Source organism: Streptomyces sp. NPDC006365, assembly GCF_042870755.1.
Lineage (GTDB): Bacteria > Actinomycetota > Actinomycetes > Streptomycetales > Streptomycetaceae > Streptomyces > Streptomyces xiangluensis.
The window spans coordinates 1-56858 of the sequence record NZ_JBIAHS010000005.1 but is presented as its reverse complement, the minus strand read 5'-3'; the positions used below and the strand labels follow the sequence as shown (position 1 = coordinate 56858).

The 56858-nt window shown below is 70.4% G+C and carries 51 protein-coding genes, 2 rRNA genes and 1 pseudogene; 15 read left to right on the top strand and 39 right to left on the bottom strand.

Annotated features, from left to right (window positions below; genetic code table 11):
• The first annotated feature begins 236 nt into the window (after nt 1-236).
• Together ACFYO0_RS16270 and ACFYO0_RS16265 are read left to right on the top strand one after the other, a co-directional pair.
• Nucleotides 237-1451, top strand: coding sequence for a glycosyltransferase family 39 protein (locus ACFYO0_RS16270; RefSeq protein ID WP_388675622.1), 1215 nt, complete (start codon nt 237-239; stop codon nt 1449-1451).
• Between the two features lie 260 nt (nt 1452-1711).
• Nucleotides 1712-2803, top strand: coding sequence for a phosphatase PAP2 family protein (locus ACFYO0_RS16265; RefSeq protein ID WP_388675619.1), 1092 nt, complete (start codon nt 1712-1714; stop codon nt 2801-2803).
• A 101-nt stretch (nt 2804-2904) separates the two neighbouring features.
• Here ACFYO0_RS16265 and ACFYO0_RS16260 read toward each other — a convergent pair whose 3' ends face one another.
• Nucleotides 2905-3120, bottom strand: a complete 216-nt coding sequence (locus ACFYO0_RS16260; protein WP_388675616.1) for an I78 family peptidase inhibitor — start codon at nt 3118-3120, stop codon at nt 2905-2907.
• A 415-nt stretch (nt 3121-3535) separates the two neighbouring features.
• Between ACFYO0_RS16260 and ctaD the strand changes: the two genes are divergently transcribed.
• A complete protein-coding gene (ctaD, locus tag ACFYO0_RS16255) occupies nt 3536-5227 on the top strand; it encodes a cytochrome c oxidase subunit I (protein ID WP_388675613.1) in 1692 nt (563 codons plus the stop codon).
• Here the strand turns inward: ctaD and ACFYO0_RS16250 are convergent.
• From ACFYO0_RS16250 to ACFYO0_RS16235, 4 genes are all read right to left on the bottom strand, one after another.
• The gene (locus ACFYO0_RS16250) at nt 5211-6038 is read right to left on the bottom strand and encodes a hypothetical protein (protein ID WP_388675611.1); all 828 of its coding nucleotides are present in this window, start codon (nt 6036-6038) and stop codon (nt 5211-5213) included. The genes ctaD and ACFYO0_RS16250 overlap by 17 nt on opposite strands.
• On the bottom strand, nt 6035-7306 hold the full coding sequence (locus ACFYO0_RS16245) for a glycosyltransferase family 4 protein (RefSeq protein WP_388675608.1): 1272 nt from the start codon (nt 7304-7306) through the stop codon (nt 6035-6037). The genes ACFYO0_RS16250 and ACFYO0_RS16245 overlap by 4 nt, the downstream gene beginning before the upstream one ends.
• A gap of 182 nt (nt 7307-7488) precedes the next feature.
• A complete protein-coding gene (locus tag ACFYO0_RS16240) occupies nt 7489-8790 on the bottom strand; it encodes an ABC transporter substrate-binding protein (RefSeq protein WP_388675605.1) in 1302 nt (433 codons plus the stop codon).
• Entirely contained in the window at nt 8765-9292 is a 528-nt protein-coding gene (locus tag ACFYO0_RS16235) for a hypothetical protein (RefSeq protein ID WP_388675602.1), read from the bottom strand. Before ACFYO0_RS16235 ends, ACFYO0_RS16240 begins: the two co-directional genes overlap by 26 nt.
• A gap of 173 nt (nt 9293-9465) precedes the next feature.
• Between ACFYO0_RS16235 and ACFYO0_RS16230 the strand changes: the two genes are divergently transcribed.
• The 3 genes from ACFYO0_RS16230 to ACFYO0_RS16220 are packed head-to-tail and all read left to right on the top strand — an operon-like array spanning nt 9466 to nt 13533.
• Nucleotides 9466-9954, top strand: a complete 489-nt coding sequence (locus tag ACFYO0_RS16230) for a hypothetical protein (RefSeq protein ID WP_388675600.1) — start codon at nt 9466-9468, stop codon at nt 9952-9954.
• Nucleotides 9955-9967: 13 nt separating this feature from the next.
• The gene (locus ACFYO0_RS16225; protein ID WP_388675597.1) at nt 9968-12859 is read left to right on the top strand and encodes an ATP-binding cassette domain-containing protein; all 2892 of its coding nucleotides are present in this window, start codon (nt 9968-9970) and stop codon (nt 12857-12859) included.
• Nucleotides 12856-13533 (top strand): ATP-binding cassette domain-containing protein, encoded by a 678-nt coding sequence (locus ACFYO0_RS16220; RefSeq protein ID WP_388675595.1) that lies wholly within the window; start codon nt 12856-12858, stop codon nt 13531-13533. Before ACFYO0_RS16225 ends, ACFYO0_RS16220 begins: the two co-directional genes overlap by 4 nt.
• Here ACFYO0_RS16220 and ACFYO0_RS16215 read toward each other — a convergent pair.
• On the bottom strand, nt 13475-14110 hold the full coding sequence (locus tag ACFYO0_RS16215; protein WP_388675592.1) for a transglycosylase family protein: 636 nt from the start codon (nt 14108-14110) through the stop codon (nt 13475-13477). The two genes, ACFYO0_RS16220 and ACFYO0_RS16215, sit on opposite strands and share 59 nt — an antisense overlap.
• 135 nt (nt 14111-14245) lie before the next feature.
• The gene (locus ACFYO0_RS16210; RefSeq protein ID WP_388675590.1) at nt 14246-14866 is read right to left on the bottom strand and encodes a transglycosylase family protein; all 621 of its coding nucleotides are present in this window, start codon (nt 14864-14866) and stop codon (nt 14246-14248) included.
• Between the two features lie 538 nt (nt 14867-15404).
• Between ACFYO0_RS16210 and ACFYO0_RS16205 the strand changes: the two genes are divergently transcribed.
• Together ACFYO0_RS16205 and ACFYO0_RS16200 are read left to right on the top strand one after the other, a co-directional pair.
• Nucleotides 15405-16199, top strand: coding sequence for a hypothetical protein (locus ACFYO0_RS16205; RefSeq protein ID WP_388675587.1), 795 nt, complete (start codon nt 15405-15407; stop codon nt 16197-16199).
• Nucleotides 16200-16447: 248 nt separating this feature from the next.
• Nucleotides 16448-16771 carry a hypothetical protein gene (locus ACFYO0_RS16200; protein ID WP_388675583.1) on the top strand — a complete coding sequence of 108 codons (324 nt, stop codon included), beginning with the start codon at nt 16448-16450 and terminating at the stop codon, nt 16769-16771.
• A gap of 100 nt (nt 16772-16871) precedes the next feature.
• Here ACFYO0_RS16200 and der read toward each other — a convergent pair whose 3' ends face one another.
• The 5 genes from der to aroH all read right to left on the bottom strand — a co-directional run bounded on the left by der (nt 16872) and on the right by aroH (nt 21363).
• Nucleotides 16872-18341: a ribosome biogenesis GTPase Der gene (der, locus tag ACFYO0_RS16195; protein WP_388675581.1), complete on the bottom strand. Its 1470-nt coding sequence runs from the start codon at nt 18339-18341 to the stop codon at nt 16872-16874.
• 61 nt (nt 18342-18402) lie between these two features.
• Nucleotides 18403-19035 carry a lysophospholipid acyltransferase family protein gene (locus tag ACFYO0_RS16190; RefSeq protein WP_388676559.1) on the bottom strand — a complete coding sequence of 211 codons (633 nt, stop codon included), beginning with the start codon at nt 19033-19035 and terminating at the stop codon, nt 18403-18405.
• Between the two features lie 53 nt (nt 19036-19088).
• Nucleotides 19089-19784: a (d)CMP kinase gene (cmk, locus tag ACFYO0_RS16185; RefSeq protein WP_388675578.1), complete on the bottom strand. Its 696-nt coding sequence runs from the start codon at nt 19782-19784 to the stop codon at nt 19089-19091.
• Nucleotides 19785-19918: 134 nt separating this feature from the next.
• Complete coding sequence (locus tag ACFYO0_RS16180; RefSeq protein ID WP_388675575.1) at nt 19919-21004, bottom strand: prephenate dehydrogenase; 1086 nt, start codon at nt 21002-21004, stop codon at nt 19919-19921.
• Nucleotides 21001-21363: a chorismate mutase gene (gene aroH / locus ACFYO0_RS16175; RefSeq protein WP_388675572.1), complete on the bottom strand. Its 363-nt coding sequence runs from the start codon at nt 21361-21363 to the stop codon at nt 21001-21003. The genes ACFYO0_RS16180 and aroH overlap by 4 nt, the downstream gene beginning before the upstream one ends.
• 358 nt (nt 21364-21721) lie before the next feature.
• Between aroH and ACFYO0_RS16170 the strand changes: the two genes are divergently transcribed.
• From ACFYO0_RS16170 to ACFYO0_RS16155, 4 genes are read left to right on the top strand one after another with little or no spacing between them, the layout of a single operon-like run.
• On the top strand, nt 21722-22393 hold the full coding sequence (locus ACFYO0_RS16170; RefSeq protein ID WP_388675570.1) for a hypothetical protein: 672 nt from the start codon (nt 21722-21724) through the stop codon (nt 22391-22393).
• 46 nt (nt 22394-22439) lie between these two features.
• Nucleotides 22440-23027: a DUF6529 family protein gene (locus tag ACFYO0_RS16165; protein WP_388675567.1), complete on the top strand. Its 588-nt coding sequence runs from the start codon at nt 22440-22442 to the stop codon at nt 23025-23027.
• On the top strand, nt 23024-23479 hold the full coding sequence (locus tag ACFYO0_RS16160; RefSeq protein ID WP_388675564.1) for a Rieske (2Fe-2S) protein: 456 nt from the start codon (nt 23024-23026) through the stop codon (nt 23477-23479). The genes ACFYO0_RS16165 and ACFYO0_RS16160 overlap by 4 nt, the downstream gene beginning before the upstream one ends.
• 22 nt (nt 23480-23501) lie before the next feature.
• Nucleotides 23502-24221: a DNA polymerase beta superfamily protein gene (locus tag ACFYO0_RS16155; protein ID WP_388675561.1), complete on the top strand. Its 720-nt coding sequence runs from the start codon at nt 23502-23504 to the stop codon at nt 24219-24221.
• 91 nt (nt 24222-24312) lie between these two features.
• Here ACFYO0_RS16155 and ACFYO0_RS16150 read toward each other — a convergent pair whose 3' ends face one another.
• The 14 genes from ACFYO0_RS16150 to ACFYO0_RS16085 form a co-directional block, all read right to left on the bottom strand.
• Nucleotides 24313-25332 carry an ADP-ribosylglycohydrolase family protein gene (locus ACFYO0_RS16150; protein WP_388675559.1) on the bottom strand — a complete coding sequence of 340 codons (1020 nt, stop codon included), beginning with the start codon at nt 25330-25332 and terminating at the stop codon, nt 24313-24315.
• Nucleotides 25329-26111, bottom strand: coding sequence for an NUDIX domain-containing protein (locus tag ACFYO0_RS16145; protein WP_388675556.1), 783 nt, complete (start codon nt 26109-26111; stop codon nt 25329-25331). Before ACFYO0_RS16145 ends, ACFYO0_RS16150 begins: the two co-directional genes overlap by 4 nt.
• An 81-nt stretch (nt 26112-26192) precedes the next feature.
• Nucleotides 26193-27623, bottom strand: a complete 1431-nt coding sequence (locus tag ACFYO0_RS16140; RefSeq protein ID WP_388675553.1) for a DHA2 family efflux MFS transporter permease subunit — start codon at nt 27621-27623, stop codon at nt 26193-26195.
• A gap of 24 nt (nt 27624-27647) precedes the next feature.
• The gene (locus ACFYO0_RS16135) at nt 27648-28232 is read right to left on the bottom strand and encodes a TIGR03086 family metal-binding protein (protein ID WP_388675550.1); all 585 of its coding nucleotides are present in this window, start codon (nt 28230-28232) and stop codon (nt 27648-27650) included.
• Complete coding sequence (locus tag ACFYO0_RS16130; RefSeq protein ID WP_388675547.1) at nt 28229-29188, bottom strand: sigma-70 family RNA polymerase sigma factor; 960 nt, start codon at nt 29186-29188, stop codon at nt 28229-28231. Before ACFYO0_RS16130 ends, ACFYO0_RS16135 begins: the two co-directional genes overlap by 4 nt.
• A 107-nt stretch (nt 29189-29295) precedes the next feature.
• Nucleotides 29296-30363 (bottom strand): pseudouridine synthase, encoded by a 1068-nt coding sequence (locus ACFYO0_RS16125; protein ID WP_388675545.1) that lies wholly within the window; start codon nt 30361-30363, stop codon nt 29296-29298.
• On the bottom strand, nt 30363-31013 hold the full coding sequence (scpB, locus tag ACFYO0_RS16120) for an SMC-Scp complex subunit ScpB (protein WP_388675542.1): 651 nt from the start codon (nt 31011-31013) through the stop codon (nt 30363-30365). Before scpB ends, ACFYO0_RS16125 begins: the two co-directional genes overlap by 1 nt.
• Nucleotides 31010-32254, bottom strand: a complete 1245-nt coding sequence (locus ACFYO0_RS16115) for a segregation and condensation protein A (protein ID WP_388675539.1) — start codon at nt 32252-32254, stop codon at nt 31010-31012. The genes scpB and ACFYO0_RS16115 overlap by 4 nt, the downstream gene beginning before the upstream one ends.
• Nucleotides 32255-32273: 19 nt before the next feature.
• Entirely contained in the window at nt 32274-32876 is a 603-nt protein-coding gene (locus ACFYO0_RS16110) for a hypothetical protein (RefSeq protein WP_388675536.1), read from the bottom strand.
• Nucleotides 32861-33988, bottom strand: coding sequence for a ParA family protein (locus ACFYO0_RS16105; protein ID WP_344387709.1), 1128 nt, complete (start codon nt 33986-33988; stop codon nt 32861-32863). The genes ACFYO0_RS16110 and ACFYO0_RS16105 overlap by 16 nt, the downstream gene beginning before the upstream one ends.
• 399 nt (nt 33989-34387) lie before the next feature.
• Nucleotides 34388-35512, bottom strand: coding sequence for an alanine dehydrogenase (ald, locus tag ACFYO0_RS16100; RefSeq protein ID WP_388675533.1), 1125 nt, complete (start codon nt 35510-35512; stop codon nt 34388-34390).
• Nucleotides 35513-35660: 148 nt separating this feature from the next.
• Nucleotides 35661-37778, bottom strand: a complete 2118-nt coding sequence (locus ACFYO0_RS16095) for a tetratricopeptide repeat protein (protein WP_388675530.1) — start codon at nt 37776-37778, stop codon at nt 35661-35663.
• A 184-nt stretch (nt 37779-37962) separates the two neighbouring features.
• Nucleotides 37963-38589 (bottom strand): NUDIX domain-containing protein, encoded by a 627-nt coding sequence (locus ACFYO0_RS16090; protein ID WP_388675527.1) that lies wholly within the window; start codon nt 38587-38589, stop codon nt 37963-37965.
• Between the two features lie 83 nt (nt 38590-38672).
• Nucleotides 38673-40322 (bottom strand): CTP synthase, encoded by a 1650-nt coding sequence (locus ACFYO0_RS16085; protein WP_388675524.1) that lies wholly within the window; start codon nt 40320-40322, stop codon nt 38673-38675.
• Nucleotides 40323-40812: 490 nt separating this feature from the next.
• Between ACFYO0_RS16085 and ACFYO0_RS16080 the strand changes: the two genes are divergently transcribed.
• Nucleotides 40813-42621, top strand: a complete 1809-nt coding sequence (locus ACFYO0_RS16080) for a glycoside hydrolase family 15 protein (RefSeq protein ID WP_388676555.1) — start codon at nt 40813-40815, stop codon at nt 42619-42621.
• A gap of 29 nt (nt 42622-42650) precedes the next feature.
• Here ACFYO0_RS16080 and ACFYO0_RS16075 read toward each other — a convergent pair whose 3' ends face one another.
• The 5 genes from ACFYO0_RS16075 to ACFYO0_RS16055 all read right to left on the bottom strand — a co-directional run bounded on the left by ACFYO0_RS16075 (nt 42651) and on the right by ACFYO0_RS16055 (nt 47974).
• A complete protein-coding gene (locus ACFYO0_RS16075; RefSeq protein WP_388675522.1) occupies nt 42651-43793 on the bottom strand; it encodes a glycosyltransferase family 4 protein in 1143 nt (380 codons plus the stop codon).
• 204 nt (nt 43794-43997) lie between these two features.
• Nucleotides 43998-45716 (bottom strand): DNA repair protein RecN, encoded by a 1719-nt coding sequence (gene recN, locus ACFYO0_RS16070; RefSeq protein WP_388676552.1) that lies wholly within the window; start codon nt 45714-45716, stop codon nt 43998-44000.
• Nucleotides 45717-45958: 242 nt separating this feature from the next.
• Nucleotides 45959-46864, bottom strand: coding sequence for an NAD kinase (locus tag ACFYO0_RS16065; protein ID WP_033323998.1), 906 nt, complete (start codon nt 46862-46864; stop codon nt 45959-45961).
• On the bottom strand, nt 46861-47676 hold the full coding sequence (locus ACFYO0_RS16060; protein ID WP_386344095.1) for a TlyA family RNA methyltransferase: 816 nt from the start codon (nt 47674-47676) through the stop codon (nt 46861-46863). Before ACFYO0_RS16060 ends, ACFYO0_RS16065 begins: the two co-directional genes overlap by 4 nt.
• Before the next feature lie 7 nt (nt 47677-47683).
• Complete coding sequence (locus ACFYO0_RS16055; protein ID WP_388676549.1) at nt 47684-47974, bottom strand: hypothetical protein; 291 nt, start codon at nt 47972-47974, stop codon at nt 47684-47686.
• A 240-nt stretch (nt 47975-48214) separates the two neighbouring features.
• Between ACFYO0_RS16055 and ACFYO0_RS16050 the strand changes: the two genes are divergently transcribed.
• Nucleotides 48215-48562: an SCP2 sterol-binding domain-containing protein gene (locus ACFYO0_RS16050; RefSeq protein WP_388675518.1), complete on the top strand. Its 348-nt coding sequence runs from the start codon at nt 48215-48217 to the stop codon at nt 48560-48562.
• 14 nt (nt 48563-48576) lie between these two features.
• Here the strand turns inward: ACFYO0_RS16050 and ACFYO0_RS16045 are convergent, their stop codons facing one another.
• From ACFYO0_RS16045 to ACFYO0_RS16030, 4 genes are all read right to left on the bottom strand, one after another.
• Nucleotides 48577-49503 carry an ABC transporter ATP-binding protein gene (locus tag ACFYO0_RS16045; protein ID WP_388675516.1) on the bottom strand — a complete coding sequence of 309 codons (927 nt, stop codon included), beginning with the start codon at nt 49501-49503 and terminating at the stop codon, nt 48577-48579.
• On the bottom strand, nt 49500-50573 hold the full coding sequence (locus ACFYO0_RS16040; RefSeq protein ID WP_388675513.1) for a FecCD family ABC transporter permease: 1074 nt from the start codon (nt 50571-50573) through the stop codon (nt 49500-49502). The genes ACFYO0_RS16045 and ACFYO0_RS16040 overlap by 4 nt, the downstream gene beginning before the upstream one ends.
• The gene (locus ACFYO0_RS16035) at nt 50570-51613 is read right to left on the bottom strand and encodes a FecCD family ABC transporter permease (protein ID WP_388675511.1); all 1044 of its coding nucleotides are present in this window, start codon (nt 51611-51613) and stop codon (nt 50570-50572) included. The genes ACFYO0_RS16040 and ACFYO0_RS16035 overlap by 4 nt, the downstream gene beginning before the upstream one ends.
• Nucleotides 51614-51784: 171 nt before the next feature.
• Nucleotides 51785-52813 (bottom strand): HAD hydrolase-like protein, encoded by a 1029-nt coding sequence (locus tag ACFYO0_RS16030; protein ID WP_388675508.1) that lies wholly within the window; start codon nt 52811-52813, stop codon nt 51785-51787.
• A gap of 72 nt (nt 52814-52885) precedes the next feature.
• Between ACFYO0_RS16030 and ACFYO0_RS16025 the strand changes: the two genes are divergently transcribed.
• On the top strand, nt 52886-54175 hold the full coding sequence (locus ACFYO0_RS16025; protein WP_388675506.1) for a DUF1015 domain-containing protein: 1290 nt from the start codon (nt 52886-52888) through the stop codon (nt 54173-54175).
• A gap of 72 nt (nt 54176-54247) precedes the next feature.
• Here the strand turns inward: ACFYO0_RS16025 and ACFYO0_RS16020 are convergent, their stop codons facing one another.
• The 4 genes and pseudogenes from ACFYO0_RS16020 to ACFYO0_RS16005 all read right to left on the bottom strand — a co-directional run.
• On the bottom strand, nt 54248-55090 hold the full coding sequence (locus ACFYO0_RS16020) for a tetratricopeptide repeat protein (RefSeq protein ID WP_388676546.1): 843 nt from the start codon (nt 55088-55090) through the stop codon (nt 54248-54250).
• 306 nt (nt 55091-55396) lie between these two features.
• Nucleotides 55397-56422, bottom strand: a pseudogene (locus ACFYO0_RS16015) (hypothetical protein); the annotation flags it as partial.
• 123 nt (nt 56423-56545) lie between these two features.
• Nucleotides 56546-56662: ribosomal RNA gene (gene rrf, locus ACFYO0_RS16010) — 5S ribosomal RNA — on the bottom strand.
• Nucleotides 56663-56767: 105 nt separating this feature from the next.
• Nucleotides 56768-56858: ribosomal RNA gene (locus tag ACFYO0_RS16005) — 23S ribosomal RNA — on the bottom strand; the annotation flags it as partial.

The following is a 56858-nucleotide window of genomic DNA, read 5'->3' as shown; positions in this document are numbered from 1 at the left end:
GCGTTCGGCGGATCCGCGGGGTGGGGACTCCCTGCGGTTGCGGCCGGGAGGAGCGGTGTCCCGGTCTCACGCAACAAAGGCGAGTGAGTACGCCAGAGTACGCGAGATCCCGCCAGTGGCCAGTGGCGGGTCTCTCACCTTCCTCACAGACAACGTGTGGCATGCGCCACGCTCCCCCGTGTCCGACCACGCCCCGCGGGGCCACACGGTTCCGGGCGCGGCCCATAATCGAGCCCGTGACCGATCTTGAAACGCCTGTCGCGCCGGCCCGTGAGGGACCGTGGCCGCGCCGCGTCGCCCCCGCCCTGCTGGGGTACGCGGCGGTCCGCGCGCTGGGCCTGGTGGCGCTCGCCCTGTGGAGCGCCACCCGCGACAAGAGCCCGCACCAGCTGCTCACGGCACGCTGGGACTCGCTCTGGTACACGCGGGTCGCGGAACTCGGTTACGGCTACGAGGTGCGCCTCCCGAACGGCGATGTGCACTCCAACCTGGCGTTCTTCCCGCTGCTGCCGTGGCTGGAGCGGGCCGTTTCAGCGGTGACCCCGCTGTCGTACGCGGACGCGGGCCTGCTGATCAGCACGCTGGCGTCACTCGCCGCGGCCTGGGGCATCTTCGCGGTCGCGGACCATGTCTACGGCCGCCGGGCCGGCGTCTGTGCCGTACTGCTGTGGGCTGTGCTGCCCGTCGGGATCGTGCAGTCGATGGCTTACAGCGAGTCAATGTTCACGGCGCTCGCGGCCTGGTCGCTGTACGCGGTCCTGACCGGCCGCTGGCTGACGGCGGGCCTGCTCGCCTCCTTCGCCGGCCTGACCCGCCCGGTGGGCGCCGCGGTGGTCGCGGCGGTGTGGGTGGCAGCGATCGCCTCGTACGGACGGGACTCGTCGGCACAGGATCCGCCCGCACAGGATTCGTCCGTACGGGAACGGAGTGGTCCAGCACCGGACAGCGCGCCCCTGTGGCGGCGCGCCCTGGGCATGCTCCTCGCGCCGCTGGGCGCCGCCGGTTACGTCCTGTGGGTCGGGCAGCACACGGGCAAGGGCCCGCTGGGCTATCTCGACGTCCAGGCGGGCTGGGGCAACGGCTTCGACGGCGGCTACGCCTTCGCCCGGTTCGTCGCCGACAAGTTCACGTCACTTCCGTCCGCCCTCGCCGGGCTCGGGCTGATCATCGGGGTCGCCCTGGTGATCTGGCTGTATGTGATCTGCGTACGACAGGCTCAGCCGCTGCCGTTGCTGGTGTACGCGGGGATCGTCACCGCGCTCGCCCTGTGCGCGTCGAGCTACTTCGGCTCGAAACCGCGCCTGCTGCTGCCCGCTTTCCCCCTGCTGCTGCCCCTGGCACTGGCCCTGGCCCGGCTGCGAACGTCCAGGTCGGCGTGGGTGCTGGGGAGCGTGGCGGTGGTGTCGGCGGCGTACGGCGCGTTCTGGCTGAACGGCTCCGGTCCGCCCTGACCGCCTCCCCACCTCCCTTGCCCCTCGCCTGACCCGGAGTGAGCACTCGGGAAATTGCGTGCAAGCTTTTGGTGAACAAATTCAGACGCACCAAAAACAACTCCCTGGACGGAGCAATGGAATTGCAGGGAGGGTGCACTCGGTGAAATCCATAATCACCGGCGATAAACCCCCTCCTGAGAGGAATCCCACATCACATCGTCATCACAAAGAGCGCGCTCCGGCGTTGCGCAGAGCTCACTCCCTGTAACGTCGAATACGTGCGTACCGAACGAAAGCTGACTCGTCTGGACCGGGTCTTCGCCCGGCTGGACCGTGAGCCGGAACGACCGGCCCATATCGACGTGCCCAGGATGAGCCGGCACAGGGTGGTTCTCCTCGCGGCCACGCTCGCCTTCTACGCGGCCATCGTGTGGGCCGTGATCATCAACTCCTGGCTGGTCACCCTCGACTGGCAGGTCATGTTCTTCCGGCCCTACCAGCAGTGGCCGGAGATCCACGCGTTCCTCGACTACTACGTGGTGCTCGGCCAGCGCGGCCCCACCGCCGTGATGGTCACGGCCTGGCTGGGCTGGCGTTCCTGGCGGATGCACACGCTGCGCCCGTTGCTCGCGCTCGGCGTCTCGCTGCTGCTGCTGAACGTCACGGTCGGCGCCGCCAAGATCGGCATGGGCCGTCTCGGCCCGCACTACGCGACCACGATCGGCTCGAACGAGATGTGGCTCGGCGGCGATATATTCCCTTCGGGCCACACCGCCAACGCCGTCGTGACCTGGGGCATCCTGGCCTATCTGGCCTCGACGCCACGCGCCCGCCGCTGGCTGTCGGCCGTCTCCGCCGTGATCTCCCTGGGCGTCGGGCTGACCACCGTCTACATCGGCACACACTGGCTGAGCGATGTGGTCCTGGGCTGGGCCGCGGGTCTGCTGATCCTGCTGGCGCTGCCCTGGTTCGAGCCGCTGATCGCCCGCGCCGAGGCCCGTATCTTCGCGATGCGGGATGACTGGCGCAGCCGCCGCGCCGGCAGTGCGGCGCCGGTGCCGGCCACCGCCCCGGTGGGCAACCCCGCGATGGTCTCGCCGCACGGAGCGCCCGCCGACAGGGCGGTCCCCGCCTCCGCCGCATCTCCCGCCGCCGAGGAGGAGCCCGCGCCCGCGCCCCGCGAGCCGGTCAGCGCGCCGCGTACATCCCGGACGCCCTCCGCGCCCGTCTACCTGGCGCCCGGCCCGCACACGAGCCGTGGGGAGCGCACTCCGGTGACGCCCGCCGGAAGCCGCAGACCTCCACACTCGGAGCGAGTGACACGTGGCAATCCCCACACCACCCAGGCCCGCCCCCTGACGGGCGGCTGAGCAGCAGACAACGGGGACGCGGTACGCACACACGGCTCCCCGCACGCGAAGGCCCTCGGCTCCAGGAGCCGAGGGCCTTCTCAGTGGGCGGCTGAGGACGCTCAGCCCTTCCAGCAGCGTTTCACGACGCCGTCGCCGACCTCGAAGTTCAGGCGGCCGCTCATGTATTCCATGGTGATCATCGCGCCCGGGGGCAGCGACCTCACGGTGGACCAGCCGCGCTCACGCGCGCGCTGCTCCGCGCCACTCGCCTCCAGACCGACGTAGGTGTCCGGGTTGTCCTGAGGCTCTGCGGGTGGGGTTGGAATCCGTGCCATGCCGCCCACGTTAGGCGCCGGAATGCGGACGGGGAAGCCCGGTACCCGCCACGATCCGTCACCGGTACCTCTCCGGTCACGCTTCTGTCACAGGACCACGACACTCGATTCGGCCGAACCGAGTCACACGAACGGGCGGTTCCCGACGCGTTTCGCGCACTGCCGAACGTAATTCCTGACTAGCTTGACGGCGATCCGAATAAACGGGAGGGAACCCGGGGGAATGCGCGACGCACACCAGGCGCGCATGCCTTTTCGTTCCGAATCCGCGGTGCGTCCCGAAAGGTGACACACCACAGGAAATACATGGTTCAAGCACAGAACCGACGTACGCCCCCTGTCGAGGCGCCGCGCGACGCGAGCATCATGGCGTGAGCTTCAGGAGGCCCGTGGCGCGACGAGCGAGGGGGCAGAAATGGGCACTGAGACCGCGCAGGCACCGGTCGAGGCCGTACCAGTGAAGCCCGGGCGGTTGATCGTCGACTGGCTCACCACCACCGATCACAAGAAGATCGGCCATCTCTACCTGATCACGTCGTTCGCCTTCTTCCTGGTCGGCGGTCTCATGGCGCTGCTGATGCGGGCCGAACTCGCCCGTCCGGGCACGCAGCTGATCGACAACAACCAGTTCAACCAGATGTTCACCATGCACGGCACGATCATGCTGCTGCTCTTCGCGACGCCCACCTTCGCCGGTTTCGCCAACGAGATCATGCCTCTGCAGATCGGCGCGCCCGACGTGGCCTTCCCGCGCCTGAACATGCTGTCGTACTGGCTGTTCCTCTTCGGCGGGCTGATCGTGCTGGGCTCGCTGCTGGTGCCGGAGGGGCCCGCCAACTTCGGCTGGTTCGCCTATGCCCCGCTCAACAGCCTGGAACGGTCGCCCGGCATCGGTGCCGACATGTGGATCATGGGGCTCGCGCTGGCCGGGTTCGGCACGATCCTCGGCGCGGTGAACTTCCTGACGACCATCGTCGGGATGCGCGCTCCCGGCATGACGATGTTCCGGATGCCGATCTTCACCTGGAACACACTGTTCACCTCGATCCTCATCCTGATGGCGTTCCCGGTGCTCGCCGCGGCCCTCCTGGTCCTGGAGTCGGACCGCCGGTTCGGCTCGCAGGTCTTCGCCTCGGCCAACGGCGGGGCGCTGCTGTGGCAGCACCTCTTCTGGTTCTTCGGGCACCCGGAGGTCTACATCATCGCGCTGCCGTTCTTCGGCATCGTCACCGAGATCCTGCCGGTGTTCAGCCGGAAGCCGATCTTCGGTTATCTGACGCTGGTCGGCGCGACGATGGCCATCACCGGTCTGTCGGTGGTCGTGTGGGCGCACCACATGTTCGCGACCGGAGCGGTGCTGCTGCCGTTCTTCTCGTTCATGTCGTTCCTGATCGCGGTGCCGACGGGAGTGAAGTTCTTCAACTGGACCGGCACGATGCTCAGGGGGTCCCTGTCCTTCGAGACACCCATGCTGTGGTCCACGGGCTTTCTGGTGACCTTCCTGTTCGGTGGGCTGAGCGGGGTCATCCTGGCGTCACCGCCGCTGGACTTCCACGTCACGGACACGTACTTCGTGGTGGCGCACTTCCACTACGTGGTGTTCGGCACCGTCGTCTTCGCGACCTTCGCCGGCCTCTACTTCTGGTGGCCGAAGTTCACCGGGAAACTGCTCGACGAGCGGCTCGGCAAGATCCACTTCTGGACGCTCTTCGTCGGCTTCCACGTCACGTTCCTGGTGCAGCACTGGCTCGGCGCGGAGGGCATGCCGCGCCGGTACGCGGACTATCTGGCCGCCGACGGGTTCACGGCGCTCAACACCGTCTCGACCATCGGCTCGTTCCTGCTCGGCCTGTCGACGCTGCCGTTCCTCTACAACGTCTGGAAGACGGCCAGATACGGCGAGAAGGTGGAGGTCGACGACCCCTGGGGCTTCGGCCGTTCCATGGAATGGGCGACCTCCTGCCCGCCGCCCCGGCACAACTTCCTCACGCTGCCCAAGGTCCGCTCGGAGTCCCCGGCGTTCGACCTCCACCACCCGCAGTACGCGGCGATCACACCGCCCCAGACCCGGTCAGGTCAGGAGCGGGGCTTCAGCTCTCCGCAGTGACCGTCACCGACAGGTCGTTGTCCGCCGTGTAGTACGGCCCCGCCAGCGCCGCGCCCTGCTCCGTCTTCAGCGTGACCTTCGGGTAGGTGAAGATCGGCTTCTTCTCGGCGACGTCGTCGAGCAGCCGGGCGATCCGTACCCGCGGCCCGCTCTCCCCCGCCGGGCACAGCCACAGGTCCCAGACACCCTCCGTCAGGGCGCCGTAGTCGACCGTGAACCGGAACTGGGTCCCGTCAGCAGTGACGTCGGCTCGCAGCGCGGTCGCCGGTGTGTGACGGGCGAGCACTTCGGCGTACGCGTCCGGGGTGAGCGTTTCGCCGTACAGCCGGCCGCGTACGCTCAACTCCCCCTCTTTCACGTACAGTTCGCCCGCCTCGGCATGCGGGGCGCGCAGCCAGCTGCGGACCGTGAGGTTGCCGTACCTGGTGGCGTACGGGATACGGACGGCGACGCTGCCGGCGGCGGCGTCGGGAACGCGGTCGACGAGCGAGCGCAGATCGTTGAGGCCGGGCACGAGGCGCTGCGGCTCGCCGTCGGCCAACTGGGCGTAGGCGTCCCAGCGGCCCTCGGGCAGTTCGACACAGCCGGACAGCCCGGCGCGCAGTCTGCCGTCGGCGGCCGGCGTGAGCGGGAGGCTGACCTCCTCGTCGCTGTCGCGGCGGCGCAGCACCAGGTACGCGGAGCCTGGCCGGGCGGTGCCGGTGATGTCGAAGGTGAGCTCGCCCGCGGAGTCGGCGACACAGTCGGCGCGCGGAGACATGGCAGCGTCCTCGTCGGTGTGCTGGGGCACGGGCTGCGGGGCCAGCGTCATGATGCGGTGTGCCCCGTCTTGAGTAGCGTGCGTCCGGCGTCCCGAACGGCATACGCGCCACCGAGCAGCGTTGCGCGGGTGCGGTGCAGTGAGCCGCGCATTCGGCCACCCGCCGAGTCACCGCCGCGGGTGACCAGGCCGGAGAACAGCGACTCGTAGCGTTCGGCGATCCGGCTCGGGTCGAAGCGCTCGGAGTCCTTGAGGGCCGCGCTCGCCATCTGGTGGCGGAGCGCGTCGTCGTTGATCAGCTCGAGGAGGCCGTCGGCGATGGCCTTGACGCTGCCGACCTTGACGAGGCGTCCGTCGACACCGTCGTCGATGATCTCCCCGGGGCCGTGCGGGCAGTCCGTGGAGACGACGGGCAAACCGCAGCGCATGGCCTCGACGATCGTCATGCCGAAGCTCTCCAGACTGGAGGTGACGGCGGCGATGGAACCCTTGGTCCATTCGGGCTCGATGGGGTGGGCGGGGCCCATCAGATAGACGTGGTTGTAGAGACGGAGACCGTCGATGAGGGCACGCAGCTTGTCCTTCTGCTGGCCACCGCCATATATCCGCAGGCGCCAGTCGGGCCGCTGGTCGCGTACCCGGTCGAAGGCCTTGATCAGCAGGTCGTACCGCTTGACCGGGGCGAGCCGCCCGGCCGCCACGACCCACTTGCCGGAGCCGTCCGCGGGCTGGATGCCGGGCGCGGGCACGGAGTTGGGTACCGCCTCGACGCGTACGCCGGGCAGCCGCATCTTCCTGCGGTACGCACCGGCATCCGCCTCGGTGGTCGTCGTGAGCGCGTCGAGCCTGGGGTAGACGCCGCGCAGTTCCTCGCGCAGGGCGGCCGAGTGGCTGTCGAGCGTGAGGTGCTCCTGGCCGACGCGTATCGGGCCGCGCCGGGTCTCACGGGCGAGATGCACGTTCAGGCCGGGTCTGGTGCCGACCACGACATCGGCGTCGACCTTCGCGAGGTGCTCGGCGATACGGCGGTCGGTGAGGGCGCTGTACTGTTCGTAGCGGCCCTCCGCGTGCGGGAAGACCCTGGCAGGACGCTTGTTCTCGGGGTCCTCGCCGTCATATCCCGGGCTCTCCTTGCGGAGGTCGACGAGGTGGCGCAGACGGACCCGCGGGTCGGGCGCGAAGACCGGCTCGTCGCGGTGGCGGAACACCGAGACGATCTCGACGTCGTGCTGCTCGGCCAGAGTACCGGCGAGGTTGTACGTGGTTCGGATCGTCCCCCCGATTCCGTACGCGTTGTGTAGGAGGAAAGAAATATGCATGCGTCCCGAATCCCCTGTCTCGTCCGCTACCGCGTGGTCAGACCTGGGTCACTGGGAGATGGTTGGGCTCCATCATCATCTTGTTCTCTAAAAGTTTCCCATTTGGTAACAGATATACGGAACCTTTCGTCATCTTCACGCATCCGGGCAAGCAGAGGAGGGCCTCGCTGGGAGCGTGCATCTCAGGGTTCGTAGGCCAGCTGCGGTACGTCGAAACAGTTGCTGTTCATGTCTCCCTGGCTCACCCACGCCTCGTTGTCCTCCCAACGGGCCACGGACACACAGGTCCTGCGGGTCTTCGGGGGCTTGGACAGACGCTCGTAGGTGACGGGCAGCAGCAAGCCGTCGGCTGTATACGGCTTCCCCTCGCCCCCCTCGGCCACGAAGCGGTCGACACACGCGCGCGTGATGCCCGTTTGCGCACAGGACCCGGCCGCGTCCGTGAACCACATCGCTGCCGCCCAGCCCTCCAGCTGCCACTGGGAATGGGTCTCCAGGTCCTTCGTGGCGTCCCGGAATTCCCGTACGGCCTCGTGGTCCGTGTCCTCGTAGTTGCGGCTGGAGCCCGTCGCCCACAGGGCGTTGCGGCAGCGCGGCGAGTCCTTGTAGTCCTCGCGGACGGTGGACGACCAGTTCTGCACATTGGTGACCTTGGCGAGGACCTCGGCGCCTACGTTGTCCATGGCCTTGCACAGCTGGGCGTTGCCGTACGAGTCGATGGCGTCGAAGACCAGGTCGGCGCCCTGCTCCTTCAGATCGGCCGCCGCGGCGCGGAAGTTGGGCAGCGAGAAGTCGACCTGTTCGGTGACCACCTCGTAGCCCTCGGCCTCAAGGCCCCGGGTGATGAGCCGCGCGTACGCGGCCGACGCCGGCTGGTTGTAGGAGACGACCGCCGCCGTACGGGCGCCCTGCTCACGCTTGAAGTAGCGGTACACCTCTGTACCGCCGTACAGCTTGCCGTCCCAGCCGGGCTTTCCGTTCCGCGGCGCGAGGCTGCCATAGATGCTGTAGAGGTGCGGATACGTGTCGTACGCCGGGCCGATGGGCTGTCCGCCGATGTCGGGCACGCGCGCGCGTGAGACACGAGAGGCGCCCGCGTAGTCCAAAGACGCGCCGGCGACCAGGGCGACGACCTTCTCCTCGTCGACGAGCTTGTGCACGCACTCGTTGTTGCCGACCCCACTGCCGCCGTCGTCGCACGTACGGACCTCGACCCGGCGGCCGTCGATGCCGCCGCGCGCGTTCAGCCGCTCGAAGTAGGCCTTCGCGCCGTCCCGCGGACCGGTGAACGCGTCGCCGCCGACCGGGCTGGTGGCGCTGGTGATGATGCCGACGCGGATCGGCTCGCCACCGGCCCGGGTGGGGGCGTTGTCGTCCGGCCGGTTCTCGAAGTCGCTCTCCGGGAGGCGGCTGCCGCAGGCCGTGCTCAGCAGGAGCAGCAAGCCCGCGACGGCGCACTCAGCAGCCCGGAAGCGGCGACGCATTGCCGCTCAGCCCGACCAGGCCGCACAGCGTCTTGACAGAGACCTTCCACACGTCGTCCTGCTCGACGGCCGTCCCCTTGGCGTTGGGCATGACCGTGGCGCCCTGCAGAGTGAGGGTGTACGTCACGTTCGCCTCGGTCGCCGAGGTGAACTCGACCTTGTTGACCTCCGCCTGCACCTGCCCGCCGCGCTCGTCACCGCTGAAGGCCTGCAGGACCGGGGCCATCCGGTCGCCGTTCTCCAGGTAGGCCTGCTTGTCCTTCAGCGGGGTGGCGGGATCGAAGAACTTCACCCAGTTCTCCTTGATCTCCCGCTCCGCCGCCGCGGCATCCTCCGGCGCCGTGGGGCTCTCTTCGGTGCGGGTGGGCTCCTCCACCGTGGGCGAGGGCTGCGGCGCGTCGTCGCCGCCGCCGCTGTCGTCACCGCAGGCCGTGAGGGCCGGGCCCGCCACCAGGACCGCGGCTGCCAGCCACGCCGCCGTACGCCGTCCGGGACCACGCATCCGCCTGCCGCTCCCCCGCCTGAGGTCGCTGCCGAGAACCATCTGGCTCACCACCGGGTGTCGGTCCGGGCCATGTGCGCCCGGTTCTTTCAGGGTCAGCTTCCACAGGGCATAGTGCAAGCCATTGGCTGGCATGGACAGATACGTGACAGACACATGACGTGGGAGCTCCGATGAGGACTGCTCGACTGCGGACTGTGCATCCGGTCCTCTGGGCCGGGTGGGCGGCGCTCGCCGCCGGAGCGGTGCTGTGCGTCATCGGCTGGTACGGGATCTCGGGCGAGCGGTTCGCCGAGCGGCAGCTGCCCTATCTCGCATCCTGCACGGTGCCCGGCGCCGCGCTGATCATCGCGGGCGCCGTGCTGCTCACCCACGGCAGGAACGGCCTCGCGGCGTCGCGTGTGGAGGAGCTGTACGGGCTCCTGGTCGCCGCCGAACCCGCCGACGCAGACGAGTCCGGGCAAGCCGTGACGGCACCCGTCGCCGTCAGCGGCGAGCTGCTGATGGTGCCGGGCGGCACGCTGTGGCACCGGGCCGACTGCCCGCTGGTCGCCGGGAAGACGGACGCCCTGCCGGTCGACTCGCGGGTCCTCGCACGCGGGGAGCTCGATCCCTGCCCGATCTGCGAGCCGACCGCCTCGGACGCCCCCTCGGTCGACTGATGGCTCCCGGCTGATGGCGTCGCTGACATACGACCTCACGCTCGCCGGGCTCTCCGTCGGCAGTGCCGCCGCGCTCACCGGGATCGGGCTGATCGTCACCCACAGGGCGACCGGCGTGCTCAACTTCGCGCACGGTGCGATCGCGATGGTGTGCGCCTATGTGCTGCGCCAGCTCGCGGTCGAGTGGGACTGGCCGCTCCCGCTCGCCGCCGCCCTCACTCTGCTCGTGGTGGCGCCGGGCATCGGCCTGGCCCTGGAACGCTTCGTCTTCCGTCCGCTGTCCGTCCTCGGCAGCGATCCGGCGCAGACACTGGTCGCCTCGATCGGCGTGTTCGTGCTGCTGGTCGGCGGGGCGGCGCTGATCTGGGGTCCGGGCGCCCACTCGGACGCGCCGACGCTCGTATCGGCCGATCCCTGGGGGCAGTTGGCGGTGACGCTGGTCCTGGCCGTGGGCGTGGGGTCGATGACCCGCTGGACGCGGTTCGGAAGAGAGCTGCGCGCCGTCGTCGACGACCGTTCGCTCGCCGTTCTCGGCGGCATCGATGCGGACCGGGTGGCCGCCGTGGGCTGGGCCTTCGGCTCGTTCACGGCGGGACTGACGGGGGTGCTCCTGGCCCCTTACGTACGCCTCGATCCGTACGGCCTGCCGCTGCTGGTGATGGAGGTGGTGGCGGTCGCGGTGGCCGCCCGGATGCGCAATCTGCCCGTGGCCGTGGTGGTGGCGCTGGGCATCGGGGTCGCCCAGAGCCAGCTGACGCGGCTCCACCCGTCGGGCTGGCGCGAGCCGCTGGTACAGGCGCTGGGGGCGAACCTCTTCGTCGTCGCGCTGCTGATCGCGGCGCTGGTGCTGCCGGGGACAGGCGCCCGGGACGCGCTGCCGCGCACCGCGACCGCGCGGGTGGCGACACCGCCGGGCGCGTGGATCGTGGCCGTGGTCCTCTTCCTGATCCCGCTTGGATTCGCGGGCCGGGATCTGCATACGTCCGTGCAGGTTCCGGCGCTGGGGGTGGTGCTGCTTTCGCTGGTCGTGGTGACGGGTCGCGGCGGCCAGATCTCGCTCGGTCAGGCGGCGTACGCGGGTCTCGGCGCCCTCTTCACGGCACTGCTGGCGGCGGGCCGTTTCCCGGGCCTGCCGGAGCTTCCCGAACTGGCCGCGCTGGTGGTGGCCGTCCTGCTGGTGGCTCCGCTGGGTCTGCTGACCGGCTGGCCCGCCATCAGCCGGCACGGTCTGGCCCTCGCCCTCGCGACCTTCGCGGTGGGCGTCGGCGTCAGCCGCTTCGTCTTCGCCCAGCCGTACGCGACGGCGGGCCTGACGCTGGGCCGCCCGGCGGGCTTCGAGAACGACCGCACGTACTACGTACTCGAACTCGGCCTCCTGGCAGGCGCCTTGCTCGCCGCGCACGCACTGCGCCGGGGCCGCACCGGCCGCGCCCTGGCCGCGATGCGCGACCACGAGGCGGGCGCGTCGGCGGCGGGCGTCCGCGTGCCCGCACTGAAGCTGACGGCCTTCGTGGCGGGCGCGGCACTGGCCGCCCTGGGCGGCGGCATGCTCGGCATGGGCCTGCGCGCCTTCGACCCCGCCGCGTACGACCCCGTGCGCGGCCTCCTCTGGTTCGCGGCGATCGTCGTCCTCGGCGCCGACAGCGTCCTCGGCGCCCTGGCCGCGGCGGCGCTCCTGGTGGGCCTGGACGCGGGCACACGCGGCGGCGTGGCGGCGGCGCTGATCGGCCTCCTGGCTGTGCTGGTGGGTCGCTTCCCCGGCGGGCCCTACGAGGCGCTGCGCCTGGCGGGGAGCCGTCTCCGCCTGCGCCGCGAGGCGACGCTCACGCCGCTGGGAGCCGCCGTACGGAAAAGGCTGCGCCCGAAGCCGCCCGCGTCACGCCGGGCGGGGGTCGCGGCGGGGGCGACGGGGGTCTCGGCGGGAGCACCAGAATCGGCGGAGGCACCCGGTCCCGCCGGGGAAGGCGGTCCCGCCGGGGAAGGCGGTCCCGCCGGGGAAGGCGGTCCCGCCGGGGCGAGTGGCCCGGGTGGCACGCCCCGTCAGGGCACGGCCCAGGGCCCGAGCGGGACACCCGAGCCGGGCACAACGCCCGCCGGCCCGGACCACGCGGCACCCGACCGGAACGCCGCGTCCGAGTCGGCCGAGCCCCCCACGGGCCGCGGCCCTGCGCTGCCCCCGAAGCCTCGGGGTGCGCCGGCCGGGCGCCGCCTCCGTGCCCGCGGCCTGCGTGTCACCTACGGCGGCTTCACCGCCCTCGACGGTGTCGATCTCGAGCTCCGGCCGGGTGCGGTCACCGCCGTCGTCGGCCCCAACGGGGCCGGGAAGAGCACCCTGTTCCACTGTCTCGCCGGGACCGTGCGGCCGGACGGGGGGAGGGTCACGTTCGGGGAGTGGGATGTGACCCGGCTTCCGGCTCACGCCCGTACGCGTCTCGGCGTGGCGCGTACGTTTCAACAGCTCGCTGTCTTCCCGACGTTGACGGTGGCCGAGAACGTGCGGGTCGGCGCCGAGCAGGGGCGCGTCGTCGATCCGGACGCCGTGGAGCGCGTGTCGCGGCTGCTCGGACTCGACGGGGCGGTACTGGCCTTGCCCGCGGCGGGGCTGCCGACCGGCACCCTGCGGCGTGTCGAACTCGCCCGCGCCCTGGCGGGCAGCCCCCATGTCCTGCTCCTCGACGAGCCCACCGCGGGCCTCGACACCGGCGAAGTGGCCGCGCTGGCCCGCGTGTTGCGGGCCCTCGCCGCCGACGGCATGGCCCTGCTCGTCGTCGAGCACGACCTGGACCTCGTGGCCGACCTGGCCCACACCGTGCACGTCATGACGGCGGGTCGCATCGTGGTCTCCGGCCCCACCCGCCACGTACTCGACAGCCTCGAAGGACTCGACACGGCGGTCGAACCATGAACACCGGCATTGCTCTGCGCCACGCGCGCGTGCGGTACGGCCCGCTGGAGGCCCTGCACGGAGTGACCCTCCTCGCGCCCGCCCCCGGCCTCACCGTCCTGCTCGGCCGCAACGGCTCGGGCCGTACGACAGCACTGCGCGCCCTCGCCGGAACCGTCCCCCTGTCCCGCGGCGCCGTGGTGTGGGACGGCACCGACGTGACGCGGATGCCCGCATACGAACGGGCCCGCCGCGGAGTGTGCCTGGTGCCGGAGCGGCAGGCCGTCTTCGGTTCGCTCACCGTCCGCGAGAACCTCGAACTCGCGGCCACCGGCGGCCGCTTCGAGCCCGCCCTGGACGCCTACCCCGCACTGCGCCCCCTGCTCGCCAGGAACGCCGGCACTCTCTCGGGCGGCGAGCAGCGCATGCTCGCCCTCTCCCGCGCCCTCCTGGCACGCGCGCGCGTGGTACTCGTCGACGAACCCGCGCAGGGCATGTCACCGCCGGTCGCGGCCCGCACGTACGAACTGCTCGGTGGCCTCGACGCCTGCGTGATCGTGGCCGAACAGCGACTGCCGCCCGGCCTGATCGGCAGGGCGGCAGTCGTGTACGAACTTCGGCGTGGCGAGGTCGTGTTCAGCGGCGAGGCGGCGGAGGTGGCAGCGGCGGACCCATCAGCACCGGACCGTGAGTGACCGTTGCCTGGCCGGAGGCGGCGCCCTTGGGGAGGCTCAGCATCATGCCGGGAGTCAGCCGGTCGGGATCCTTCCCGACGACCTGCTTGTTGAGCGCGTAGAGCTCCTGCCAGCCACCCTTGATCTTGTAGCGGCGAGCAAGCGACGAGAGCGTCTCGCCGGACTTCACCACATGCGCCCGCCCCTTGAGTCCGTACCTCTTGGAGCAGACGGGCCACGCCTCCCATCCCTGAACGCTCAGCACCTCCTGGGCGACGACGATCTGCTCCTGCCGGGTGGCCAGATCCGCGCGCGGCGCGTACTTCAGCCCGCCGAACAGCTCCCAGGTGGACTGCAGGAACTGCAACCCTCCGTAGAAGCCGTTTCCGGTGTTCACACTCCAGCGCCCACTGCTCTCGCACTGGGCGAGACAGCCCCACGGCCACTGGTCCTTCTCACAGTCGTACGCCGCCCGTGCCGCGGTCGGCGGACCGGGCGCCGGAGGCGGTGGCGGTGGCGACGGGGCCGCATCGGCGGGGGCGAGCAGGGTCAGGGCTACGGCGACGACAGCCGCGTACCACGTGCGCTTGATCAGCATTGGGCCACGCTAAGCAGGCGGCCACGGAGGTCCGCCCAGCCGCGCCTGAGGCGGGCGGGGTCCCACCCGGTCGGAGGACCGGATGGGACCCAGAAGCTCCCTCGTGCCCGACGGCAGGGGCAGGGGGGTAAGGGCTCAGAGGTTGAGCCGCTGTCCGGGGACGATCATGTTGGGATCGGCGCCTATGGCGGACTTGTTGGCGGCGTAGATCCGCTCCCAGGTGGTCCCGTGTCGCGCGGCGACAGCACTCAGCGTGTCGCCGGCGCGGACGGTGTAGTCGCCGCGGGACGCGTCGCGGCCGGTGTGGCCCGTCGAGCGGGCCGGCGCCTTCGACGGCTTCGCTGGCTTGGACGGGGCGGCCTTGGTGCTGGGCGTGGACGCCGCGGGCGCGCTGCCGGACGCGCCGGCACGCGAGGAGCAGGCGGGCCAGGCGCCCCAGCCCTGCGCGCGCTGCACCTTGGTGGCCACAGCGATCTGCTGCGCCTTGGAAGCCTTGTCGGCGGTCGACGCGTAGGCCGTGCCGCCGTACGCGCGCCAGGTGGCCGCGGAGAACTGAAGTCCTCCGTAGTAGCCGTTACCTGTGTTGATGCGCCAGTTGCCGCCGCTCTCGCACTGGGCGATGCGATCCCACACTCCGCTGTCCGCCGCTGCGGCGTTGCCGTTCGCGGTGAGCAGCCCGAGGGGGGCGAGCAGTGCCGCCCCGGCGAAGACCGCGGTCGTACGTACCTTGCGAGTGTTGTCGGCACAATCGGACATGTAGTTCCCTCTCGAAGGACTCGGGGTCCCCCAAGGCGGGACGGAACTCGCCGCTCTTCGGCCGCGGTCGCTCCGCTCCGCCCCGTCCGCCGACGGTGGTGCTTCGAGCTGCTGCGGTGCGGCCGGCGGACGTACCCGAGCGGTGCTCGTTGCACACGGCCGAGGAATCTATGGAGTTGCGCGGCCCGATATCAACCAAATCCTTGTCATTCCAGGCCAGTTCGCCGTTACCGGCAGTATCGGCGAATTCCAGCCACCCACTTCATTCGCCGATATCCGGATTTGTCGACCTGGTATGCCGGTGATCTGTGACTCACCTCACTGGATCAACTTCCTTGGACATCCGAGAAGTTGGCGTGGAGTAGCAGATTCCGCAGCCGGATTCACGGTGCGCGCAGGATGGTTCGATTCCGTTCGCTCTCGGGCGTGACTCCGGCCACAGATCGCCCGTTGTCTTCTTCATGAACCGGGAACCCTCCCGCTTCATGAGCCGGGAGCCGCCCGGCGACGCCACGCACCGCATCCCGAGGAGCCACCCGTGCCGCGCATGCTCGACGTCAGCGACGACGTACGCGCCGAGATCGGCGACGAAGAAGCCGACCGGCTGCTCGCCGGAGAGAACGCCCCGGGCAGTTACGACTGCACGTCCTGCCGCACCCCGGGCGACTCGGAACAGGAGCGCACCAGCACCGTCCTGTTCATCGGCGAGGAGACCGCCGTCCTCGCCTTCGCCCACGCCACCTGTCTGCCCTCGCAGGTCGTCCAGGTCACGGAGGAGCAGCTGCAGGGCGCCGTCCGCTCGATCACCGGACAGGACTCGGTCGCCGGCCACGAGCGCCCCTCGGAGACCCTGCCCGAGCAGGCCGTCCTCGGTGTCACCAGCGGACTCGTCCTGCTCGGCGGCGAGTTGCACCCCGCGCTCGTGGTCGAGCCGACCGGGCCCATCGCGCGTCCCGGCACTATGGGAGGCGGGGGTGACGACTTCCTGCCCCTCCTCATCGAGCAGGGCTTCATGCCGCTGTCCCAGCTGACCGAGGTGCCGCCCGTGCTGCACGGCTGGTCCGTCCTGCTCGCCATGGGTCAGCTCCACGCGGTCCTGCAGCCCGGCGCGGGTGGCGGCTCGCCCGTCGCCTGGTGGCAGGCCCACCAGCCGCTCCAGGTCACCGACAGTTGGCGGCAGGCCGCCAACAAGCACCATCAGGTGCTGCTGTTCGCGGCCCCCGTCGGCTCGATCGGGCGCCAGCCCCGCGAGGACCTGCTCCGCGAGGCCCTCGACAAGGCGGCGGCCAACGGCAAGCTGGTGGCTTGCGCGATGCCGCTCGCAGGGACGTGAACGTGAGCGCTCCGCCGGGTTCCGGGTACTGAGGCCGGCGGGTTTGCTGCGGGTCCGTCGTGGCTGGGCGCTCCCCCAGTCTCGGCCTCCCTCACTCTCGGCTTCGCTCGAGCGGGGGACCCCCATGAGCGGGGGACCCCCACGCGGCGGAGCCGCATGGTGTCACAGCCCCGCGCCCCTGGAGGGGCGAAGCCCGCGTCAGCCCAGGTCGGGCGCATCCGTTGGGCTTCGGGGTCGTTGGCACGTACGTGCACACCTACGACACCCCTCGCCGCCTGCCGTACACGTCACCGATCCCGGCCATGCGGCCGGCGCAGGGCTCCTCCGGTCAGTCGGCCACGCCGATCTACGACGCGCTCTACGCGGAGTTCCGCCGGTCCTTCCGTGCCCTGCCGGGCGATCGCAGCGGCGAGGAGGATCTGGGCTTCACCGCCTTCGGGGCCGTGCAGAACACGAGCGGACGCCCGGCCTCGCGCGGCAGCAGCACCACCGGCGTCTGGCAGCCGGTCGCGCGGCAGCACACCTCGGGGCTGATCCCGGCACTACCGCCCTGGCCACGCAAGGAACGCTGACGCGGCCGTTCACACATACGGAACATCTCGTACGTACGGAAAGGGCCCCCTGCACCAGCAGGGGGCCCTTTCAGCGCGCTCAACTCGTCACAGGCACCCGTTACTTCTTCTTGCCGCGCTTCTCGCGCACCCGTACGGAGATATGGATCGGCGTCCCCTCGAAGCCGAACTGCTCGCGCAGTCGGCGCTCCACGAAGCGCCGGTAGCCGTGCTCGATGAAGCCGGACGCGAAGAGCACGAACCGCGGCGGCTTCGTGCCCGCCTGCGTACCGAAGAGGATCCGCGGCTGCTTGCCACCCCGGATGGGGTGCGGATGCGAGGCGACCAGCTCACCGAGGAAGGCGTTCAGCCGGCCCGTCGGGACCCGGGTCTCCCAGCCCGCCAGCGCCGTCTCGATGGCCGGGACCAGCTTCTCCATGTGGCGGCCCGTGAGCGCCGAGACGTTCACGCGCGGCGCCCACGCCACCTGGCCGAGCTCGGTCTCGATCTCCCGCTCCAGGTAGTAGCGGCGCTCCTCGTCGAGGGTGTCCCACTTGTTGAAGGCGACGACGATCGCGCGGCCCGCCTCCACGGCCATCGTCACGATGCGCTGGTCCTGGACGGAGATGGACTCGGAGGCGTCGATGAGGATGACCGCGAGCTCCGCCTTCTCCACGGCGGCGGCCGTGCGCAGCGAGGCGTAGTAGTCGGCGCCCTGCTGGAGGTGGACGCGCTTGCGGATGCCCGCCGTGTCCACGAACTTCCAGGTGATTCCGCCGAGTTCGATGAGTTCGTCGACCGGGTCACGGGTGGTGCCCGCGACCTCGTTGACGACCACGCGCTCCTCGTTCGCGACCTTGTTGAGCAAGGACGACTTGCCGACATTCGGGCGGCCGATGAGGGCGATACGGCGAGGTCCGCCGACGCCGCCGCCGAAGGTCTGCGCAGGAGCGTCCGGCAGCGCCTCCAGCACGGCGTCCAGCATGTCGCCGGTGCCGCGGCCGTGCAGGGCGGAGACGGGGTGCGGCTCGCCGAGGCCGAGGGACCACAGGTACGCAGCGTCGGCTTCGCCGCTCTGGCCGTCGACCTTGTTGGCGCACAGCACGACGGGCTTGCCCGCCTTGCGCAGCAGCCGGACGACCGCCTCGTCGGTGTCGGTCGCGCCGACCTTGGCGTCCACGACGAAGACGACCGCGTCGGCCGCCTCGATCGCGTACTCGGCCTGCGCGGCCACGGACGCGTCGATGCCGAGGACGTCCTGCTCCCAGCCGCCGGTGTCGACGACCTTGAAGCGGCGGCCCGCCCACTCGGCCTCGTAGGTGACGCGGTCGCGGGTGACACCGGGCTTGTCCTCGACGACCGCCTCGCGGCGGCCGATGATGCGGTTCACCAGGGTCGACTTGCCGACATTCGGGCGGCCGACGACGGCGAGGACCGGGAGCGGGCCGTGACCGGCCGCCTCGATCGCGCCCTCGACGTCCTCGACGTCGAAGCCCTCTTCCGCGGCGAGCTCCATGAACTCCGCGTACTCGGCATCGCCAAGTGCCCCGTGCTCGTGCTCCGAGCCGTCGGGCTGGATGTGGTCGTTCATGAAGTCCGTACCTCGTCGTTCATCGTGGTGATCGGTGGAACCCCTGATTCCGGGTGATCCACTACTCAAGTGTCGCCTGGTGCGTGGTGAGACGCCGGGCGTTTTCCAGGCGTCCGGTGAGGCGCCTGGCATCTTCCAGGTGGGCAGCGAGCTGCTTCTGGATGCGCCCGGTCGCCTCGTCGAGCGCCTTGCGCGTACGCCGTCCGCTGCCGTCGCCCGCTTCGAAGGGGTCCCCGAAGACGACGTCGACCCGGCTGCGCAGTGGAGGCAGCCCTTTTATCAACCGTCCGCGCCGCTCCGTACTTCCCAGGACGGCGACCGGAACGACCGGCGCTCCGCTGCGCACAGCGAAGTAGGAGAGCCCCGCGCGCAGCGAGGCGAAGTCGCCCTCGCCGCGGGTGCCCTCGGGGAAGATGCCGAGGACGCCGCCGTTCTCCAGTACGCCGAGGGCCTGGGTGATGGCCGTGCGGTCGGCGATCGAGCGGTCCACCTTCAGCTGGCCGACGGCGTGCATGAAGGGGCCGAGCGGGCCGACGAACGCCTCCTTCTTGACCAGGAAGTGCGACGGCCGGGGCGCCACGCCGATGACCATCGGACCGTCGATGTTGTGGGAATGGTTGACGGCGAGGATCACCGGGCCGGTCGCGGGGACCCTCCAGGCGCCGAGCACGCGCGGCTTCCACAGCCCGTACATCAGCCCGACGCCGATGCGCCGCCCGATCTCGGCGCCCTTCTCGGACGGAGGGGTCACGTCGCTGCCCGCTTCTCCTCGACGAGGGTGACGACACACTCGATGACCTGCTGGAGCGTGAGGTCGGAGGTGTCCACCTCGACCGCGTCGTCCGCCTTGGCGAGCGGCGAGGTCTTACGGCTGGAGTCGGCCGCGTCCCGCTTCAGCAGGGCCTCGCGGGTCGTGTGGAGGTCGGCGCCCTTCAGCTCACCGCTGCGACGGGCGGCGCGGGCCTCCGGGGACGCGGTGAGGAAGATCTTCAGGTCGGCGTCGGGCAGCACGGTGGTCCCGATGTCCCGGCCCTCGACGACTATGCCCCGCTCGGCTGCCGCGGCGACCGAACGCTGCAGCTCGGTGATCCGGGCGCGCACTTCGGGCACGGCACTGACCGCGCTCACCTTGGAGGTGACCTCCTGGGTGCGGATCGGGCCCGAGACGTCGGTGCCGTCCACCGTGATGGTCGGCGCCGAGGGGTCCGTGCCGGACACGATCTCGGGCTTCGCGGCCACGGCCGCGATCGCGGTGGGATCGCTGATGTCGATGCCGTTGTTCACCATCCACCACGTGATCGCCCGGTACTGGGCGCCGGTGTCGAGGTAGCTCAGACCGAGCTGGGCGGCGACGGCCTTCGAGGTGCTCGACTTGCCCGTGCCGGAGGGGCCGTCAATGGCGACGATCACTGCCTGTGCGGTCCGGGCGGCGCTGGTTTCCACGGGTGCGGGCACCTTCCTGATACGGGGTGGTGGACTGGTACGGGCACGATCGCGCCCCGCACAAGGTTACTGTCTCCCCGACCCCGGTATTACTGGCCTCCGGCCCATCCCCACCGCCGCCCCCTCACCGGCCCCTACTGCCGGATCGCCCAGCCCCGCTCCCGCAACGCCGCCGTCAACACCGGCGCCACCACCGGCTTCACCATCAACTCCACCAAGCCCGCCTGCTGCCCGGTCGCATGCTCGATGCGTACGTCCTCGATGTTGACGCCCGCGGCACCCGCGTCCGCGAAGATGCGGGCCAGTTGGCCCGGCTGGTCGTTGATGAGGACGACGACGCTCTCGTACACCGTGGGGGCGGCCCCGTGTTTGCCGGGGACTCGGATCTGGCCGGCGTTGCCGCGGCGCAGGACGTCCTCGATGCCGGTGGCGCCCTCACGGCGCTTGGCCTCGTCGGAGGACTGGAGGGCGCGCAGGGCCTGCACCGTTTCGTCCAGGTCGGCGGAGACGTCCGCGAGGAGATCGGCTACCGGCCCGGGGTTCGCGGACAGGATGTCGATCCACATCCGGGGGTCGGAGGCCGCGATACGCGTGACGTCGCGGATGCCCTGCCCACAGAGGCGTACGGCCGCCTCCTCGGCGTTCTCCAGGCGCGCGGCGACCATGCTGGACACCAGGTGGGGCATGTGGGAGACCAGGGCGACCGCACGGTCGTGGGCGTCGGCGTCCATCACAACCGGCACGGCCCGGCAGTGCGACACCAACTCCAGCGCCAGGTTGAGCACTTCGGTGTCGGTGTCCCGGGTCGGCGTCAGCACCCAGGGGCGGCCCTCGAAGAGGTCCCCGGTCGCGGCCAGGGGGCCCGACTTCTCACGGCCCGCCATGGGGTGCGAACCGATGTACGCGGAAAGGTCGAGACCCAGCGACTCCAGCTCACGACGCGGCCCTCCCTTGACGCTGGCCACGTCCAGGTAGCCGCGCGCGACCCCGCGCCGCATCGCGTCCGCGAGCGTCGCGGCCACGTGTGCGGGCGGCGCCGCGACGATCGCGAGGTCGACGGGGCCCGCGGGCTCCTCGTCCGTGCCCGCGCCGAGCGCGGCGGCCGTACGTGCCTGCTCCGGGTCGTGGTCGGCGAGGTGCACGACGACGCCACGCCCCACCAGGGCCAGCGCCGCCGACGTGCCGATGAGCCCCGTACCGATGACGAGTGCGGTCCTCACTGGGCGATGTCCTTGCGGAGCGTTGCCGCGGCGCCCAGGTAGACATGCGCGATGTCGGAGCGCGGCAGATCGGATTCGATGTGCGCGAGGACGCGTATGACCCGCGGCATGGCGCCCTCGATGTCCAGCTCCTGCGCGCAGATCAGCGGTACATCGACGATGCCGAGCTTGCGCGCGGCGGCTGCCGGAAAGTCGCTGTGCAGGTCGGGCGTCGCCGTGAACCAGATACTGATGAGGTCCTCGGTGGTCAGAGAGTTCCGCTCCAGGATGGCGGAGAGCAGCTCACTGACCTGCTCGTCCATGTGCCCGGCTTCGTCCCGCTCCAGTTGGACGGCGCCGCGGACCGCTCGTACCGCCACGGTGTCGCTCCTCGCTGATGTACGTATCGGCTCTGTGCACATCCAGCGTAGTCAGCCCGCAGTACGCGAGTACGCGGCGCCCGCCTGCCGAGACGAGGACATTGGGGTCTTTCCGGAGTCCGGTTCGCTGCCGCGCACGTAAGGGGCGCGGGGCTGTGACATGTGCGGCTCCGCCGCGTGGCGCGACCAGCCACAGACGGCCCGCAGCATTCGAACTGCATTTCCAGCGGAGCGTCATGTCACGGAACCGTACGGTCCCGCCAATTGGGGTGAAACGGCATCGGTCCGCCTCTGGACGCCGCCCCCGCGCTTCCGCTTGCATGGGGATGCTGTCCGCGACGCCTCGGGGGAGGCACAAATGAAGCGCTCCGGACCACTTTTCACGCTTCTCGGGGGACTCCTGCTGGGCCTGTTGATGCTGTCGCTCAACGCGACGACAGGGGCGAGCACCACCTCATCGGCTGGGGGCGAGAAGCCCGCCACGAAGGTGTCGCCCAGCCCGGCGCCGGACCCGACGAAGACGACCGCGCCACCGAGCCCGCCACCGAGCCCGTCGCCGAGCGCACCGGCCAACGCCGACTACGCGGGCCGTACGGACGACGACTCCTCCGCGGTCGCGGTATCACTGCGCGACGGCAGGGCGATCGCGTACTTCTGCGACGGCCGGGACCAGGAGTCCTGGCTGAAGGGCGACGTCAAGGCCGACGGCACCATGCGCCTCACCAGCCCGCAGGGCGGTGTGCTGAACGGCGAGCTGAAGGGCAGCCGGATCAGCGGCACGGTGGACATGGGTCAGCAGGAGTACGGGTTCACCGCCGACAAGGCGCTCAAGCCCTCGGGGCTGTACCGGGCCACCGAGTCCGTACGCGGCGCCGAGATCGACGGCGGCTGGATCGTGCTGCCGGACGGTCAGCAGGTCGGCATCGTCAAGCGCGACGGCACCCCCTCGGCCGCGCCCCGTATCGCCCCCGAGACCGGCGCCGTGACGGTCGACGGACAGCAGCTCACCGCACGCCCCGTGCAGCCGTAGTCCCCCGTTCAGCCCTGGCCTCAACCCTGACCGCAGGGAGCCGACCATGACCGTCGACCCGAACGCCGCCACCCAGGACTTCCCCTCACCCGAACCGGCCCGCGGTCGCCGCCCGCAGGCCGTCGGCTACCTCGTCCCGGCCCTGGTCGCCGGGGCGGTCGCCCTCGCCCTCGGTGCGTACGGCAAGGTGCACGACCCGGCGGGCACGGCCTTCAATCTGGCCGGGTTCAACAGCACGGGCGCCGTCAAGTCCTGGCTGGGCACGGCGGCGATGGGCTTCGCGGTCGTCCAGCTCGTGTCGGCGCTCATGGTGTACGGGAAGCTGCCGGGACCGAGCTGGGCAGGGGTGCTGCACCGCTGGTCGGGGCGGGTCGCGTTCCTGGTCGCGGTGCCGGTCGCTGTGCACTGTTTGTACGCATTGGGCTACCAAACATATGAACCGCGCGTATTGTGGCATTCGGTCCTGGGCTGCTTCTTCTTCGGTGCCTTCAGCGCCAAGATGCTGCTCCTTCGCTCGGAGCGACTGCCCGGTTGGCTGCTGCCCATCGTCGGCGGGCTCGTCTTCGCCACGCTCACGGTGGTCTGGCTGACCTCCGCCCTCTGGTTCTTCCGCACATTCGGAGTGACGACATGACGATCAGCTCGACGCGTCGCACGGTGCTCGCGGCGGGCGCGGCCGGCGCGGCTGCCCTGCTCGTGGGGTGCAGCGAGTACGGGAACGAGAACGGCGGGGGCGAGGCGGAGTCGCCGGCTCAGGAGGAGCCGACGTCCGGCGAGTCCCCCGGCGAGGCCCCGGCCGGCGAGGAACTGGCCAAGACCACTGACATCCCGGTCGGCGGCGGCAAGATCTTCAAGGACGAGCAGGTCGTCGTCACCCAGCCCGAGCAGGGCGAGTTCAAGGCCTTCTCGGCCATCTGCACCCATCAGCGCTGCACGGTCGCCAATGTCTCGGACGGCACCATCAACTGCACCTGTCACGGCAGCAAGTTCCGCGTCGCCGACGCCTCGGTGGCGGATGGCCCCGCGACGAGGCCGCTCCCCGAGGAGAAGATCGCGGTCACGGGAAATTCGATTCGCCTGGCATGAACGGGCCCTTAGGCTCGTCCGCATGAGCCCCGAGGATCTGGTCCGTGATCACACGATCTTCTCCTGCGTCATGGGCTCCCGTGCCTTCGGCCTGGCCACGGACACCAGTGATACGGACGTCCGGGGCGTGTTCCTGGCCCCCACCCCGCTCTTCTGGCGCTTCGAGAAGCCGCCGACGCACGCCGACGGCCCCGCGGACGAACAGTTCAGCTGGGAACTGGAGCGCTTCTGCGCACTGGCCCTGCGCGCCAACCCGAACATCCTGGAGTGCCTGCACTCCCCACTCGTCACCTACGCGGACGGCACAGGCCGCGAGCTCCTCGCCCTGCGCGAAGCATTCCTCTCGCGCCAGGCCCACAACACCTTCGCGCGCTACGCCCTGGGCCAGCGCAAAAAGCTGGAAGTGGACGTCCGCACCCACGGGGCACCCCGCTGGAAGCACGCCATGCACCTGCTGCGCCTCCTGACGAGCTGCCGCGACCTGCTCCGCACGGGCACCCTCACTCTCGACGTCGGCGACCAGCGGGAACCCCTGCTCGCGGTGAAACGCGGCGAGGTCCCCTGGGCGGCCATCGAGTCCCGCATGGCCCGCCTCGCCACGGAAGCGGACGAGGCAGCCGCCCGCACCCCGCTCCCGCCCGAGCCGGACCGCGCCAGGATCGAGGACTTCCTGATCCGCACCCGCCGCACCTCAGCCCTCCAGCCGGACCCGGACGACCGGCTCGCGCAGAGCAGCATTTGAGGTTCGTGGCTTGGTGCGGGTTTGTGTGGCCAGGCCGTGCACCGCACCCGCACCCGCACCCACCGGGCCAACCGCCGGAGGCACCGGGCGCTCAAGAATCCCAGAGCGCTCCCAGGGCCATGAGATCACCCCGGTACTCGATCCTGTCGGCCCACTCCGTTGGCCAGGCACCGGCCCCGGTGTACGCCCCGGCGAACGCACCCGCGAGGCAGGCGATCGAGTCGGAGTCGCCCGAGGTACAGGCCGCTCGGCGCAGCGCCGTGAGCGGCTCGTCGAGGAACAGCAGGAAGCAGAGCAAGCCGGTGGCGAGGGCTTCTTCCGCGATCCAGCCCTCGCCGGTGGCCAGACACGGGTCCGTCTCGGGCGAGGGCGAGCGCACGGCTTTCTGCAACCGGTCCAGGATCTCCACGCACTCGTCCCAGCCCCGCGCGATGAAGTGCGTGGGCGTCGGATCCTGGCTGCGCGTCCACAGGTCACCGAGCCAGTGGTCGTGGTAGCGGTCGCGGTTCTCGTACGCGTACGAGCGCAGCAGTCCGACGAGGCCGGTCGGTTCGGTGCCCTGGGCGAGGAGGCGTACGGCATGCGCGGTGAGATCGGACGCGGCCAGCGCCGTGGGGTGGCCGTGTGTGAGCGCGGCCTGCAACTGGGCGGCCCCGGCGCGCTGTTCGTCGCTCAGGCCGGGGATCAGCCCGATGGGCGCGACGCGCATGTTGGCGCCGCAGCCCTTGGAGTGGATCTGGCTGGCGTCCTGCCAGGGCCGGTCCGCGCGCTCCAGCAGACCGCAGGCCCTGAGGCAGGTGTTGCCCGGGGCGCGGTTGTTCTCCGGAGAGCGGTTCCAGGCGATGAACTCCTGGCGTACGGCCTCGGCCATCGCCTCGGGTTCGAGCACCCCGCGGTCCATCACCGCCCGCAACCCTCGCCCCAACGCCAGCGTCATCTGTGTGTCGTCGGTGACGATCGCCGGCGTCGGCAACTCCATCTCACGCCACGGCCCGAACTTGGCGAGAATCGACGGCACGTCATTGAACTCGGTAGGGAAGCCGAGCGCGTCCCCGAGCGCGAGACCGTTGAGCGCTCCGGTGGCGGCTTGCTTCCTCACAGTGGTGGTCATACGGGGCGTCCTTCCCGGGACGGTCGGAGCAGAGGTGGGTGGAGGGTGGCGGCCGTACCCGCCCGGTACAGCGCCGCCGGCTTGCCCCGCCCGCCGGTCAGGCGCGCCGCGCCGGGGATCGGTTCGACGAAGCCGGGCGTGGCGAGGACCTTGCGCCGGAAGTTGGGCCGGTCCAGGACCGTCCCCCACACCGTCTCGTAGACCTGCTGAAGCTCCCCGAGCGTGAACTCGGGCGGGCAGAAGGCCGTGGCGAGACAGGTGTACTCGAGCTTGGCGCCGACCCGTTCATGGGCGTCGACGAGGATCCGGTCGTGGTCGAAGGCGAGCGGTCCGAGCCCGTCGTACGGCAGCCACTGGGCGTGGGCCGCGTCCGAGCCGCCGTGCGGCTCGAGCGAAGCGAGGTGGGAGTCCCCCCGGACGGAGTCTGAGGGAGCGTCGGGCAGCAGCGCCGTGTACGCCACGGAGACGACCCGCATCCGGGGATCGCGGTCCGGTTCGCTGTAGGTCCGCAGCTGCTCCAGATGCAGTCCGGGGACGTCCGACAGGCCGGTCTCCTCGGCGAGTTCGCGCCGGGCGGCCGTCTCCGCGGACTCGTCGGGCAGGACGAAACCGCCGGGCAGTGCCCAGCGGTCCGCGTACGGCTCCTGACCGCGCTGGATCAGCAGCACCTGGAGTACGGCCGCCCGGATCGTGAACACCGCGAGGTCCACGGTGACGGCGAAGGGCTCGAAGGCGTGCTTGTCGTAGCCCTCGGGTGCGGTGCCCGCTGCTGATGTCACGCCCGACCACCTCTTTAATAGTCACTTAGACTATAAAAAGGTGGGCGGGCTGTGGCAACCCCTCAACTCCTGTGGCTGGCCTCAACTCCCGTGCTTGGACGGCGAGAGCGACGCCACCACCGCCCCGGCGGCCGAGACTGCCGCCGAGACCCACAGCGCGGGGGCGCATCCGTCGATGAAGCTCTCCGCGGAGTCATAGCCCCCGTACCGGACGAACACGGCCGCGGCGACGGCGACGCCGAAGACCCCGCCCAGCTCGCGCAGCGCGTTGTTGACGCCCGACGCGACGCCCACCTCTGCGGGCGGCACCGACGAGCTCACGGCGTTCGCGACGGTGGGAAAGACCATGGAGATGCCGACTCCGGCGATGATCAGCGGCATGACCAGGCGGTCGTAGCCGACCCCGGGCTCCACCTGCCAGGCCATCAGCCCGAGCCCCACCGCCTGGAGGACAAGGCCCGTCAGCATGAAGGGCCGGTTCCCGAACCGGTCCGCGAGCGCGCCCGCGACCGGCGCGACGAGCAGCGGCGTACCCGTCCACACCAGAATCCGCAGGCCCGCCTCCAACGGGGAGTTGCCCAGGCCGACCTGGAAGAGCTGCGAGATCATGAACAGCGCGCCGAGCAGCGACATGAACATCAGGAAGACCGCAGCGTTGGCGGTGGAGAAGCCGCGCCGCCGGAAGTGCGCGAGCGGCAGCATCGGGTACCGCGCCCCCGACCGCTCCCAGCCAAGGAAGGCCGCCACGAACACGACCCCGACGGCCAGGGCGACCAGCACCTCGGCGCTGCCCCACCCCGTCTCCGGCGCCCGCACCGGCGCCCAGGCGAGTCCGGTCAGGCCCACGACCGCCAACGCCAGCCCCACGATGTCCAGTTGAGGCCGCGGACCGTGGCTCTCGCGCAGCTTCCGCGCGGCGAGTGGAAGCATCACAAGCCCCAGAGGCACGTTCAGCCAGAAGATCCACTGCCAGGACAGACCATCTGTGACGGCCCCGCCCAGTACCGGCCCCGCGGCCACCCCCAGTCCGCTCACCCCACCCCACAGACCGATCGCCACGCCCCGCTTCTCGGCCGGGAACGCCTCGCTGATCAGGGTCAGTGTGAGAGGCAGGAGTACGGCCGCTCCCGCTCCCTGAACGGCACGTGCCGCGATGAGTTCACCGGCGCCACCGGCGAGTGCGGCCCACGCGGAGGCCAGTGTGAAGACGGCGAGCCCGACGACGTACATCCGCCGCCGCCCGAACCGGTCGCCGAGCGCGGCGCCCGTCAGGGTCAGACAGGCGAAGACGAGGTTGTACGCATTGATCGTCCACTCCAGCTGGGACAGGCTGGCCCCGAAGTCGGCCTGCAGCGCGGGCAGCGCGGTGGCGACGACCACCACGTCCAGCGCGCACAGGAGCGCCCCCAGCCCGGCAAGGACCACCGTCCAGACGCGCCGTGGGGGTGCGGTGGACGGCGGTGCCTTGCGGGCGGGGGCGAGCAACGTTTCTGAGATGTCGATGTCAGCCATGAGGGATAAGCCCTTCCGTGAGAGTCACTCACGGAAGGCAGACCAGCCCCGCCCGGAAAAGGAATCGCGCCCGAGGAACGCGACGAGCCGGTCGGAGGCGCCGGCCCGGGGCAGCACGCCGACCGGCTCGGCGAAACGCACCCCCCGGTCCTCGTCCGCGACCACACACCGCGCGACGGACAGCAACTCGGCCGCGAGCGCGGGCGGAATCGGCCGCGGCCGCCCGCAGGCCTGCGCCACGTCCCAGCCGTGGACAGCGATCTCGACAGCGCCGGTGGCGGCCATCACGCGGACGTCCAGCGGCCGGTCTCCCACCGACACGGAGCGCCCCTCCCCGGGCAGGGCCACCCAGGCACCGAGCAGCGCACAGGCACGCCGCCGGAAGTCGCACGCGGGATCCGCGCGGCCCTCCGCCGCCGGGAAGAGACCGATCCGCCCGCCCGTCAGCCCCTCGTGCAGTGCGTCGAGCGCGTCGTCGAGATGGCCGAGCAACTCCCCCAGGTCCCACCGCGCGCACGGCGTGGCCCGACGCAGACTCCCGGGTGCCACGGCGGCGACGCTCCCCAGCGCGTACGCGAGCGAACGCTCCAACAGCTCCCCGGAGTTCACGACAGCACCTCCGGCATCCCGAAGATCCCGGCCAGCCCCGGTTCCAGGAAGACGGTGATCCGCGTGATCTCCCGGTTCTCGACAGTGAGCACCTGCACGGAGTGCGCCCGGTACATCTCGTCCGCACCGCGCTTGTACGCCACCACGGCCGGCTGCCCGTTCGCCTGCGTGGGGATCATCCGCAGATGTCCCTTCTCGTGCTCGAGCGCCTCCAGGAACCGCATGACGTCCTTCCTCCCGCTGAACCACTCCAGGTAGGGCGGCATCTCCAGCTCGACGCCTTCCTGGAGCAGCCCGAGCAGCGCATCCATGTCGGCGAGCTCGAAGGCGGCCACATATCGGTCGAGCAGCTCGCGGTCGTCCGTGCTGTCCGGCTCCGCCAGCAGGTCCTCGTCCGGCGCCACTTCGTCGAGCCGGGCACGCGCGCGTTGGAGGCTGCTTTTCACTGCCGCGGTAGTGGTCCCGAGCAGGGCGGCCACCTCATGCGCCCGCCAGGCCAGCACGTCCCTGAGGATGAGCACGGTCCGCTGCCGCGCGGGCAGATTCTGCAGCGCCGCGACAAGCGCGAGCCGCAGGCTGCCGCGCGCCGCGACGACGGTCGCCGGGTCGACGAGCGTGTCGGGTACCGGCTGGAGCCACGGGATGTCCGTCGGAGGGGTGCTCAACGGCTCCTCAGGCGCGTCTGACGGCCCGCCGAGCCCCGTGGGCAGCGGACGCCGTTCGCGTCCCTCCAGCGCCGTCAGACACGTATTGGTGGCGATCCGGTAGAGCCAGGTCCGCAAGGAGGCGCGGCCCTCGTATCCGTCGTACGACCGCCAGGCCCGCAGATACGTCTCCTGCACCAGATCCTCGGCGTCGTCGACCGACCCGAGCATCCGGTAGCAGTGCGCCAGCAGCTCGCGCCGGTACATCCCCGTAAGCCGTACGAACTCGTCGCGATTCGTCGTCACAGCCATGGCCGCTCCCTTGCCTCACGGGTACAGACCGCAGGAGCGGCGAAAACGCATCGGCCGGCCCCGGACGAATTCCGGAACCGGCCGTCGAGCGTGGCGAGTACGGCGGCCTAGAGCTCGACCTCCTGCATCAGCATCCCGACCTCCGTGTTGGACAGGCGGCGCAGCCAGCCCGACTTCTGGTCGCCGAGCGTGATCGGCCCGAAGGCGACGCGCACGAGCTTGTCGACCGGGAAGCCCGCCTCGGCGAGCATGCGGCGCACGATGTGCTTACGGCCCTCGTGGAGAGTGACCTCTACGAGGTAGTTCTTGCCGGTCTGCTGGACGACGCGGAAGTGGTCCGCGCGCGCGTACCCGTCCTCCAGCTGGATGCCGTCCTTGAGCTGCTTACCCAGGTCGCGCGGGATCGGCCCCACGATGTGCGCGAGGTAGGTCTTCTTGACGCCGTACCGGGGGTGGGTCAGCCGGTTGGCCAGCTCGCCGTGGTTGGTGAGCAGGATGATGCCCTCGGTCTCGGTGTCGAGCCGTCCCACGTGGAAGAGCCGCGTCTCACGGTTGGTGACATAGTCCCCGAGGCACTGGCGCCCCTCCGGGTCCTCCATCGTAGAGACGACACCGGCGGGCTTGTTCAGCGCGAAGAACTGGTACGCCTGTGTGGCGACCGTCAGCCCGTCGACCTTGATCTCGTCCTTCTCCGGGTCGACGCGCAGCCCCTGCTCGAGCACGATCTCACCGTTGACCTCGACACGGGCCTGCTCGATCAGCTCCTCGCAGGCGCGCCGCGAACCGTATCCCGCGCGCGCGAGCACCTTCTGCAGCCGCTCGCCCTCCTGCTCGGCACCCGGGAAGGTCTTCGGGAGCCTGACGTCCTTCTTGCCCGCGTACCGGTCGCGGTTGCGCTCCTCGATCTGCGTCTCGTACTCGCGGGGACGCGCCGGAGCCGTACGACGGCGCCCGCCCGGCTGTGCCTTCTTCGGAGCACCCTTGGCGCCGCCCCGCGCGGAGCTGCCGCGCCCGGACTTGGGGCCCTCCTTGCTGGCGTCGGGGCCCACGTCGTAGCGGCGCTCCTCGGGGCGGGGCTTGCGGGGGCGGCCCTGCCCCTGCTTCTGGTCCCTGTTGTTGCCGGCGCCGCGGGAGTTACCGCGCCCGCCGCTCTTGCCGCTGCCGCTGCTTCGCATCAAATTTCCGTCGTCGTGTCGTCATCGGGGTCCGGTGCATCCGGATCAAACGACGGTACGCCCTCCTGCGTCTCGGCCTCGATCGCCTCCGCCTCGGGGAGGAAGGGCGCGAGCTCCGGAAGCTCGTCCAGGCCGCGCAGGCCCATCCGCTCCAGGAAGTAGTTCGTCGTCCTGTACAGGATCGCACCTGTTTCGGGTTCCGCGCCCGCCTCCTCTATCAGACCGCGCTGCAGGAGGGTGCGCATCACACCGTCGCAGTTCACTCCTCGCACGGCCGAGACGCGGGAACGGCTGACCGGCTGGCGGTACGCCACGACCGCGAGCGTCTCCAGGGCGGCCTGCGTCAGGCGCGCCTGCTGGCCGTCCAGTACGAACCGTTCGACGGCCGCCGCGTACTCGGGCCGCGTGTAGAACCGCCAGCCGCCCGCGACGAGCCGCAGCTCAAAGCCCCGGCCCTGGACGGTGTACTCGTCGGCCAGCGCCCGCAATGCGTCCGCGATCTGCCGCCGGGGCCGCTCCATGATCTTCGCGAGGTGCTCCTCGGTCGCGGGTTCGTCCACGACCATGAGTACGGCCTCCAGGGCGGGTCCGAGGTCGAGATCCGCGACGCTACGCAGCCCTGCCGGCGCCTCGGTGGTGTTCTCGCTCACGCCTTCTCCTCCTTGGCTTCGTCCTGGACCGGCTCCGGAGGCCTGTCGAACTCGTCCGTCACTCTGGGCTCCTCCTCGCTGTCCCCGCCCGTCCAGCGCACCAGCAGCTCCCCCAGCGCCTCCTCCTGGTCGAGCGCGACGGCCTTCTCGCGATACAGCTCCAGCAGGGCCAGGAACCGCGCCACGACGGTCAGCGTGTCGTCCGTGTCCTCCACGAGCGCCCGGAAGGTGGCCTCCCCCAGCTCTCTCAGCCGCGCCACAACAATCCCGGCCTGCTCCTGCACACTCACCAGCGGGGCGTGGATGTGGTCGACGTACACCTGCGGCTTGGGCTTGGGCTGCATCGCCTTCACGGCAAGCTTCGCGAAGCCCTCCGCCCCGATGCTGATGACGACCTCGGGCAACAACTCGGCGTGATGCGGCTCCAGTCCGACAGTGCGCGGATACCGCCGGGCCTCCTCCTCGAGCCGCCCGCTGAAGATCTCGGCGATCTGTTTGTACGCGCGGTACTGCAACAGCCGCGCGAACAACAGATCCCGCGCCTCGAGCAGCGCCAGATCCGCCTCGTCCTCCACCTCGGCGGACGGCAGCAGCCGAGCGGCCTTGAGATCGAGCAGGGTGGCGGCGACGACGAGAAACTCGGTCGTCTCATCGAGATCCCAGTCCGGCCCCATCCCCCGGATATGCGCCATGAACTCGTCGGTGACCTTGGAAAGCGCCACCTCGGTCACATCCAGCTTGTGCTTCGAGATCAACTGAAGCAGCAGGTCAAAGGGCCCTTCAAAGTTGGCCAGCCGAACTCGGAAGGTCCCGTCGTCGGGCTCGGCGGCTTCGCGGGGCGCGCCGGGATCGCCGGGCGCCGCAGGCGCTGCGGGTTCTGCAGCGGCCGGTTCGTCGGCGTTGTGGGCAGTCGTTCCGCGGGGCGATGGGGGTCCCCCCGCTCGAGCGGAGCCGAGAGTGGGGGAGGGTGGGCACAACGCCGCACGGTCCGCAGGCGAAGAACCGTCCTCAGCCGGAGACTCGCTCTCCGCCGCAGGCGCCTCGGGCGCCGCAGGAGCGTCGGGCGCCGCATGCGGCTCAACTTCCGCCGGAGGCGCGGACTCCCCAACCTCCGCCGGAGGCGCAGGCACCGGCGCCTCATCCGCCTCCGGAGGCGGTGGCGGAGCCCCCGGCCCCCGCCCCAGCGCACGCCGACGACCGGCGGAGCCGGATGCGGGGACGGAGCCGTCGTACGAGGTCATAGCCGTCGCAGGCTACCGCTTACCGCCCGCGAAGCCGACGGACAAGAATGCTGGCGTCCCCTCGGGACTCGAGATCCGCGAGCACCACGGCCACAGCCTCACGGACGATCCGCCCGCGATCCACCGCAAGCCCGTGCTCCCCGCGGAGCACCAGCCGGGCGTGCTCGAGGTCCATGAGCTCCTCGGCGGACACGTACACGGTGATCTTCTCGTCGTGCCGCTCCCGCCCACTGGGCCGCCGCGAGGCAGCCCGCCCGCGCTTGCGCGGCTGAGCGGCGGCAGAACCTTCCTGCGCCCCCTGCCGTCGCCCGGAGCGCTCGGCTCCGGCGGCACGGGTACGGGACTCCCCTGCATCGGCGGACTCGGAGTCCGCGGCCACATGCTCGGCCCCGTCACCGTCCCCGCCCTGCGCGGGCACAGCCTGCGGCGCGTCCTCCGCGATCCCGGAACCGGATGCCGAGCCGGAGGCAGCCGTATCGCCCTCGCCCGCGGGAGCCGGCACCCGGGCCTCACCGTTGGACTGGCCATTGGCCTGGCGCCTGGGGCTGGACGACTGCAGCGCCATCCCCCCTGTCGTACGGAACAGTTCGTCGGCCCCCGGCAGACTCACTCGGCGTGACACCGGGCGAGCACCTCCCTGGCGAGCTGGCGATAGGCGGCGGCACCGACGGAGTTGGAGGCGTACGTGGTGATCGGTTCGCCGGCGACCGTGGTCTCCGGGAAGCGGACCGTGCGCCCGATGACCGTGTGGTATACGTGATCGTCGAAGGCCTCGACGACACGCGCGAGCACCTCGCGGCTGTGCACGGTGCGCGAGTCGTACATCGTGGCGAGGATGCCGTCGAGCTCCAGCTCGGGGTTGAGCCGCTCCTGGACCTTCTCGATGGTCTCGGTGAGCAGCGCGACACCTCGCAGTGCGAAGAACTCGCACTCCAGCGGCACGATCACCTTGTGAGCGGCCGTGAGGGCGTTCACGGTGAGCAGACCGAGCGAGGGCTGGCAGTCGATCACGATGTAGTCGTAGTCGGCCATCAGCGGCTTCAGTGCCCGCTGCAGCGTGGACTCGCGCGCGACCTCGGACACCAGCTGAACCTCGGCGGCCGACAGATCGATATTGCTGGGCAGCAGGTCCATGTTCGGAACCGCGGTCTTGAGGAGGACCTCGTCGGCCGCCATGCCCCGCTCCATGAGCAGGTTGTAGACGGTGAGATCGAGCTCCATCGGGTTGACACCGAGGCCGACCGACAGCGCGCCCTGCGGGTCGAAGTCGACCAGCAGGACCCGTCGTCCGTACTCCGCGAGCGCGGCGCCCAGGTTGATGGTCGACGTCGTCTTGCCGACGCCGCCCTTCTGGTTGCACATCGCGATGATCTTCGCGGGGCCGTGATCGGTCAGCGGGCCCGGGATCGGGAAGTACGGCAGCGGGCGGCCGGTCGGGCCGATGCGTTCACGACGCTGGCGTGCCGCGTCGGGCGCGAGCGTGGCCGCGTACTCCGGATCGGGCTCGTACTCGGCGTCGGGGTCGTAGAAGTGCCCCTCGGGCAGGTCGTCGTAGTCGGCGAAGTGGGTGCGGTTCTCGCCACTTCCGTTGCCGGCCATGGCGTTCACGTGATGGCCATCCATGCTCTGGTGGACTGTCTGAGTCCGGTGTGGACTCTGGTGGGCTGCGAAGGTGCGCACAGCTACGGAGCCGACAGCCTCGAGCCCCGTGGGCCTCGGGCCCTGCGCAGGCATTCCTGGTTGACCACCCCCGGGAGTAAATGTCGACTCATTCACAAGTCGTCTTACCTCCTTGGTGACCAGGAAACTTCTAGATAGGTCAGCGTGGCACCATGCCGACGGTTGGCGACTCTATGGCGTGTCACCGCTCCGCAGCAACACAATCCGCCGGACCCGGCCCGATGTGTCGGCAACGGAACACCCCTCTGTCAAGGGCGTAAGGGCGTCGCACGGCAGGTTTCGCGGGTGTGCGAAACGGTCGAAGGGTTACGTTCGAGGCGAGTTGAGCGAGTCTCGCAAAGGGTCTCGACAACATGGGGCCGGACCTGGTTCCCCAAGGTCCGGCCGGGTGCATGTCGTTGACGACTCGTGTTGACGTATCGCCTTTTGTCGGTGGAGAGATGGGTCGGCGGATCAGCCGAGCAGGGTCTCAAGCTCTCGGTGCTCCAGACCGTGCGCCTCCGCTACCTCGCGGTAAATGACCTTGCCGTCATGGGTGTTGAGGCCCTTGGCGAGCGCGGCGTCACGGCGCAGCGCCTCGACCCAGCCGCGGTTCGCGAGCTCCACGATGTACGGGAGCGTGGCGTTGGTCAGCGCGTACGTGGAGGTGTTGGGCACGGCGCCGGGCATGTTGGCGACGCAGTAGAAGACCGAGTTGTGGACCGGGAAGGTCGGCTCGGCGTGGGTCGTCGGACGCGAGTCCTCGAAGCAACCGCCTTGATCAATCGCGATGTCGACAAGAACACTTCCCGGCTTCATCCGGGAGACGAGTTCATTGGTGACCAGCTTCGGCGCCTTGGCGCCCGGGATGAGCACGGCGCCGATGACGAGGTCGGCCTCCAGGCACGCCTTCTCGAGTTCGAAGGCGTTGGAGACGACGGTCTGGATCTTCGTGCCGAAGATCTTGTCGGCTTCCTTGAGCTTGTTGATGTCCTTGTCGAGCAGGGTCACGTGGAAGCCCATGCCGATGGCGATCTGCGCGGCGTTCCAGCCCGAGACACCGCCGCCGATGACGACGGCCCGGCCGGCCAGCACGCCCGGGACCCCGCCGGGCAGCACACCGCGGCCGCCGTTCGCGGCCATCAGGTGGTAGGCACCGACCTGTGGGGCGAGCCGGCCCGCGACCTCGGACATCGGGGCGAGCAGCGGCAGCGCACGGCTGGGCAGCTCGACCGTTTCGTACGCGATGGCGGTGGTGCCGGACTCCAGGAGCGCGTCCGTGCACTCCTTGGACGCGGCCAGGTGCAGATAGGTGAAGAGGATCTGGTCCTTACGGAGGCGGTGGTACTCCTCCGCAATCGGCTCCTTGACCTTCAGGAGCAGGTCGGCGGAGGCCCACACCTCGTCCGCGGTGCCGAGGATCCGCGCACCGGCGGCGACGAACTCGTCGTCCGTGATCGAGGAGCCGACACCGGCACCCTGCTCGATGACGACCTGGTGACCGTGGCGCACCAGCTCATGCACTCCGGCAGGGGTGATGGCCACCCGGAACTCGTTGTTCTTGACCTCGCGGGGGATGCCGACCTTCACGTCGATCACGGTCCTTGGCTCAGTGGGTTGTGGGTAACGCCTGCCCGGACGATGCCAGACATACCCGGATGCACGGGAGCACACCGGGAGACACCACGTAGGAACGCGGTGGAGCCAGTCTAATGAAGGGATTCCCCGTGTCTAGCCTTCCAATGCTTCAATCTTCTGCGGATGTACTACGGATTTCGTAGGCGTTAGCGTCGTGTTCCCTCGCGGACAGGTCCTCCGGGAACTCGTCTCCCAGCATGCGCTCGGCCGCGCCGCGGTGCAGCCGAGCAGCCACGGGGTCGCCGAGCCGGTCCAGGGTGTCGGCGAGCCGGAGCTGCAGAGCGGCCCGCAGTCGTACGTCCTCGGCGCGGCGCGCCCACTCGATCGCCTCCTGGCACGTGCGCAGCGACTCCTCGGGCCGGCCGGAGTACTCCTGCACCCGTGCCAGCTCGCTCAACGCCTTGGCCACGCCTGCCACATCACCGTTCCTGCGATGGCCGGTGACCGCCGAGCGCCAGCTGCGCAGCGCCTCGTCGTAGCGGCCCGCGTAGGTGTGCACAGTGGCGATACGGCCGTGCAGCCGGGCAGCGTCCACGCGCTCGTCGCGCGCGAGCCGCTGCGCGAGCGCCCGCCCGTACCAGTCGGCGGCCCGGTCGAAGTCCCCCAGCTCCTGGTGGGCACCACCTACGGATTCCATCGCGCGGCCGGTCGCGTACGGGTCGTTCGCCTCCCGTCCGGCGTCGAGAGCGGCGCGGTAGCGGGCGAGCGCCTCACTGGTGCGGCCGGTCCGGGCGTCCAGGTCCGCGAGGTTCAGCAGCGCGGCGGCCTTCTCGCGGGGCAGCTTCCGCCGCTCGGCGACATCGAGAACGAGCTGGTGGATGCCGTACAGCTCGGGCGCCACCGCCCGCGTACCGAAGTGCGCGACCATCGCCCGCACCAGCGCGGCCATCAGGCGGCGTGCGAGGGTGTCCAACTCGCCGTCGGCGACCGCGAGCCGGGCGGAGGCCAACAGCGCGGGCTGCCGGATGCGCAGCCAGTCGGCAGCCGCGCGGGGGTTCTTGAAGCGCAGGGCGCGGGGCATCCCGGCGAGCTTCTCGCGGGCGGGCGAGCTGTCGGTCTCTGTGATCGCGCGGCAGGAGGCCAGCAGCCGCACGGTCCGCTCCAGCATCCGGGCGCGGGCCAGCTGCAGCTCGGCCGGCCGGTCCTCGCTCTCGGTGCGCGAGCGCAGCAGCGGCAGCAGACAGCCGGGCACCTCGTACTGCGGCAGCGGTGACTCGACGCGCCGTACGAGGCCGAGCCCGACGAAGTCGTCGAGGGTGGACTCGGCGGCGCCCACCGAGCAGCCGGCGAGCGCGGACGCGGTGTGCGGGTCGACGAGGCCCGCGGGGGCGAGCGAGAGCAGGCGCAGCATCTGTGCGCGGGCCGGGGAAAGTTCGGCGTACACGAGGCGGAAGACACGCTCGAGTGCCGGACCCTCGTCACTCTCTGTGCACACCTGCTTGGCGAGGTCGGCGACGGCCGCCTTCGGCCGGCGGGCCAGCCAGCCGCCCGCGAGCACCAGCGCGGCGGGCTGGGCGGCGCAGATCTCGACGAGTCCTTCGGCGGCGCGCGGGTCGACGGTGATGCGTACCGAGCCGGTGTAGCGGCCGAGGAGTTCGACGGCGGACTTGGTGTCCAGGCCGCCGAGGGTGCAGGGGCGGACGTCGGAGATCCCGGTCAGGGGCCCGTCGGAGACGGCGACGACCAGGCATTCCGGGTTGTCGGGGAGGAGCGCGTCGACCTGTTCCGCGTCCGCCGCGTCGTCGAGCAGGAGCAGCACGCGGCGGGTGGCGAGGCCCTCGCGCAGCGCCTCGACGAGGTCGTCCTCCGGGGCTCCGGGCGGGGCGGTCAGCTCCAGGGCGGCGAGCAGGTCGCGGGCGGTGCGCTCGGTCGGTACCGGTGTGCCGTCGGGTTCGCTCAGGCGGGCTCGTAGCGTGCCGTCCCGGTAACTCTCCGCGACCTGCCGTACGAGTTCTTCGGCGAGCGCGGTGCGGCCGAAGCCGGGCTTGCCCGCGATGAGCAGCACGCGTGCGCGTGGCGCTTTCCGGCCCGCCAGGGTGTCCAGGCCCGCACGCTCGATGTCAGCGCGGAGTTCCTTCAACTCTCTTGTACGGCCGAGGAACTGACCCTCCGTGGATGGGGGTCCCCCCGCTCGGGCGAAGCCGGGAGTGGTGGAGGACCCGGCAGCCGGGCGCTGCTCCTTGGCCGGCACCTTCTTGCCCTGGGTGCCCACCGCCTGATCCGTCACGGGCCACACTCCCGTCCCACCGCACGCGCAAGCCCGCCGGGACTCCGGACGGGGCGTTTCCAGAGCCTAGTTCACGCTCTGCGACGATTCCGGAGGAGCACGGCGGGTACGTCCCCCGATCGGATCAGGCGATCGTCACACCGGCGGCAGGACGGTGTGCGTCCGGCTTCCCGAGCAGGCGGGATCACACGTCGAAGGGCCGCGCGGGCCACGGCGCCTCGGCCGGGCGCAGTGCGTCGAGACCGTCGCCGTTCTGGGCCGCGACCAGGGAAAGAGCGCCCACGACAAGGCAGTTGTTGTGCAGCTCACCGGCGAGCACACCGCGGACGAGCTCCTCGACGGGGACCCGCGAGAGCTCCATGTCGGCTTCTTCGTCCTCGACCTCGAAACGCTGCCCCTCCGCCTCGGACAGATCCCGGGCGAGGAAGATCCGTACGGCCTCGTCGCAGCCGCCCGGCGTCGTGTAGACGTCGGTGAGCACCCGCCAGTCCTCGGCCTTGACGTGGGCCTCCTCGTACAGCTCGCGCTGCGCGGCGTGCAGCGGGTTCTCGCCGGGGATGTCGAGCAGGCCGGCCGGGATCTCCCACAGCTTCTGGCGTACGGGGTGCCGGTACTGGCGGATGACCAGGACGCGGTCCTGGTCGTCGAGGGCGAGGACCGCCACCGAACCGGGGTGGACCTGGTAGTCGCGCCGGACGACCGTCCCGTCGGGCATGACCACGTCGTCCGTGCGCACAGAGGTCTTGTTCCCCGTGAACGGAGTCTCGGTCGCCCTGACCTGCCACTCCTCGGCGGTGTCCTTGATGGTCATGTCGACTTGTCCTCCCACGTCCACAGAAAAACCGGGGCACGCGTCGCAAAGGACCCGCACCCCGGCAACCGTACAACCTCGTGTTACCTACCCGTCTTCCGCTCCACAGCGGCCTTCACCAGGCCCGCGAACAGCGGATGCGGACGCGTCGGGCGCGAGCGCAGCTCGGGGTGCGCCTGGGTCGCGACCAGGTAAGGGTGGACGTCGCGCGGGTACTCCAGGTACTCCACGAGCTTGCCGTCCGGGGACGTGCCGGAGAACAGCAGACCGGCCTTCTTCTCCAGCTCGGCGCGGTAGGAGTTGTTCACCTCGTAACGGTGACGGTGGCGCTCCTCGACGTACTCCTTGCCGCCGTACACCTCGCGCACGAGCGAGCCCTCGGCGAGCTTCGCCGGGTACATGCCCAGCCGCATCGTGCCGCCCATGTCGCCCTCGCCGGCGACGATGTCGAGCTGCTCGGCCATGGTGGAGATGACGGGGTGGCCAGTGGCGGCGTCGAACTCCGTGGAGTTGGCGTCCGCGACGTCGGCGAGGTTGCGCGCGGCCTCGATCACGATGCACTGCAGGCCGAGACACAGTCCGAGCAGCGGGATCTTGTTCTCGCGGGCGTACTGGATGGCGCCGACCTTGCCGGAGACGCCGCGGTCGCCGAAGCCGCCGGGGATACAGATCGCGTCGACGTCGGCGAGCTGCTGGGCGGCACCCGCCGGGGTCTTGCAGTCGTCCGAAGTGACCCACTTGATCTTCACGCGCGCCTTGTTGGCGAACCCGCCCGCACGCAACGCCTCGGTGACCGAAAGGTATGCGTCTGGCAGGTCGATGTACTTGCCGACGAGCGCGAGATTGATCTCGTGCTGCGGGTTGTGGACCCGGTCGAGCAGGTCGTCCCAGATCGTCCAGTCCACGTCGCGGAAGGCGAGGTCCAGCTTGCGCACGACGTAGGCATCCAGGCCCTCGGTGTGCAGGACCTTCGGGATGTCGTAGATCGACTTGGCGTCGATGGCCGCGACCACGGCCGCCTCGTCGACGTCGCACATCAGCGAGATCTTGCGCTTGATCGCGGTCGGCACCTCGCGGTCGGCGCGCAGCACGATCGCATCTGGCTGAATACCGATGTTGCGCAGAGCCGCAACCGAATGCTGCGTCGGCTTCGTCTTCAACTCTCCCGACGGCCCGATGTAAGGAAGGAGCGAGATGTGGACGACGAACACATTGTCGCGGCCGACCTCGTGACGGACCTGACGGACGGTCTCCAGGAACGGCAGCGACTCGATGTCGCCGACCGTGCCGCCGACCTCCGTGATCACCACGTCCACGTCGTCCGTGGCCATGCGCCGGATTCGGTGCTTGATCTCGTTGGTGATGTGCGGGATGACCTGCACGGTGTCGCCGAGGTACTCGCCGCGCCGCTCCTTGGCGATCACCGTCGAGTACACCTGGCCGGTGGTGACGTTGGCGGAGCCGTCCAGGTCCACGTCGAGGAAGCGCTCGTAGTGACCGATGTCCAGGTCCGTCTCGGCGCCGTCATTGGTGACGAACACCTCGCCGTGCTGGAACGGGTTCATGGTGCCCGGGTCGACGTTCAGATAAGGGTCGAGCTTCTGCATCGTGACCCGCAGACCCCGCGCCTTGAGCAGTGCGCCCAGACTGGACGCGGTCAGGCCCTTGCCGAGGGAGGAGGCGACACCCCCGGTGACGAAGATGTGCTTGGTCGTCGAAGATTTGGGCGGCATGGCCAAGACGGGGCTCCCGTGGTCGCGGTTCGGAGTGCGGGCCGGCTGCCTGACCCGGGCGTTTCGGGAGGTGCCGCCGCTGCGGTTCGGAGGACCCCTCGCGTCGGTTTCTGCTTCGGGGGCGCCCACCGGTCCACGGGCTACCAGGGTATCAGCGCCCAGGGGAGGCCGCTTCCGGCCACGCTCCGCACACGGGCCGACACGGGGCACAGTGGTGTGCACTCTTCCCACTCATCCGGCGCAATCGCTTTCCAGGGAGGGGCGCACGGATCACCATCGTGCGTCGTATCCTGCTCGGACGATCGCTGCCGAGCCGGGCCGAACAACGGCACCACCCCGCCCGTATTCTCCGGACACAGAGCTCGTCAGTTCGTTTCGCAACGACAATCACTGCGACCATTGACGTCATGCGACGACGTTGTATTGACCCGTTCCCCTGACCGCAAAGAGCAACCGCCCCCTGGGGGGCGACGTGGCCGTTCGACTGGAGATGCACGTGGCCGGGCGCATCGAGGACTACGCACTTATCGGAGACATGCAGACCGCAGCACTGGTCTGCCGGGATGGCACGGTGGACTGGCTGTGCCTGCCCCGCTTCGACTCCCACGCCGTCTTCGCCGGACTGCTCGGCACCGAGGAGCACGGCTTCTGGCGGCTTGGCCCCGCGCACTCGGCGGACGCCGAGCCGCCCAGAGCGGCCCGCCGCACCTATCGCGGCGACTCCCTGATCCTCGAATCCGAGTGGGATACGCCACGTGGAACGGTCCGTGTGACCGATTTCATGCCCCCTCGTGACGGCGCACCCCAGCTGGTGCGGATCGTCGAGGGCGTCTCGGGCCGGGTGCCGATGCGCTCCGCGTTGCGGATGCGTTTCTCGTACGGCCGCGTCGTGCCCTGGGTGCACAAGCACGAGGGGCGGACGGTGGCCGTCGCCGGGCCCGACTCCGTGTGGTTCGACACGACGGCCGAGACCTACGGCAAGGCGCTGACCACGTACGCGGACTTCACGGTGGCGCCGGGTGACCGGATCGCGTTCACCATCTCCTGGCAGCCTTCGCACAAGGAGCCGCCCGCGGAGCCCGAGCCGGAGCAGGCCCTGGAGGCCACCGAGGAGTTCTGGCGCGAGTGGGTCGAGCAGTGCACGTACCACGGGCCCTACCGCGAGGCCGTGGTCCGCTCGCTGATCACCCTGAAGGCGCTGACGTACGCGCCCACCGGCGGCATCGTCGCCGCGCCCACCACCTCGCTGCCGGAGGAGATCGGCGGCGTCCGCAACTGGGACTACCGCTACACCTGGCTGCGCGACGCGGCGATCACCCTCTCCTCGCTGCTGCGCACCGGCTACCGCGAGGAGGCGCGCGCCTGGCGCGAGTGGCTGCTGCGCGCGGTCGCGGGCGACCCGGAGAGCCTGCAGATCATGTACGGCATCGCGGGCGAGCGTGAGCTGGGTGAGGCGGAGCTCGACTGGCTGCCCGGGTACGAGAACTCCGCGCCCGTACGCGTCGGGAACGGCGCCGCGCACCAGCTTCAGCTGGACGTCTACGGCGAGGTCACCGAGGCCCTGCACCTGGCGCACATGACGGGCCTGGCCCGCAACGACTACGCGTCCCTGCTGCAGCTCAAGCTGATCCGCTACCTGGAGAACCACTGGGACGAGCCGGACGAGGGCATCTGGGAGGTCCGCGGTCCACGCCGGCACTTCGTGCACTCCAAGGTGATGGCCTGGGTCGCGGTCGACCGCACCATCAAGCTCATCGAGTCCGGCGACGCGGACGGTCCGCTGGAGAAGTGGCGCGAGCTGCGCGACGACATCCACCGCGATGTGTGTGAGAAGGGCTACGACAAGGAGCGCAACACCTTCACACAGTCGTACGGCTCCAAGGAGCTGGACGCCTCGCTGCTACTGATCCCGCAGATGGGCTTCCTGCCGCCGGACGACAAGCGTGTGATCGGCACGATCGAGGCCATCCAGCAGGAGCTGTCGACCACGGACGGCTTCATCCTGCGCTACCCCACCGCCGGTGAGGACGCGGGCGTGGACGGCCTGGAGGGTGACGAGGGCGCGTTCCTCGCCTGCTCGTTCTGGATGGCGGACGACCTGGCGATGATCGGCCGCGTCGACGAGGCCCGCAAGCTCTTCGAGAAGCTGCTCGCCCTGCGCAACGACCTCGGTCTGCTGGCCGAGGAGTGGGACCCGCGCCTCAAGCGCCAGGTAGGGAACTTCCCGCAGGCGTTCAGCCACGTGCCCCTGATCGACACGGCACTGCGGCTGACGGCCTCGGGGGCGTACGGCGGCTGACGAGCGACTGACGACAAGCCGCCGCCCGGCTACGGCAGGGGTGGCGGCTTCGTCAACTCGTCGTAGACGCTGAGGACTTGGGCTACGGTCTCGTCCTCGCTCGGCCAGGAGGCTGCCTGCAGTGTGCCCTTGTCCTTCAGGACTTCACGCCGCTGCGGATCCTGAAGAAGGCGTACGACGGCGTCGGCGAGCGCTTCCGCGTCCCGGTGCGGTACGAGTTCGGCGGCGTCCCCGACCAGTTCGGGGACGCCTTCCGTATCGGCCGCGACAAGCGGCACGCGCGCGTGAAGAGCCTCCTGGGCGAGTACGGAGCGCGCTTCACCGCCGCCGGGCAGCAGGGCGAGATCGGCTGCCGCCAGCAACTCGCCGACGTCGTCGCGGCGCCCGACGAGACGTACCGGCAGCTCTTCGTCCTCGATACGCCCCTTAAGTTCCGCGCGCAGCGGTCCCTCCCCGGCGATCACGAGCAGTGGTACGGGATCCAGTCGCCGCCAGGCACGCGTGGCGTCCAGCAGCGTGTCGTACCCCCGATGCCGCTCGAGCGAGCCGACAGCCATCAGCAACGGCCGGTCCGTGGCACCGAGTTCGGCTCGCGCCTTGGGACGCAGCCGCTCGAGCTCCTCGCCCACGAAGGCGGGCCGCCGCACTTCCGGCAGCGCGACCGCGGCGAGCCGGGCATCACGCGCCCCGCTGCGTCGGGCCCGCTCCACAAGGTCGGACGAGGCCCCGAGGACCACCGAAGCGGCCTTCGCGACCCGCCGCTCCAGCATCCGCAGCAGATGCGCCCGCGCGCCCTCCTCGTGCGAGCGGTTGTGCCAGGTCACGACGAACGGAACACGCCGCCCACTGAGCGCCATGGCCGCCCTCATCCCGGCATGCAGTCCATGTGCGTGCACGAGATCGGCGTCCGCACAGGCCGCCCGCAGCGCGGCCACGGAAGCCGGGTCACTCCGCCGCGGCACGTGCACATGCCGGGCTCCCGCACCACTGAAGTCATACGCCCGGTCCGCCGCGGCCGGCGCACACACGGTGACCCGCACGCCTCGCGCCACGAGGCCGGACGCCAACGACCGCACATGCGCGCTGCTCCCCGCACTGCCGCCTCCGAGCACCTGCACGGTGCGCAGCGCCGATCGACCATGCGACAACTGGCTGCTCACGGTGGTGCTCACGTGGCCGGGGCTCCTGGTTCAGCGACGGGCGGTCACGAAGAAAGTACAGAGACAACGCTCGCGGGAACGCTCCGCTGGGGTGTATGGCGCGTTCGCCTACACCTAAGGATGCCAGGACATACGGGCGTTCCGGACCACTGGTGGGGCGGTGGGCCCTTGGAGCGGGCGGGAGACGGGACCGCGGCGCGGCGGCCACCCGTCGCCCTAGCCGTCCGCCCGAGCCGTCGCCAGCAGCTCCTCCGCGTGGGCGCGGGCCGTTTCCGAGTCCTCCTGGCCGGCCAGCATGCGGGACAGTTCGCGGACGCGGTCCTCGCCCTCCAGGGCCTTCACTCCGGAGCGGGTGACCGAGCCGTCGTTGGTCTTCTCGACGAGGAGCTGCCGGTCGGCGAAGGCGGCGACCTGGGGCAGGTGGGTGACGACGACGACCTGTGCGGTCTTGGCGAGGCGGGCGAGCCGGCGCCCGATCTCGACCGCGGCCTTGCCGCCGACGCCGGCGTCGACCTCGTCGAAGAGATACGTCGGCACCGGATCCGTACCCGCGAACACGACCTCCACCGCGAGCATCACGCGCGACAGCTCACCACCGGACGCGCCCTTGGCGATCGGCCGCGGTGGCGCCCCCGGATGCGGCGCGAGAAGCAGCTCGACCTCGTCGACACCGGCAGGCCCGTACGCGACCGTACGACCGCCCACCTCCACGCCGTCGGGGTCCTCCGTCTGCCGGATCGCGAAGGACACGCGCGCGTGCGGCATGGCGAGCGAGGCGAGCTCGGCGGTCACGGCGGCGGCGAACCGCTCGGCGGCCTCCGTGCGAGCGTCCGTCAACGCCTGCGCCAACCCTCCCAGTTCGGCCCGCAAAGCGTCCCGCTCGGCCGTCAGCTCACCGATCCGGTCGTCGTCGCCCTCCAGCTCCAGGAGCCGCGCCGCCCCCTGCTCGGCCCAGGCCAGTACGGCGCTCACGTCCTCGCCGTACTTGCGCGTCAACACGGTGAGCGCGGCCCGCCGCTCCTCGACCGCCGCGAGCCGCAGCGGATCGGCGTCCAGGTCGTCGGCGTAACCCGCCAACTCCCCCGCCACATCGCCCAGCAGAATCCCGATTTCCCCGATCCGGTCGGCGAGCGAGGCCAGCGCGGCGTCATGGGAACGTACCGCCTCCAGTGCCCGGTGCGCGCCCGCGACGAGCGTCGTGGCGTCGATGCCCTCGGGATCCTCGGGGTTGCCCGCCAGCGCCGCGTGCGCCGCCGTGGCCGCGGACGCGAGCGCCTCGGCGTGTCCGAGTCGCTCGGCCTCGGCCGCCAGCTCCACGTCCTCGCCGGCCCGCGGCTCCACCGCCGCGATCTCGTCGAGTCCGAAGCGCAGCATGTCGGCCTCCTGGGCACGTTCCCGCGCGCGCGTCGTGATCTCGTCCAGCTCGGCCGAGATGGCACGCAGCCGACGGTAGGCGCTCGCGTACTTGGCGAGCGGCACAGCGACCGCGTCCCCCGCGTACCGGTCGAGCGCCTGCCGCTGCCGGGACAACTTGAGCAGCCCCTGCTGATCACTTTGGCCATGCACGGCCACAAGCTCATCGGCGAGTTCGGCAAGCACCCCCACGGGCACGGAACGCCCGCCCAGATGCGCCCGAGAGCGCCCCTCGGCAGACACGGTACGGCTGATCAGCAGCGCCCCGTCGTCGAGCTCGGCCCCGGCCTCCTCCGCCCGTACGATCGCCGAGGCGCCCTCGGGAACGGCGATGCGCCCCTCCACCACAGCGTTCTTGGCACCGATCCGCACGAGAGCCGCATCCGCACGCCCGCCCAGCAGCAGCCCAAGGCTTGTGACCACCATCGTCTTGCCCGCCCCGGTCTCACCGGTAACAGCGGTGAAGCCGGGCGACAACTCGACAACGGCGTCGTCGATGACTCCGAGCGACCGTATCCGCATCTCCTCCAGCACGGACACGACCTTACGAGGTCAGGAGGCCGGTACGCGACGCCCCCCAGCTTCGTTACCGGAAGGCGCGGTCTTTTGAGGGGCGCGGAGCTGTGACACTGCGGCTCCGCCGCGGGGCGCGACCAGCCACAACGCACCCGCAGCGACCATACGACCCCCGGAACTGGGGGCGCAGCCCCCAGTTCCGGGACGGGGCGGGGCTGGGGAAGGAAAACCCACCCGCCCCAACTCCCCTAGTGCGGCGCCCCCCGCCAACCAGCCACAGGCAACGCGAACTTGGCGACAAGCCGATCCGTGAACGACGCATGGTGCAACCGAGCAAGCCGTACCGGCACAGCCCCCCGCCGAACCTCCACCCGCGCCCCCTCCGGCAACTCAATCGTCCGCCGCCCGTCGCACCACAACACCCCATGCGGAGTGTGCGGCTGAACCTCCACGGCAAGCACGGAATCCGGCGAGGTGACCAACGGCTTGGCAAACAGCGCATGCGCACTGATCGGCACCATGAGCAGCGCTTCGACCTCCGGCCACACCACAGGCCCACCGGCGGAAAACGCATAGGCGGTAGACCCGGTAGGAGTCGCGCAGACTATGCCGTCACACCCGAACCCGGTGACGGGCCGCCCGTCAATCTCGAGAACCACCTCAAGGAGCCGCTCGGCGGAAACCTTCTGCACGGCGGCCTCGTTCAGCGCCCAGTCGGTATGCACGACATCGCCATTGCTGTGCACGACGACGTCGACGGTCATCCGCTCCTCGACCTCGTACGCCCGAGTCACCACCCGGTCGACAACCTTGTCGAGGTCGTCACGCTCGGCCTCCGCGAGGAAGCCGACACGCCCCAGGTTGACGCCGAGCATCGGCACCCCCGAGGCGCGCGCGAACTCGGCGCCACGCAGCAGCGTCCCGTCACCGCCCAGCACGATCAGCAGCTCACACCCGTCGAGGCACTCGGGAGTCGCCTCCTTGACGAGTTCCACCGTCGGCGGCAGCGGCAGATCGGCCGCCTCGGCCTCGAGCACCCGTACACCGAGCCCGGAGCGCAGCAGCCCCTGGACGACGAGTTCGGCACTGCGGATGGCCGCGGGCCGCCCGGTGTGAGCCAGCAGGAAAACAGTACGAACTCGGGTATCGGTCAACGCGGCCCCTCCGCCACTGCACGGTCTACGTCGGCCGGATCCAGTTCGGGTGCACCGGCTCGCAGCCACAGAAAGTACTCGACGTTCCCAGAGGGCCCGGGCAGCGGGCTGGCGGTGACGCCCTTCACCCCGAGCCCCAACCCCCACGCGTGCCGGGCCACCCCGCGCACGGCCTCGGCCCGCAGTTCGAGGCTGCGTACGACACCGCCGCTCCCCAGCCGCTCCTTGCCCACCTCGAACTGCGGCTTGACCATCATCACCAGATCGGCATCGGGCGCCGCGCACCGCACAAGGGCGGGCAGCACCAGTCCGAGCGGGATGAAGGACAAGTCACCGACAATAAGATCCACCGGCTCCCCATCGATCGCCTCCAACGTCAACTCGCGTACGTTCTTACGGTCCTTGACGGTGACCCGTTCATCGCTTTGGAGTGACCATGCCAGCTGCCCGTAGCCGACATCGACGGCGACTACGTGAGCGGCTCCCGCGCGCAGCAGTACGTCGGTGAATCCGCCGGTCGAGGCACCGGCGTCCAGTGCCCGCCGCCCCTCGATCCGCAGGCCGAGCGGCACGAAGACCTTCAGCGCCCCCGCCAGCTTGTGGCCGCCGCGCGACACATAGTCGGGCTCGCTGTCATCACGGGCGACCACGATCGCGGCGGCCGTCTCCACCTGGGTGGCGGGCTTCGTCGCGACGGTCTTGCCGACGGTGACCCGCCCGGCCGCGATCAGCTGGCCGGCGTGCTCCCGCGAACGGGCGAGCTTCCGTCGGACCAGCTCGGCGTCGAGGCGGCGTCGTGCCACTCCTGCCACGTTCGGTTCAGCTCCTGTTGTTCATGCTGTACGGTCCCGGGGCTCTCGGAGGTCCCTCCGGCCCCGGACGGGCGTCGAGCGCGGTGAGCGCGTCGCGCAGCCCCCGGTGCACATCCTCGTACACCTCGATGTGCCCGTCCGCAGCGAGGTGGTCGGCATCGGCCAGCCGGTCCAGCTGAGCGTCCACCTCGGAGTTCCCGGTGAGCGTGCGCGGCACGTTCAGCGGGGCGGGGGCGGCGGGAGCGTATACGGGTCCGGTCTCCGCGCCGGCTACGAGTCCGGCCCCGGTTCCGGCCACCGGTCCGACGTCGAATCCGGCCTCGGGTCCGGCTCCAGATACGGCCCTGGAGTCGCTCTCCGCGCCGACTTCGGGTCCGGTCTCCGCGCCGGCGTCGAGGTCGGCCCCGGATCCGGTCTCCGGGTCGGCCTCGAGTTCGGCCTCGGAACCGGCAGCCGGGCCGGCCTCCGGTTCGGCGGGAAGCTCCCAGTCGTTCATGCCCCGACGCTACCGCGAAGCGCTGGGGTACCGTCGTCCGCGATGGCCACGATTGAGGAGTGCCGCAGCGCGCTCGATAAACTCTCGGACAACATGATGGGCGCGGAAGGCGACGTGCGCAGTGCTGCCGCCCTCGACCGCTCACTGAGCTGCCGTATCACCGACCTCGACATCACCTTCGTAGGGCGTCTCAAGGACGGCCGCATCGAGGTGCTCGACACGGTGCAGGGTCCTCCGCCCGAGAAGGCCCAGATCCGACTCGCGATGAGCGGTGACGATCTGGTCGCCCTGGTGAACGGCGAGCTGCACTTCGCGAAGGCCTGGGGCTCGGGTCGGGTCAGGCTCGAAGCGGGTCTGCGCGACCTGCTCCGGCTCAGAAAGCTGCTCTGACCGGTTCAGGACCTTCAGGAACCCTTCACGACGCTGACGGCAGCGGACGTACGCGCCTTCCGCGCCGCCGGCACCACCAGCGGCGTACCCGTCTCCGGATCGTCGATGACCTGGCAGCGCAGTCCGAAGACCTCCTCGACCAGCTCGGCCGTGACGATGTCCGACGGCGTGCCCTGGGCGATGACGGAGCCCTCGCGCAGGGCGATGAGGTGGGTTGCGTATCGAGCCGCGTGGTTGAGGTCGTGCAGTACGGCGACCAGGGTCCGGCCCTGCTCCTCGTGGAGTTCGGCGCACAGGTCGAGTACGTCGATCTGGTGCTGGATGTCGAGATAGGTGGTCGGCTCGTCGAGCAGCAGCAGCGGGGTCTGCTGGGCTAGCGCCATGGCGATCCAGACACGCTGACGCTGGCCGCCGGAGAGTTCGTCGACATAGCGGTCGGCCAGTTCGGCGACCCCGGTCGAGGCCATCGACTCCCGTACGACCCGCTCGTCCTCGGACGACCACTGCCGCAGCAGCCCCTGGTGCGGATATCGTCCGCGGCCGACCAGGTCGCCGACCGTGATCCCGTCGGGCGCGATCGACGACTGCGGCAGCAGCCCGAGCGTCCTGGCCACCTTCTTCGCGGGCAGCGACTGGATGACCTGCCCGTCGAGCAGCACGCGGCCCTCGCTCGGCTTCAGCATCCGTGACAAGGCGCGCAGCAGGGTGGACTTGCCGCAGGCGTTCGGGCCGACGATGACGGTGAAGGAGTTGTCGGGTATCTCGACCGACAACTGCTCGGCGATGACCCGCTGGTCGTAGGCGAGGGTGACATTCGCGGCGGACAGGCGGTTCGTGGACGGGCCGTTCGCGGACGGGCGGTTCACAGTGCCAGTGCTCCTTTGGGTGTTCGTGTGCGGCCCGCCATCGGCGCCCGTACTCGTCTTGCCGTCGGTGTTCATATCCGGCCCGCCTTGCGCTCGGTGACGAGGAGCCACAGCAGATAGACACCGCCGAGCACTCCGGTCACCACGCCGACGGGCAGCTGGTCGGCGCCGAAGGCCCGTTGCGAGGCCCAGTCGGCGACGACCAACAGGGTGGCACCCATACACATCGCGGGCAGCAGGTTCGGCCCCGGCGAGCGAGTGAGGCGCCGGGCGAGCTGTGGCGCGGTGAGCGCGACGAAGGCGACCGGACCCGCTGCGGCGGTGGCGGCCGCGGTGAGCAGCACGGCGGCCAGCATCAGCAGCATCCGCGTCCGCTCGACCCGCACCCCGAGTGCGTACGCGACGTCGTCCCCCATCTCCAGCATGTACAGACCACGCGCGTTGCCGAGGACGAGGGGTACGAGGACGGCCCACAGCCCGAGCAGCGGCCAGACCTGCTCCCAGTCACGGCCGTTGAGCGAGCCCGTCATCCACACGACCGCACGGGCCGCGTCCACGATGTCGGCCTTGGTGAGCAGATAGCCGTTGACGGCCACGGCCATCGCGGAGACACCGATACCGACCAGGACCAGTCGATAGCCGTGCACACCCCGCTTCCAGGCGAGCACATGGATGGCGAGTCCGGTCACCAGACCGCCGAAGAGCGCCCCGAGGGTGACCTCGGCCGCACTCCCCGAGAACAGCACGATCATGGTGAGCGCGCCGGCCGTCGAGCCCTGCGCGAGACCGAGCACGTCCGGACTGCCCAGCGGATTGCGGGAGATGGCCTGGAAGAGGGCGCCGCCGAGCCCGAGCGAGGCCCCCACCAAGAGGCCGACGAGAACCCGCGGCAGCCGCAGCTCGTTGACGATGAACTCCTGCCCCACGTCGCCGTTGCCGAACAGCGTCTTGAGCACGTCGCCGGCCGGGATCGGGAAGTCGCCCGTGCCGATGAGGACGATGCTCGCGGTGAGCGCGGCCACCAGCAGCAGGACGACAACTGTGAGCGAGCGGACGTCGATACGGACGGACAGCCCGCCGCGGGTACGGACGGGCTGGGCGCGGAAGGGCCGGGCGGAGCCGGCCTGCCTGGTCAGGACCTTCACAGCTGAGCCGTCCTCCGCCGTCGTACGAGAAAGATGAAGACCGGGCCGCCGAGGATCGCGGTGACGATGCCGACCTGGAGCTCGGCAGGCCGCGCGACCATCCGGCCGATCACATCGGCGCCGAGCAGCAGCACCGGCGAGAGCACGGTGGCGTACGGCAGGATCCAGCGCAGATCGGGCCCGGTGAAGGACCGTACGACGTGCGGGACCATCAGCCCGACGAACACGATCGGCCCGCAGGCGGCCGTCGCGGCCCCGCACAGCAGGGTCGCGGCCGCCATGGACAGGGCGCGGGTACGGCCCAGATGCGCGCCGAGCGCACGGGCGGTGTCGTCGCCCATGGCCATGGCGTTCAGCGGCCGGGCGAGAGCCAGCGCCAGGACCGTACCGATCGCGAGGAACGGCAGCACCTGCTCGATGGTCCTGTCGGTGGCCGAGGACAGCGAACCGACCGTCCAGAAGCGCATCTTGCCGAGTGCCGCCTGGTCCATGATCATCACGGCTTGCAGATAGCCGTAGAGCGCGGCGCTGAGCGCGGTACCGGCGAGCGCGAGCCGCACCGGCGTCGCGCCCCGGCTGCCGCCGAGGACGTACACCAGGACCCCGACCATGGCCGCGCCCCCGAACGCGAACCATACATAGCCGCTCAGCGAGGTGACGCCGAAGTAGGTGATGGCCGTGACGACCGCCGCGGACGCGCCCGCGTTGATGCCGAGCAGCCCGGGATCAGCCAGCGGGTTGCGGGTGAGCGCCTGGAGGACGGCCCCGGCGAGGCCGAGCCCGGCGCCGACTAGCAACCCGAGGACGGTACGCGACAGCCGCTCGCTCACCACGACGTCGCCGTACGTGCCCGAGTCGTCGAACAGGCCGTGCCAGACCTGGCTCAGCGACAGGCCTTTCGCGCCGATCGCGATACTCGCCAGAGCGATGAGCACCAGCACGGCCACGGACACGAGGAGCCCTGCAGCCCGTATCGCCTGTCGTTTGGGGGGCGCGGAGGCGGTCTCCGCGTTCGGTTCGGGGGGACTGTCGACCAACACGCAGTTAGGTTAGCCTACCCTCTCCATCTGACCCGATTCGTGCGCCTGCGGGACTCCGTTGGTCCGGCGGACCTGTGCGCTCGGCCGGTCCCGGAGCCGTGGAATTCCGGCGTCCGGGGCCGCCTGCGACTCAAAGTGCTCAAGGTCCCAGCCGTTCAAAGTCCCAGCCGTTCAAAGTCCCAGCCGCGCCAGTGCTTTGCCCCCGTCCAGCCCGCATGTCCCGTCCCCGGCCGCCGTCCAGGCGGCGGCGCACAGCGCCCGCAGCCCGTCGAGCGCGTCGCCCTCGCCCTCCAGCTCCAGCCCCTCATCGCCTGCCTTGGCGGTCCAACCGCCACAGCGGAACGCCTCGCCCACCTCGACGACCTCGGGCTGCCCGGTCAACAGCCCGCGCAGATCGGCGTCCACGTACGTCGGCCGGTGCTCCGGCGAGGCGGCAAGGAGCTGCGCACCGTCCGTCACCCCGGTCAGCACCAACAGGGAGTCCACCTCGCCGTTGAACGCACCCTCGATATCCGTGTCCAGCCGGTCCCCGACGACCAGCGGCCGCACCGCCCCCGTCCGCAGAATCGTCTCCCGGTGCATGGGCGGCAGCGGCTTTCCGGCCACCTGCGGCTCGGCGCCCGTCGCGATGCGTACGACCTCCACGGCCGCCCCATTGCCCGGAGCGATCCCCCGCGCACTGGGGATCGTCAAGTCGGTGTTGGAGGCGAACCACGGCACCCCGCGTGCGATGGCGTAACAGGCCTCCGCGAAGCGCCCCCAGGGCAGCTCCGGCCCGCCGTACCCCTGCACCACCGCCACCGGCTCGTCCTCGGCCGACTCGACCGGAACGAGCCCACGCTCGCGCAGCGCGACCCGCAGTCCGTCGCCGCCGATCACCAACACCCGTGCTCCCGCGGGCACTTGCTCGCTGATCAGCCGGGCCACAGCCTGCGCCGAGGTGATGACGTCCGACTCCTCGGCCGGTGTCCCCAGCTCCGTGAGGTGCGTGGCCACCGTGTCGGGTGTCCGCAACGCGTTGTTCGTGACGTACGCGAGATGCATCCCGCCCGCCCGAGCGGTTCCCAGCGACTCGACGGCGTACGCGATCGCCTCCCCGCCCGCGTACACCACACCATCCAGGTCGAGCAGCGCCGTGTCGTACGCCTCGCTCAGGGGCCGGTCACTCCCCTCGGGCCGCGTCCTCACGGTCTGGCTCATTACGCATCGCTCCTTGTTCGATCCCATTGCCCCGATCATGGCGCATGCCACTGACACTCTTACGATGCACCAATGAACACTGCAGGTCCCGCGGACGTACCGGCCCGCATGGGCCTTGACCTCACCCCGTTCCGGGGCCTGCGCTACGACCCCCACCGGGTCGGCAGCCTGTCCGCCGTGACATCCCCGCCGTATGACGTGGTCGTACGCCCCGACGGGCTGCACCACCTCGAATCGTCCGACCCGCACAACATCGTCCGTCTGATCCTCCCCCAGGCCACCACGCCCGATGCCCGCAACGAGAAGGCGGCGAACACCCTGCAACGCTGGCTAGCCGAGGGCGTGCTGACCGCCGATCCCGAGCCGGGCCTGTACGTCTACGAACAGCGCGCCGGCGACGGCATGCTCCAGCGCGGCCTCATAGGCGCCCTGCGCCTGTCGGAGCCGTCGCAGGGTGTGGTCCTGCCGCACGAGGACGTCATGCCGCATATCGTCGCGGACCGCGCGGACCTGATGCGCGCCACGTCCGCGAACCTCGAACCCCTCCTCCTGACCTACCGCGGCAACGGCTCCGCCGCCGACGCCACCGCCGTCATCGAGCGCACCGCCCAGCATCCGCCGCTCCTGGCCACGACCACGGAGGACGGTTTCCACCACCGCCTGTGGTCGGTGACCGACCCCGAGGACCTGACCGCGATCCAGAAAGACCTGGCCCGCCACCAAGCCCTCATCGCGGACGGCCACCACCGCTGGGCCACGTATCTGCGCCTGCGCGCCGAACACCCCTCCCCCAGCCCCTGGGACTTCGGCCTGGTGCTCCTGGTCGACACCGCGCGCTATCCGCTCCGCGTCCGCGCGATCCACCGGCTCCTGCACCACCTCCCCGTCACGGAGGCCCTGGCCACCCTCGGCGACTCCTTCCGCGTACGCACCGTCCAGGGCCCCCTCTCCGAAGCCCTGGAGACCCTCTCTGCAGCGGCAGCCGAGGGAAATGCCTTCCTCCTTGCGGGCGATGGCGCCTTCCACCTGGTCGATCGCCCCTCCCCGGACCTTCTCGCCCGTACGATCCCGGCCGACCGTCCGGAGGCCTGGCGGACCCTCGACGCAACGGTTCTGCACGCCGCGCTCCTCGACCACATCTGGCGCATCCCGGACGTCCCGGAGCACATCGCGTACATCCACGACACTGCCGCCACGGTCGCCAAGGCCGAACTCGACGGTGCCACGGCCGTCCTGATGCACCCGGTCCGCGAGGAGGTCGTACGCGAACTGGCGAGCCAGGGTGTCACGATGCCCCGCAAGTCGACGTCGTTCGGCCCGAAGCCGGCATCGGGCCTGGTACTGCGCGCACTGGAGCGCTGATACGCGAATGGGCGGGCCCCGTCCGGGGCCCGCCCATGTGCGCGCACGTCGCGTACGCCTCCTGTGTCGGCGTCAGTCGTCCAGGTCGTCCAGGTCGTCCACGTCGCTCTTGTCGTCGGGAGCGTCCTTGTCCGCGGCGTCGTTCACGACCGGCTCGGGCGCCGGGGCGTCGAAGGTAGCTGCGGCTTCCACGGCCTCGGCCTCGGGACCGCCGCTGCTCTCGTCGAGGACATCCTCGACCAGGGCGTCCACGAACTCGACGCCGTCCATCTCGGCGAGCCGGTCCGAGGCGTCCGTGCTGCCGTCCTTGTCGGACTCGACGGCCTTCGCGAACCACTCGCGCGCCTCGTCCTCACGACCGGCCGCGAGCAGCGCGTCGGCGTACGCATAGCGCAGCCGTGCCGTCCAGGGCTGAACCGAGTTCGAGGCCAGCTCGGGGCTCTGCAGCGTCACGATGGCCGCATCGATCTGCCCCATGTCGCGCCGTGCCCCGGCCGCCACGAGCCGCATCTCTACCTGCCCCGCCTTGTCGAGCTTGTGCACCTCGGGCGCCCCGGCCATCTCCATGGCCTTCTCGGGCCGCCCCAGACCCCGCTCGCAGTCCGCCATGACAGGCCACAGGTCCACGTTCCCGGTCATCCGCCGCGCGGCACGGAACTCGGCGAGCGCCTCGCTGTACTTCTGATTCGCGTACGCCGCGAAGCCGGCCGCCTCGCGCACGGCAGCCACGCGCGACGCCAGCCGCAGCGCGACCCTCGAGTAGCCGTAGGCCCCCTCGGGGTCCTCGTCGATGAGCCTGGCCACCATCACCAGGTTCTTGGCGACATCCTCGGCAAGCCCCTTCGGCAGACTCTGCAACTCCTGCCGTACGTCCTTGTCGATCTCCTCGCCGGTGACGTCCTCAGGGATAGGCAGCCGTTTGATCGGTTCGCGATCCCGCTCCCGCTCCTCACGGAAGCGCCCGCCACCACGCCGGTCGTCGTCCCGCCCCCGGAAACCGCCGGGCCGCCCACGGCCGTCCTCACGCCGCGGCCCACGACCGCCACGCTCGTCCCGCCCACGCTCATCCCGCCCACGGAAGCCACCCCGGCTGTCGTCCCGCCGGAAGCCACCGCGCTCCCCACGGTCACCGTCCCGTCGGTCGTCACGGCGCCCATAACCGGCACGGTCACCCTGCCGCTGCTCATCACGCCGGTCGTCCCGACGATCATCCCGGCGATCGTCACGCCGGAAGCCACCACGATCGTCGCCTCGACGTTCATCCCGACGGGGCCCACCACGCTCATCGCCCTGCCGGTCATCGCGCCGGAAAGCCGGACGGTCCTCCGACCGCCGGACCCCGCCACGATCACGATCATCGCCCCGCCGCTCATCGCGACGGAAACCTCCGCCACGGTTCTCATCCCGACGGAAACCACCGCGCTCGCCACGGTCATCACCACGGCGATCATCCCGCCGGAAGGCCGGCCGGTCACCGCCACCGCTGCTGTCACGCCGGAACGCCGGGCGGTCGCCACCACCACGACTGTCATCGCGCCGGAAACCACCACGGTCGCCACCACCACGACTGTCATCGCGCCGGAAACCACCACGGTCGCCGCCACCACGACTTTCATCCCGACGGAAACCACCACGGTCACCGCCACCACGATCGTCGCGACGGAACCCCCCGCGCTCATCATCGCGACGGTCGTCACGACGGTACGGTGGCCGATCGCCGTCACGCCGAGGCCCACCACGGTTGTCATCCCGCCGGAACCCACCACGATCGCGGTCACGGTCACCGGCACCGCGGCCGTCATCACGACGGTCATCGCGCCGCGGCCCACCTGAACGATCGTCACGACGGAACGCCGGACGGTCACCACGATCCCGGTCGTCGCGCCCACGGAAGCCGCCACCGCCGCGGTTGTCATCGCGACGGAAGCCACCGCGCTCGCGGTCACGGTCATCACCACGGCGGTCGTCCCGCCGGAAGGCCGGCCGGTCACCGCCACCGCTGCTGTCACGGCGGACCGCCGGCCGGTCGCCCTCACGCCGAGGCCCACCACGACTGTCATCCCGACGGAACCCACCACGATCACCACGGTCACCGCCACCACGGCTGTCATCACGGCGGTCGTCGCGCCGACCGTAGCCACCACGGTCGTTGTCGCGTCGCGGCCCCCCGCGGGAGCCGCCGCGGTCACCACTGTCCCGGCGGCGCTGATCGCGCTCCGGTCGCTCGTCGGGAGAGTTGGTGGACATGGTGACTCCTGTCATAGGTACCGCAAGTCATTCTCGCGCAGTCGAGTACCCTGCGCGCTTCCGAAAACAAAAAAGGACCTCTGGTCCCAGCAAGTCGCTGGGACCAGAGGTCCTCCAAAGATTGTTCGGCGGCGTCCTACTCTCCCACAGGGTCCCCCCTGCAGTACCATCGGCGCTGTAAGGCTTAGCTTCCGGGTTCGAAATGTAACCGGGCGTTTCCCTCACGCTATGGCCACCGAAACCCTAATGGTTTCGAGCGAACAAGCACACTCTTCAGTTAAATGTTCCGCTCAAAGCCGACAACGGTTCGTTGTCTCAGAACCAACACAGTGGACGCGAGCATCTGGGGACAAGCCCTCGGCCTATTAGTACCAGTCACCTCCAGCGGTTACCCGCCTTCCAGATCTGGCCTATCAACCCAGTAGTCTCCTGGGAG

What these genes read in the sequence shown, in the direction of transcription:
- ACFYO0_RS16210 (WP_388675590.1), bottom strand. Translation starts at nt 14,866, where the DNA reads ATGTCCGATTGTGCCGACAACACTCGCAAGGTACGTACGACCGCGGTC.
- ACFYO0_RS16170 (WP_388675570.1), top strand. Translation starts at nt 21,722, where the DNA reads ATGAAGCGCTCCGGACCACTTTTCACGCTTCTCGGGGGACTCCTGCTG.
- ACFYO0_RS16090 (WP_388675527.1), bottom strand. Translation starts at nt 38,589, where the DNA reads ATGACCATCAAGGACACCGCCGAGGAGTGGCAGGTCAGGGCGACCGAG.
- ACFYO0_RS16125 (WP_388675545.1), bottom strand. Translation starts at nt 30,363, where the DNA reads ATGCGAAGCAGCGGCAGCGGCAAGAGCGGCGGGCGCGGTAACTCCCGC.
- ACFYO0_RS16165 (WP_388675567.1), top strand. Translation starts at nt 22,440, where the DNA reads ATGACCGTCGACCCGAACGCCGCCACCCAGGACTTCCCCTCACCCGAA.
- ACFYO0_RS16245 (WP_388675608.1), bottom strand. Translation starts at nt 7,306, where the DNA reads ATGCATATTTCTTTCCTCCTACACAACGCGTACGGAATCGGGGGGACG.
- ACFYO0_RS16230 (WP_388675600.1), top strand. Translation starts at nt 9,466, where the DNA reads ATGAGGACTGCTCGACTGCGGACTGTGCATCCGGTCCTCTGGGCCGGG.
- ACFYO0_RS16250 (WP_388675611.1), bottom strand. Translation starts at nt 6,038, where the DNA reads ATGACGCTGGCCCCGCAGCCCGTGCCCCAGCACACCGACGAGGACGCT.
- ACFYO0_RS16030 (WP_388675508.1), bottom strand. Translation starts at nt 52,813, where the DNA reads ATGAGCCAGACCGTGAGGACGCGGCCCGAGGGGAGTGACCGGCCCCTG.
- ACFYO0_RS16190 (WP_388676559.1), bottom strand. Translation starts at nt 19,035, where the DNA reads ATGTACGGGCTGTGGAAGCCGCGCGTGCTCGGCGCCTGGAGGGTCCCC.
- ACFYO0_RS16115 (WP_388675539.1), bottom strand. Translation starts at nt 32,254, where the DNA reads ATGACCTCGTACGACGGCTCCGTCCCCGCATCCGGCTCCGCCGGTCGT.
- ACFYO0_RS16260 (WP_388675616.1), bottom strand. Translation starts at nt 3,120, where the DNA reads ATGGCACGGATTCCAACCCCACCCGCAGAGCCTCAGGACAACCCGGAC.
- ACFYO0_RS16240 (WP_388675605.1), bottom strand. Translation starts at nt 8,790, where the DNA reads ATGCGTCGCCGCTTCCGGGCTGCTGAGTGCGCCGTCGCGGGCTTGCTG.
- ACFYO0_RS16150 (WP_388675559.1), bottom strand. Translation starts at nt 25,332, where the DNA reads ATGACCACCACTGTGAGGAAGCAAGCCGCCACCGGAGCGCTCAACGGT.
- ACFYO0_RS16225 (WP_388675597.1), top strand. Translation starts at nt 9,968, where the DNA reads ATGGCGTCGCTGACATACGACCTCACGCTCGCCGGGCTCTCCGTCGGC.
- ACFYO0_RS16155 (WP_388675561.1), top strand. Translation starts at nt 23,502, where the DNA reads ATGAGCCCCGAGGATCTGGTCCGTGATCACACGATCTTCTCCTGCGTC.
- ACFYO0_RS16140 (WP_388675553.1), bottom strand. Translation starts at nt 27,623, where the DNA reads ATGGCTGACATCGACATCTCAGAAACGTTGCTCGCCCCCGCCCGCAAG.
- ACFYO0_RS16235 (WP_388675602.1), bottom strand. Translation starts at nt 9,292, where the DNA reads ATGCGTGGTCCCGGACGGCGTACGGCGGCGTGGCTGGCAGCCGCGGTC.
- der (WP_388675581.1), bottom strand. Translation starts at nt 18,341, where the DNA reads ATGAACGACCACATCCAGCCCGACGGCTCGGAGCACGAGCACGGGGCA.
- ACFYO0_RS16105 (WP_344387709.1), bottom strand. Translation starts at nt 33,988, where the DNA reads ATGCCTGCGCAGGGCCCGAGGCCCACGGGGCTCGAGGCTGTCGGCTCC.
- ACFYO0_RS16085 (WP_388675524.1), bottom strand. Translation starts at nt 40,322, where the DNA reads ATGCCGCCCAAATCTTCGACGACCAAGCACATCTTCGTCACCGGGGGT.
- ACFYO0_RS16220 (WP_388675595.1), top strand. Translation starts at nt 12,856, where the DNA reads ATGAACACCGGCATTGCTCTGCGCCACGCGCGCGTGCGGTACGGCCCG.
- ctaD (WP_388675613.1), top strand. Translation starts at nt 3,536, where the DNA reads ATGGGCACTGAGACCGCGCAGGCACCGGTCGAGGCCGTACCAGTGAAG.
- recN (WP_388676552.1), bottom strand. Translation starts at nt 45,716, where the DNA reads ATGCGGATACGGTCGCTCGGAGTCATCGACGACGCCGTTGTCGAGTTG.
- ACFYO0_RS16080 (WP_388676555.1), top strand. Translation starts at nt 40,813, where the DNA reads ATGCACGTGGCCGGGCGCATCGAGGACTACGCACTTATCGGAGACATG.
- ACFYO0_RS16025 (WP_388675506.1), top strand. Translation starts at nt 52,886, where the DNA reads ATGAACACTGCAGGTCCCGCGGACGTACCGGCCCGCATGGGCCTTGAC.
- ACFYO0_RS16215 (WP_388675592.1), bottom strand. Translation starts at nt 14,110, where the DNA reads ATGCTGATCAAGCGCACGTGGTACGCGGCTGTCGTCGCCGTAGCCCTG.
- ACFYO0_RS16130 (WP_388675547.1), bottom strand. Translation starts at nt 29,188, where the DNA reads ATGGCTGTGACGACGAATCGCGACGAGTTCGTACGGCTTACGGGGATG.
- ACFYO0_RS16050 (WP_388675518.1), top strand. Translation starts at nt 48,215, where the DNA reads ATGGCCACGATTGAGGAGTGCCGCAGCGCGCTCGATAAACTCTCGGAC.
- ACFYO0_RS16160 (WP_388675564.1), top strand. Translation starts at nt 23,024, where the DNA reads ATGACGATCAGCTCGACGCGTCGCACGGTGCTCGCGGCGGGCGCGGCC.
- ACFYO0_RS16045 (WP_388675516.1), bottom strand. Translation starts at nt 49,503, where the DNA reads ATGAACACCGACGGCAAGACGAGTACGGGCGCCGATGGCGGGCCGCAC.